Raw genomic sequence first — 57,671 nt, forward strand, 5'->3', positions numbered from 1 at the left:
TTCCGATAACAGAATATACTCTCCAGAATCTGGTTGAATTGCTCCATTCTCATCAGTTTTAAAAAACTGATAGATTTCCATAGCATAGGTTTCAGGATCAAAATAGAAGAACCAGACATCGCTACCTGTGGTTTTATCGTATGAGGCTTTAAGTACGAGATAGTCTTTTCCTTTAAAAGTTTTGCGTTCTACGTTGTTATCAATAATAGTTCCCGGATCTTTTAATTTCATAGGTAATCCATAAAGGTAGGTGTAGTAATTTTTATAAAGCGTTGCTCTTTCTTTAGTGAGATTGTATTGCTTGATCTCTTGGTCTGAAGGCTGATCATTTCCAAAGAGCCCTCTAGTGAACGTAGATTTATCTAAAGTTAATGTCGTGGTCACAGAATCACGAGTGGCTTTAACCTGAAAAAATTCTTTCGGTAAGTTGATGGTGATATGACTGTCGCGAGTAGAATTATTAGGCGTACTCATAGTCACAAATAGCTCTCCATTAAATGTTGACCAATTTTGATTTGGATCGTGGTGTTTGATCGCTTTTTCAAGAAGCGCATTGCCAGTTAGATCCTGAGCAATGACAAACTGAAAACTGATAAGACCAATAATAACCGTTGCTAGAATTTTCATAGAGATCAATTTAGAACACGAAGTTACACTATTTGATTTAATTGGAGAATGTTATATTTGGGACTCGACTTACTGATCTACTACTTATGAATCAAATTAAATACACTGTTGGCAAAGATGTCTTAGCGACTAAAGGGCTTCGTTTTGCAAATTATATTATTGATTACCTCCTTCAATTTGGATTAGGTTTTGCTATCGGATTTGTACTTGGTATCATCGCTGAAATGACTGGAAATTATGGATTGATTGAATTTTTATTTGAATCCGGAACCATTATGGATTGGATCTTTGGCTACATTGTGATGTTGATTTATTACACAACTTTTGAAACCTTAACTGGCCGTTCTATTGGAAAATTTATAACCAATACAAAAGTGGTTCTACATGATGGCTCAGATCCTACGTTTAATGAAATTTTGGTACGTTCTTTATGCCGTATGATTCCATTTAATGCATTTTCATTTTTGGGTGAAGATGGAAAAGGATGGCATGATTCAATATCTAAAACGTATGTTGTACATGTTGAAAAATTTAAAGCGAAAAAAGAAACTTTGGAAGGTTTAGAAGAGATAGGTAGAATAGGAGAATAACAGAAAGTAAAATGTCATTACAAAATAAAAGATTAAAAGAAGTTGCTTTAGTTTTTTTTAAATTGGGTTGTTTCGCTTTTGGTGGCCCAGCAGCTCATATAGCAATGATGGATGATGAAATTATCGCAAAGCGAAAATGGATGTCCAGAGAACATTTTCTGGATCTTATGGGTGCAACCAATTTAATTCCAGGGCCAAATTCAACCGAAATGACCATGCATTGTGGTTTTGAGTATGCAGGTAAAAAAGGGCTTTTTGTAGCAGGTATATGTTTTATTTTTCCAGCAACAGTTATTACTGCAATCCTGGCGTATCTCTATGTTAAATATGGAAACTTACCCGAAGTAGAGCCTTTTATTTTTGGAATTAAACCTGCAGTACTTGCAATTATTGCCTCAGCTATATTGAAGTTAGGTGAAAAAGCTGTAAAAAGTAATGAGTTAATTGTACTAGGGGTTTTGGTTTTAACTGCTAGCTTGTTAGGTATCAATGAAATTTTAGTACTGTTTTCAGCAGGTATTATAGGAGTTATCTACTTTCAAACAAAGTCTAAATTTAAATCACGTTTAAATAGTTTCAACCCTTTAATTGGTTTGACAATTTTTAATAGCGTATTGACCAAGGTGTCCAGTGTAAAAATATTTTTGGTATTCTTAAAAGTTGGCGCAATATTATACGGAAGTGGTTATGTGTTATTTGCATTTTTAGATGCTGAATTGGTGTCAAGAGGTTGGCTTACAAGAGCAGAACTTATTGATGCTATAGCTGTTGGACAATTCACTCCTGGTCCCATATTATCAACATCAACATTTATTGGATACCAGCTATCTGGTTTTACTGGAGCTCTGGCAGCAACAGCGGGAATATTTTTACCATCATTTTTATTTGTTTTGATTTTGAACCCCTTCATCCCTAGAATGAGACAATCTAAACTGTTCAGATATTTTCTGGATGCCGTTAATGTAGCAGCAGTAGCTTTAATGCTTGCGGTACTTTTTGTTATGTCCAAAGAAACATTAGTGAATTGGCAATCTGTAGCAGTTGCTCTGGTGTCTGTCTACTTAGTATTCGGAACTAAACTAAGTTCTATTTGGACGATTGTAGTAGGTTCAGTTCTGGGATATATTTTGATTAGCTCATTTTGAATATCATTCTTTAAGCGCCGAACTAATAGAGTATAAAAAAAGCGACCATATGGTCGCTTTTTAAACGTATATTGATATGCTTTATTCAGTAGGCTTATTTGGCGCTGCTGACTCATCATTTGCATCAGTTGGTTCATCTGAATCTGGAGTCGTTGTCGTTGACTCATCACTTAAAGTCGCTGATTCTGATTTATTTTGAATAGCTGGCTCATCATTTGAATCAACAGATTCATTTACAGTTGCTGGTTCAACAGAACTGTCATGAGCACTGTGATACTCATCCAATAAACTCATTGTAGCATTCATTAGATCTTTAGTCTCCAGAAGAATACTAAAATATAAAGTTGTATTCTTTGGGCTGGATTCTTCATTACGTGTGCGAGCTACCTGCGTTTGAATTTTTTCTTTCACTAAGTCATAAACCACTTTCTTTTCGTTTAGAATCGTCCCAATTTCTTCGAATGACTCAGATTTGAAGGCTTTTTCAGTATCGCTAAATAAAACTTCTAATTTATCATCGATTTGCTTTAACTCTTTGATCTGACTCAGTTTTAATTTCTTGTGATTATTGTTGATGTGTTTATGACTCACTTTAGAAATATATTCTAAAGATTGAGACATATCCTGTAAATAGCCTAATATATTGATATAAAAGTTACTAGCACCAACACTTGACTCGTCAAGATTTTTAATGAAATAGAAAATGTTATCACGTAAAACATCAATTTCGTTAGATAGCTTCACAACTTGTTTTTTACTTTTATTTAGTATAGCTAAATCTTGTCTGGCAAGACCTACAATAGAGTTGGAGTAAATTCTATTTGTACGTTTAACAACTTTAGAAATATTTTTTGCACTTTGATGAATCACACCCTGTACAGAACTGATCTCTTCTGATGTTGTCAAACTATCTTCATCAACAACCTTATTAGATTTTTTCTTATGAGATGTGTAGTTTCTATATAATAAGATCACAGTTAATAGTAGTAAAATTGGAATAATTACACTTGGATTCCAGTTAATAAGAAAAACTACAGTACCTGCCGCAATAAATGCTCCAATTGCAGTACCAAACCATCCACCAATCACATTTAATACACCAGCTACTCTGTAAACAGCACTTTCTCTTCCCCAAGCACGATCGGCTAGAGAAGTACCCATAGCCACCATAAAAGTCACATAAGTAGTAGATAGTGGTAATTTCATTGATGTTGCAATAGCAATCAATACACCAGCTACCATTAAGTTTACAGACGCTCTGATCATATCGAATGCAGGAGCCTGAATACTTTGATCTTTAGTCATAATAACATTAGGTTTCTCAAAGCTTTTACCTATACTTTCTTGTACTGATTTTGGGATAATGATACTAAAATATTCAGATAATTGTGTTGTTCCTTTTACAACTGCTCTTGAAAGTCTATTTGGCTCAAATTTCTCGTGCGTGTCACCTTGACGAGACAAGCTAATTTCTGTTTCAGCAACTGTTTTAGCTTTCTTAGAAAACCAAAGCGTTACGACCATAATCGCACCAGCAATAAATAATAAGAAGGGTTCTGCTGGTACTTTTCTGTCAAGTACATCCATCGACATTGTGACGTCCATTCCACCAGCTACCCATGCTTCATAAGAATGATAAGCCGCCATAGGTACACCAATGAAGTTTACTAAATCATTACCAGAGAAAGCTAAAGCCAATCCAAAAGTACCAATAGCAATAACCACTAACAATACAGTTTTCTTTGTTATTTTTTCAAAAATAAAAGAGAATAAAGTCCAAAAAACAAAGCTTCCCAGTATGATGTATATTTCGTTACCTTCAAGAAGACCTTTAAGATCACTGTAGTATGGTGTACCCTTAAGCCCTTTTAGAAATATAAAATAAGTAATAGCAGTTAATGCTACACCGCCAAATACTATTCCGAAATTTTTTATTTTATTCTCATAATTAAAAGTGAAAATAAGTCTTGAAACCCATTGCACTAAAGCGCCTACCGTAAAAGCAATGAGTACAGATAAGAGAATACCACTGATGATTTTTGTAGCAGACTCTGTATCTATGTAGTTTGTCAAATCAGCAAACGATTGATCTTCCAAATGACTAATTTTTATCAATGCCATAACTACTGCAGCTCCCAATAAATTGAATACAATAGAAACAGTTGTAGACGTTGGTAATCCCAGTGTGTTAAAGAAATCTAATAATAGAATATCTGTGATCATCACTGCCATAAAGATGAGCATGATTTCGCCAAACTCAAATTGCGCAGGTACAAAAATTCCTTTTCTAGCCACTTCCATCATTCCACTCGAGAATACAGCTCCAATGAAGATTCCTAAACTAGCTACAATCATTATTGTTCTTAATGAAATTGCTTTAGAGCCAATAGCGGAGTTCAAGAAGTTGATTGCATCATTACTAACACCTACAACTATATCAGCTACAGCTAATACAGTAATGGCGATCAACATAAATAAGTAAATATTATCCATAATTTTTAAATCTAAATAGTTTGCAAATATCTTTATACAATTTCGGTAGAACGTTACCTTATTGTTATGTTTTTATTGCTTAAAAATGAAAATCAAATCCTAGTCTAAAGGTAATATTATCTTCATTTCCATCCAGAGTAGTATAACTAATATCAGACTGCACCTTTAATTTATGACCAACAATAAATTTATTAAAACCCAACGTGTATTGGTCAGAAGGTAAAACACCTGTTACACTTTCAAAGTCTACAGTTGTAAAACGAGCTGCAATTTCATAATTGCTTTTGAATAAATAACCAGCTTGTAAATTTAAAGCATTACCTGTTAAAACAATATCTCCTGTTGGTGTAACACCATCGGCTTCTGTAGCTACAGGGTCGTCTGCTGTTCGTTTGGCATATTCTCCCATAAAAGAGAATCCGTTGTATTTAAATACAGCATCTGCAAAAATAGTAGTTTGATCTGTCTCGTAAATCGTTCCATCGGTTCTGATCATGTAATCACCAGCAAAACCTCTTTCTCTAACGGCATCTTGGTTATAGTTATAAGTAAAACCAAGCATAAGTTTTGGTGTTTCTTCACGCTTTAGATCAGAATGGCTGTAATCTCCTTTTGACTTAAAAGTGCCAAAAGGTAAAAACTCAATACGAGCTGTATATTGAAGACCACCTTCGTTACCTTCAGTAACATTTCGACCTTCACCTTGGGATAAGGATAGTTTTTCACGCATTAAAAAATCATTACCTAATTTGGTTTTATGACGTAGCTGAACACCGAGATCACGATCTATATTAAAACGACTGTTTAATAGTGAACGGTCTATTAATTGTAAGTTTCCTGAAGATACCACACGCTCTACATTTCCAGGCAACTTAGTTTGTCCAGCCCAAAGCTCCCAGTTTTCTGCAAAATTCCACATCAGAACGGCATCTAATATATAACGTGGTGTGTTTCGGTTAAATTCATTGGCACCTGAGATATCTCTGTTTGATAATCCCAACTCAATTTTATATCTAAGTTTTTTGCTGTAAGCATAACCATCAAACTTCAAACGAGCACGTCTCACAATAAAATTATGTTCAGGGCTTTCATATTGATTTCCATCATAATCCCAAGATGAAATGGAACGAACCTGAAAACGTGGTGCAAATTTAATGCTGAAAGAACTGTCTTTTGCTGTGAAGTTGATTAAACCTTTTCCGAAAGATGTATCACTAATTTCTTGAGAGAATGAATACGATACAACGCACAATAGTAGCGCTAGGGTAAATTTTGATTTCATTAATTTATTAGTTTTTGTCGCTGCAAATAACCAATTTTAATATTAACTGAATGTTTCCTAATGTTTATCTTTTTAAGATTTTTCAAAAAAAAAGACTGCTTTATAAAAAAGCAGCCTCATTAGAATTCATAATCATTTAGTCGACAAAAACTAATTCAATTATATGAAATACTAATTGTGTTCTGAAACACACTGCAAATATGGGCATGCTAGGTAATTTAAATGTAATGTCAATATTATATAATTATTAACTTATAAATATGCTATGTTAAGGTTATAAACCAATAATAAAGAGCTTATTAGTTATCTAATGTTAATTTAATGTTACGTAAATGTTTGAATATTGTAAACTTTTATTTAACTTTGATGTTACAGTGTTATATAAATCCCAAATTCAGAAATTATGAAAAAGATATTTGCAATACTATTACTACTAAGCGTGACTTTTACTTTTGCACAGGAAAAACCTAAAGTAGAGTTAAACAAGGATGGAGACCTTACAGTTGCCACATATTATCATGATAACGGGCAAGTAGAACAGCAAGGGACTTTTAATCAAGAAGGACAGTTGCATGGTGTTTGGACAAGTTACGATGCCAATGGAAATAAAGTCATGGTTGGAAATTATGTAGATGGTAAGAAAACAGGAAAATGGTTATTTTGGTCTGGTAATGTGTTAAGAGAAGTAGATTATGTAGATTCAAAGATTACCAGTGTAAGCGAGTGGACTGATAAAGTACAGGTTGCCCTAAATAATTAAATACTACTAATCAATAGTATAACCCTATTATAATTAAAAAGCTCTCATAATGTATGAGAGCTTTTTTGTAGACTAATTCAAAATTTGTGTTTAAAATTTGTAAGAATATCCTAGTGAAATTTCTGTACCAGGTTCTCTCAGAGAAAAGATTTGATCTTCTGCTCCAAATGATACATAATCACTTTGTCTAACGCTATTCAATATGTTTGATACTTTGAAATCTATTGAAGAGTTTCTATTTTCTCCAAAAGCTTTATTAAATGTAAAATTTAAACTATTGAATGGCTTAGTGTATACATCAGGCACTAATCCAATACCTACAACTTCTAATGTCTCTCCCTGAACGTTAAAAAACAAACCAGTTTGTAATCCAAGATCATTATTACTATAATCAAAACCAACATTTATAAGATAAGGTGCTTGTCCTTGAAGATCTCTTTCTCGTTCTATACGTTCTCCATCTCTGGCTGCCAATTGTCTACTTTCAAATTCACCATCAGACATCGTTAGCTCAGATTTGATAAACGATACATTAGCGTTAAATTTCAGGTTGTTTAATCCTTCTGTGATGAATCCTAAACGTTGTCTTACTTCAAACTCAACACCATAAACATTGGCATTACCTAAGTTAGCTACAGTTAATTGCGTAGGTGCTTGTAAAAAGAAAGACTGCTCTATCGGGTCTTTAAAATCTTTATAAAACCCACTTACCGCAAACATTTGTCCGTTATCTCCAAAACGCTCATATCTTAAGTCAAAGTTATTGACATAAGTTGGAACCAGATTTAGATTACCAATAAATAAACGACTGGTAATTGGATCAAAAATTTGCGCTACAGAAGCTTCTTTAAATGATGGTCTGGCAGTTGTTCTAGAATAAGACGTTCTAAGGTTTGAGTCATCATTAATTGAATAAATCAAGTTAGCTGACGGGAAGAAGTCATATTCATCCAGAATAAGTTCTCTGTCAAATTGAGTTTCGTTATCCTGTCCAGTATAGAATGAATTAAAAAATTCAGTTCTTATTCCTAAAACGGTTTTTAATTTCTCACTGACATTAAATTCTGCGGAAAAGTAACTAGCTGCTATAACTTGCTCTCCTTCATAAGCATCATTTGGATTAAACTGATCTCCAAATACTAAAAACGTTCCTGAGTCAGTTGTTGGGTTCCATATGTTTTCAGGAGCTAATAATTGATCTACATCACCATTAGCAATAAATGAGTCATCCCCTTGAATATTAAAGGTGTAATCATCTGTACTGAAATCTCTAAACTTGTAAGTATATGCAGCACCAAACTTTAACTTTGCTGATCTCCCAAGAAAATCAACTGTTTTGTCTAAATCTACTTTTCCAGACCAACTCTCTTCAATAAGATTTCTCCATAATTGAATTGGGAAAGTAGATGCACTCGGACTTACAAAGAACTGACCTTCACCAGATTGTTGTAAAGGTGTAATTCTATGATCTTTATCCATCACCTTAGAAAATGTTGGAGCGATTTTCCATTCTAAGTTGAATGCATTTTCATCATCACTTAAACGATGCTTTCCGCTAACCAATAGATTAGTTATTGAACGCTCAGTATAAGTTAATGAATTTTTTATTAATGGCTCTAAACCTCCACCAACACCATCTTGTGATATGTCCTGATCAAAAAAACCAGCAGTGGATTCACCGTTTTGAATATGTAAAAAGTTTGCTTTATACTTTGACTTATCAGTTTTGTAAGTCAACCCTAACATACCATTTAATATAACGTTATTAATACCTTCAGAACCACGAGAATCCAATACAAAGTTTAGATTATTATTAGATGAATCTGAAAAGTCTTTTACCCATGCACCATCATTTCTATTTTCATAAAAAGTGGTTGTGTTCTTATAGGAGAATGAAGCTTGGTATCCAATTTTGTCATCACCAATATCATACTGATTACCTAATGTAAATCCAAAATCAAAGTTCATAGCACTTTGTTCTTGTTTAGCTTGTAGCTCTTTCTGAAATCTATTAGTTAAAGATGTAAGTAGCAATTGATTATCAAAAGTACCAGGAATTTGTTGGTATCTGTTAATTGGCAAGTTTCGTGTACCATCATCAAAACCTAAGAAATCCGTATCACTTCCAGTATAGGTTAAATACTTGTCATTAAAGTGCATATCAGGATTATACCCAGAACCTAATGAAATGGTATATTCTGCTTTTGTTGGGAAATCTTTAGTAACAATATCCACAATACCTCCAGTGAAATCTGCAGGATATTCTGCTGAAGCCGATTTTAATACAATCACATTATCTAAAATGTTTGTTGGAAATAAATCCATCTGGATAGTATTTCGATCTGGATCTAAACCAGGAATATCAATACCATTTAATATAGATTTTGTGTAGCGATCACCAAGACCACGTACGTATACGTATTTTCCACCTTCAATAGATACGCCTGGAACACTTTTTACAGCGCTTGCAAGGTTACTGGCACCTGTACTTTTTATGGCTTGAGCTGAAAGACCGTCTAATACGACAACAGATTTCTTTTGTAAATCTAAAACAGCATTTTCAGTATTTCGTTTCACTGAAGTTGTAATAACAACAGTATCAAGTGAGTTAGTTTTTAAAGTCACATCAAGTGTTACCACTTGTCCAGCTTCTACAACAACCTCAGTAATTTCTTGAGTAGCATAACCAACGTAAGAAAACACTAAAGTATAAGTTCCTGGTTCTAATTCTAAAGTATACTTTCCGTCAAAATCAGAATTTGTACCTGTTGTTGTGCCTTTCACTAAGATATTAGCAAAAGCCATAGGCTCTACGAACTCTCCGTCAATTACTGTACCTGAAACTGTTCCTTTCTGAGCATTAATAAAGCCAATGGCAAATACCAGCAGTATTAATAGAGAGAATGTCTTTTTTTTCATATTTAGTTTATTATCTAAACAACTGCTTGTTTTAAGGAACTAGCAGTTGTTTACATTATATTAAGTAAGGTTTAACTTGTTGATAGGAGAAGAATTAAAATCCTAATCCACCAGCTGTATTAGCAAAGGTCCATGCTAACTCTGAAGTTGTAGCTCCAACTGTATTAGCACCTTCAGCAACGGCACTTGCAGTAGATCCAAAACCAGTAACCATTACATTTTCAGCTTTATTAACGAAAATACTTGTAACATCTGTAACACCAGTAGGTAAAACAATTTCCCAAGTCCCAAAAGTTAATAATCCGTTATTGTAGTTGGTAGCAACACCATCGTTATCTAATTCTACATCAGAAGAGTCTTTAAACCCAAAAGCATAAACATTATTTGTAGTTCCTGTTGCTCCACTTCTGTAGTCAGCGTATTCACCATTTTCAGTGGTAAGGTTACCAATAATAGTGGCATTTTGTAGTAGGAATGATCCAGTTGCAGATCCTTCAGGACCATCGATTTCGAATGCATGATCTGAGAAATCTCCTAATACAACAACAGCATTGTCAATAGTACCTGAGTAAGCTTGATCAATATCTAAAGCGTCATCTCCCTGAGCCCAAACTAATAAGTTTGAAGCGTTAACTGTTCCTCCAAAAAATTCGATACCATCATCAACATTAGCAACAACTTCTACATTGTTGATTACTGTTCCGTTTCCAACTCCACCTAAAGTCAGACCGTTGATTTCGTTTCCTTCACCAATTAAGGCACCTCCGTGTCTTATAGATACGTATGATATAATACCCGAATTATCAGCAGCATCTGCACCACCATATAATCCGAATGTATCATCTGCAGGAATTCCTTCAATTTGTGCTTCAGTAATGTCACCTGAAAAAGAACATGGTGCATTCCCTAAAACAATTAAACCACCCCAAAGACCTCTGTCATTTTGATCTAAATTTGTACCAGCAGTTTCACCACAAAGAATATTATCACTTGTAGATGTAAAAATAATTGGCTCTGTCGCAGTTCCAACAGCATTAATTTTTGATCCTCTTGCAATAATTAAAGCAGAAGCTAAAGATCCTGTTCCTGGAGATCCTTTAATGATTGTTCCAGCTTCTATAGTTAAAGTCGCACCATTGTCTACAACTACTTTTTGATTGAGTTGATAGATATTATCATTTGTCCATGTGACATCTGAAGTAATAGCTCCGGTTATAGCAACTATTGGACATTCTTCTCCACCACCACCAGGGTTCTGGATAATAGTAGTTTCTTGAATAATAATTGGAGTGTCATCGTCTTTAAAACATCCAGTAAATACAAGTGTAGAAGCGATCAATGCAGTTAGTACTAATTTTTTCATGATATTCTTTATTAAATAGTTTTTTTGTTTAGTAATAATGATGGTGCAAAGAAAGCTGCATAATGTAAAGTTTAGGTTAATACCACATTAAACCTAAATCATAAAACCGTTAAGGGAGTATTATGTGAAAAGACACTTTTTTGTGAATAGGAAACATTAAATTAACATTGAAAAAGTCTATCTTGCAGCTGTTAAAATTATGGTATGAACTGGGAACAATTACTCTCTTTAAAGCGATATGGAGATACACACAAGCGTTTGAGAAAAGAACAAGACGAAACACGATTAGGATTTGAAGTAGATTATGATCGTATTATTTTTTCTTCGGAATTTAGAAGCCTTCAGGATAAAACTCAGGTGGTTCCTCTATCCAAAACCGATTTTGTTCATACGCGATTAACGCATAGTTTGGAAGTTAGTGTTGTTGGGAGATCTTTAGGACGAAAAGTGGGTCAGAAGCTTCTTGAAAAACATCCGCATCTTAGAGATGTTCATGGGTATCAAATCAATGATTTTGGTGCTATAGTTGCAGGAGCAGCGTTAGCTCATGATATTGGAAATCCACCTTTTGGTCATTCGGGAGAGAAAGCTATTGGTGAGTTTTTTAAAGCAGGTGAAGGTCGCTATTTTGAAGATCAACTTACCAAAAAACAATATGAAGATCTATGCAGTTTTGAAGGTAATGCCAACGGATTTAAAATATTAACCGAAAGTCGTCAAGGTCGTGTTGGCGGACTGCGTTTAAGCTATGCCACATTAGGTGCGTTTACGAAATATCCAAAAGAATCCCTTCCGAAGAAACCTACAAATCATATTGCTGATAAGAAGTATGGCTTTTTTCAAAATGATAAAACGGTTTTTGAAGATATTGCTCAAGACTTAGGATTGGTAAAACGAGGTGATGCTTCCGATGTCAGTTATTGTAGACATCCTTTGGTGTATCTCGTAGAAGCTGCTGATGATATTTGTTATACTATTATTGATTTTGAAGATGGAATCAATCTCGGACTCATTCAAGAGGAATATGCACTTGAATACCTCATTAATTTAGTGCGAGATTCGATACAAACAAAAACCTATAACGCTCTTGAAAGTACCCAAGACCGATTGAGTTATCTGAGAGCCTTAGCAATAAATACACTTATTAATGAAGCGGTAGACATCTTTATGACGCATGAAGAAGCGATATTGTCTGGAGAATTTCCTAAAGCCTTGATGGATTATAGTGCTTATGAAGCTCAGATTAAAGATATCATCACCTTAAGTATCAAAAATGTATACCAATCTACGGAAGTCGTTAATAAAGAAATTGTAGGTTATCGCGTGATTAATGAACTCTTAAGTGTGTTTACTAAAGCGGTCACAAACAACCTAAAGGGTGAGTTATCTAATTTTGATCGGTTAATTCTGAAATCTATAAAGCCGCATGTCGACTTAAACAATGAAGCGCTTTATAACAGTCTACTTTCTGTATGTTTTTATGTATCTAAAATGTCTGATAGTAATGCCATGATGACCTATCAAAATTTAAAGGGTAATCATCTATAAATCAATTTAATATCAAATTTAGGTTACGTCGATATTAAATTTGTTGATATACCTGTTGATAATTATCTTTCATATCAGGAAAAACCTCACTAAATAAGTATGACCTTTAATGCCAAAGTAGGGAATTTTTAAAGTTCTCTTTATTTATTTTATGCATTTCATCGATTAAATTTGTATTTAAACGATAATTGACTATATTTGTTTAACCATAATCTTTTAAACCTACAATGATGAGAAAGAACATACTTGGAGCTGCTGTTATTTTTTTCGTAACGCTAGCATTTTTATTAATGATAGATGATATTACGAGTAATGGAAATCATGAACCACAAACTACAAGTCAAGTTGAGGTTTACGACCAGAACAATCAGCCAGATATTGCTACTTTAGATGAAGACGAGCAATAGAATTAAACAACATATTTAAACTTTCAGCATCAATCTTAACCGATTGATGTTGTTGTTTTACAGAAGCATGTTCTATAAACGTATCTGGAATTCCTAAGGCTTGTATTGGAATGGTATAATCATGCTTTGCAGCAAATTCTAAGACTGCACTTCCAAATCCGCCAGCTATCACGCCATCTTCCAGGGTTACAATATACTCGTGAGTTTTGAAAATAGAATGTAATAACGTCTCATCTAGAGGTTTTACAAACCGCATGTCATAATGAGAAATCATCTCACTTACCTCGCTTTTAGCAATGGCTTCTTCTGCATTATTGGCCATAGTACCAATAGATAACACAGCAATTTTATGTCCTTTTTTAAGTTCTACACCTTTTCCAATATCAATTGTTGAAAAGGGTTGTTTCCAGTTTATCATGCGTCCGCGACCTCTTGGATATCGAATGGCGATGGGATGATTTAAACCTAGCTGAGCCGTATACATGATGTTTCGTAATTCAACTTCATTACGTGGTGCAACAATAATCATATTTGGAATGCACCTTAAATAGGCCAAATCGAACACACCATGATGTGTGGCACCATCTTCACCAACCAGACCTGCACGATCCAAACAAAAAATGACAGGAAGATTTTGAAGCGCTACATCGTGAATCACTTGATCATAGGCACGTTGTAAAAATGTAGAGTAGATATTACAAAACGGAATCAAGCCTTGAGTTGCCATTCCTGCGGCTAAGGTGACTGCATGTTGTTCGGCAATACCAACATCAAACGCACGATCGGGAATTTGTTCCATCATATATTTTAAAGAACTTCCCGTTGGCATTGCAGGTGTAATTCCTATAATATTGGTATTGGTTTTAGCCAGTTCCACAATGGTATGTCCAAATACATCTTGAAATTTCGGAGGCTCTTGCTCAGTGGCAGATTTGGCATAAACTTCACCAGTACGAGCATCAAATTTACCAGGAGCATGATATTTCACCTGATCAACTTCGGCTTGTTTTAGTCCTTTCCCTTTGGTGGTAATGACATGCAAGAACTTTGGTCCTTTGACAGTTTTTAAGCGTTCTAATTCTGAAATTAAAGCCTTAAGATCGTGACCATCTATAGGTCCGGAATAATCAAAATTCAAGGCTTCAAAAATATTGTCTTGTTTCTCTTTTCCTTTTTTAACGTTGGTCAAATATTGTTTTAAAGCACCAACACTGGGATCGATACCAATGGCATTATCATTTAAAACTACCAATAAGTTAGCATTAGTAACACCAGCATGATTAAGACCTTCAAAAGCCATTCCGCTAGCAATGGAGGCGTCGCCAATGACAGCAATATGATGTTTATCTTCGCCTTTTAGTTGGGAAGCGATGGCCATACCTAAGGCTGCCGAAATTGAGGTTGAGGAGTGCCCAACACCAAAGGTATCGTAGTCACTTTCCTCACGTTTTGGAAAACCACTGATGCCACCTTCCTGTCTGTTGGTATGGAAAATATCTTTTCTGCCTGTTATAATCTTATGACCATAAGCTTGATGTCCTACATCCCAAATGAGTTGATCTTTTGGTGTATTGAACACATAGTGCAACGCCAAGGTCAATTCTACAACGCCTAAACTAGCCCCTAAATGGCCTTCTTTTGTGGCTACAATATCAATGATAAACTCACGCAACTCTTGAGCGAGTTGCGGCAGTTGCTCCTGATCTAATTGTCTCAGATCTTTTGGGAAATTGATATGGTCTAATAGTGGATTTTGCACATTGCAAAAATACGAGAATTAATCACTCTTCAATAACAAAAGTAATAGGTAAATTATAAGTGAGTGCTACGTGCTGGTCATTGTACTTTGCAGGACTAAATTGTGGTAGTAAACTAATAACTCGTTTTGCTTCTTTTTCAAACTGTTGGTGTGGTGCTCTAACTTTTATAGCACTCACCTGTCCGTTCTTGTCAATGGTGAACTGTGTATTGATGCGTTGTCTGCCCTTTAACCCTAAATCTCCTTGAGGAACTTTAAAATTAGCGATAACGAAGTCATGTAACCTATCCGTAAAATATGTTTTGATGTCTTTTCCTGAAAGATCTTTAGGAGCGTCTATAAAATTTGGCTTTTCATCTACAGAATGCCATGACATGGGTTGATTCGGATTTACTTCTTCTACAATCATTATACCTTCTACCATAACAATATCTCCCATGACTGGAATTGTAGGCGTTTTAGATGTTTTTACAATAAGGCTATCTGTCTTTTTGGTCGAAGTAGAATTAGCCGAAGAATCGATGGCTTGCTCAACTCTAGTTTTGGTCGAGTCTATTGCCTGTTCAATAATCTCCACACTATCTATTTTTTTAGTTTGTCCTTTCTCATCAGAACAGCTCAATAGCGAGGTTCCCATAGCTAGTAATAAGGCGACTAAGAAGAGTTTATGAAACGGCATTCGTTGTTCAAATACTGTGTCATAAATCTTTAAATTAATAGTATCTAATTGCGATTTTTTGATGTGTCCGCAAATGCGTTGGTTCTTGTTGAAATGAATAAATTCCTGTACTTCGGAAGTTGACATTGCCGTAAAATCGACAACCGTTTTTGAGCAGGATTGACAAAATCGTCCTTTCACGTTAGGTGTCATATCAGACCAGTTCTCGTGACATGGTTTAGGAATAGAGAGTGCATAGCGTGGTTTCATAGTTGATAAGTTTCTTGAATAGCATCAAATGTCTTGCCATGTTTGGAACGAATTCATTAAGAATTGTATTTTTACAACTATGGAAAACCCGTTTGACGACACCTATTTTATGAAGAAAGCCTTGCAAGAGGCCGAAGACGCTTTTGAAAAAGGAGAGATTCCTGTTGGCGCTGTGGTGGTCATCAACGATCGAATAATTGCACGAGCCCATAATTTGACGGAGTTGTTAAATGATGTTACAGCGCATGCCGAAATGCAGGCCATTACGGCTGCTGCCAATTTTTTAGGCGGAAAATATCTTCAGAATTGTACCTTGTACGTGACCTTAGAGCCTTGCCAAATGTGTGCTGGCGCTTTATATTGGAGTCAGATTTCTAAGATTGTTTATGGTGCAAGAGACAAGGAACGTGGTTGTATTGCTCTAAAAACCAAATTACATCCAAAGACTAAAATGGTTGGAGGTATTCTGGCAGATGAAGCCTCTGAATTACTGAAACGATTTTTTATTCAGAAACGAAATTTGAATTGAAAAATCCTTGATTTGTCATACTGAACTTGTTTCAGTATTTCTCGCGTTAGCGATTGAACGGTCTGTTTGAGCTCTCCTCCTTCGTGCTATGCACTTCGGAGGAAGCGAGTAGTGAAAGCGCAGTGCTACGTAGCTTTTCAGCCTCTTTAGCCACTACGGCGAAGTAGGCTAGCGAAGTAGTAAACGCCCAAAATAAAACATAAAAAAAACGCCTAACTTTCGTTAGACGTTGAAACTGTATAAAGTATATCTCTTAGAGAACTTGCACATTAGCGGCAACCATCCCTTTTCTTCCTTCTTCTTCTGTGTACTCTACATTATCGCCTTCGCGTAACTCAACACCATTAAGGTTTGATACGTGTACGAAAATGTCTTTTCCTGTTTCGTCGTTGGTAATGAATCCAAATCCTTTTGAATCATTGAAAAATTTAACTGTTCCAGTCATTGTAAAAAAATATATGTTAATTAAGCTACAAATGTACGCTATAAAATAATGCAAAGTGTTAATTAATTGTAATATTTTAAATTATTGAAAATTAATGAGTTGAAATCAGGCTTGAAAATCGTTTTTAATATAGTAGCTAAAACTGACTAATATTTTTTGTCTTTTTGGTTGTCACGCATCTTTTCCAGATTTTCCTGAGTGAGCATGTAGTCTTTGATGTCTCTGTCTTTCCAGCGATGATAAATAAACAGTGGGAATACAACAAGAAACAAACCCAAAACTCCAAAGCCTATGAGTTTTTCTGAATAATCTACTTCTAGCAGAAATCCGCAAACGATACTTGCTAATGAGGCTAAAAATGCTAAAAAAATAATGTACTTCATGTGTAAAATACCTCTAGTAAGATTAGGATGTAAAATTAATCAATTCGCGCCTGTAAGCCGTTAATAATTTAGATTTTGACACAAAACCGTAGTATTTTCCATCTTTTATGACTGGAAGATTCCAAGCACTTGTATCCTGAAATTTCTTCATGACGCCTTTCATAGAATCGGTTTCATAATGGATATGCTCTGGTGGATTATGCATAAATGTTTCTACGGAAGTGGTCTCATAAAGTGATTGGTCAAACATAACAGTTCTGATATTATCCAATAGAATAATACCAACCAAACGATGATTTTCATCTACTACAGGAAAGAGATTCCGACTCGATTTAGCCACACCTTGATGCAACATATCACCTAATGACATATCAGGTTTTAAAATGGTGAAGTCTTGCTCGATAACACTATCTAATTTCATCAAGGTCAATACCGATTGGTCTTTATTGTGTGTGAGTAAAGCGCCTTTTTCGGCGAGTTCTTTCGTATAAATGGTATGGTCTACTGCATTTTTTGTAATGATGAACGACATAGATACAGTAATCATTAAGGGGACGAACAATTGGTATCCACCTGTTATTTCAGCAATCAAGAAAGTAGCGGTTAATGGTGCATGAAGTACACCAGCGATCAATCCAGCCATACCAATTAAGGTGAAATTAGATTCGGATACCTGAAAACCCAATCCGATATTATTGATCACCTTGGCCACAACATTACCTAAAGCACTTCCCATGACCATGGTTGGAATGATAATTCCACCTGCTCCACCAGCAGCAAAAGTTGTTGTCATGGCAACCGCTTTAAAAATAGTAATCCCAAAAAGTAAAGCAATCACCACCCAAATATTGTCTAAGTGATCATCAAAAGGGGTGTTTCCTAAAGCGTGTAAATGATTGCCGCTTAGGAGATCATTAATAAATCCGAAACCTTCACCATAGAGAGGAGGAATAAAATAAAGCATGACACCAATGGCTAATCCGCCAACAATGAGTTTTTGACCATTAGTTTTAAAACGTTCAAAAAACTTATATACAGCAAAATATATCTTAGAGAAATAGATCGAAGCGATTCCAGTACCTATACCTAAAATGATAAAAAATAAAGTATCGCTAAGCACAAATGGTTGTGACACGTTATAATTGAACAACACACCATTACCAACAAAGAAATAGGACGTTAATACTGAAGACACTGATGCTATGAGTAAAGGTAACAACGATGCAAAAGTAAGATCTAAACTAAAGACTTCAACTGCAAAAATGATAGCTGCAATTGGCGATTGAAATATAGAAGCGATAGCACCTGCAGCAGCACAGCCAATAAGTAAGGTTCTTGTTTTTCGATCCACATGAAACAACTGACCAATATTAGAGCTTACTGCCGAAGCCGAAGCAATAGCAGGTCCAAGTAGTCCAACCGATCCTCCAAAACCAGCAGTTAAAGGTGCAGTGATCATTGGCAGATAAATCTTGCTGCGTTTCAGGAGTCCGTCTTTTTTCGATAAGGAAAATAAAATGCTTGGAATGGCATGTTCTACAGATCGTTTGGAGACATATTTTACAAATAGATAGACCAACCAAAGTCCGATTACTGGTAAAATGAAATAAATACTATTTCGGGAAACGATCGCTAAATGATCTAAGACCCATTCAATACCATACGTTATATTCTTTATGGTTACAGAGACTAAACCAGATAGAAGTCCGATAAGTATGGCTAATAAAAATACGAAGTTTTTTTGCGATATGTATTTATACCGCAAAATGAGTAAGCGTTTAATAACCTTTTTGATTGGCATAGATTAAATCTACTAAAAAATCCTGCACTAGGGCAGGATTTTTAATTTATGATTTTAAGTTGAGTTTCAAACTTAGCTCTGCCAATTGCTCATCGTCAATTGGAGCAGGAGCGTCAATCATTACATCTCGACCATTATTATTTTTTGGAAACGCTATAAAATCACGAATGGTCTCTTGACCACCAAGAATCGCAACCAATCTATCCAAGCCAAAAGCTAAACCACCATGTGGAGGTGCTCCATATTGAAAAGCATCCATTAAGAATCCAAATTGTGCTTTTGCTTCTTCAGGAGTAAATCCTAAATAGTCAAACATTAAGGCTTGCGTAGCTTTATCATGAATACGGATAGAACCACCACCAATCTCATTTCCGTTAAGAACAAGATCATAAGCATTAGCTTTTACAGCTCCAGGATCGGTTTTCAATAACTCTATCTGTCCAGGTTTAGGTGAAGTGAAGGGATGGTGCATCGCATGGTAGCGTTCAGTATCTTCATCCCATTCTAATAATGGGAAATCCATTACCCATAGTGGTGCAAACTCATCTGGTTTACGTAAACCTAAGCGTTCTGCCAATTCCATACGTAAAGCACTGAGTTGTGCTCTTACTTTATTGGTGTTTCCAGAAAGTACACAAATGAGATCTCCAGCTTTTGCTCCAGTGAATTCTGCCCATTTGGCAAGATCCTCCTGATCGTAAAATTTGTCTACTGAAGACTTATATGTTCCATCGTCATTACATCTACAATATACCATTCCTAAAGCACCAATTTGAGGACGCTTTACCCAATCGATTAGTTTGTCAATCTCTTTTCTAGTGTAACTATTTCCACCAGGAACTGCAATTCCAACCACTAATTCAGCAGAATTGAATACATTAAAATCTTTATGTTGAGCTACGGTATTTAGTTCTCCAAATTCCATCCCAAAACGGATATCTGGTTTATCATTTCCGTAGAGACGCATGGCATCATCATAAAGCATTCTAGGGAATTTATCGACTTCAACACCATTAACTTCTTTTAGTAAATGACGAGTTAAGCCTTCAAAAGCATTAAGTATATCTTCTTGTTCTATGAATGCCATTTCGCAGTCAATCTGAGTAAATTCAGGTTGTCTATCTGCACGAAGATCTTCATCTCTAAAGCATTTTACAATCTGGAAATACTTATCCATTCCACCTACCATCAATAACTGCTTGAAGGTTTGAGGTGATTGTGGAAGCGCATAAAACTGACCTTCATTCATACGTGATGGTACTACAAAATCACGAGCACCTTCAGGTGTAGATTTTATTAAATATGGTGTCTCTATTTCGATAAACCCTTCATTAGACAGATAGTTTCGCACTTCCTGAGTTACTTTGTGTCTGAAGATCAAACTATCTTTTACAGGGTTACGACGAATATCTAAATAGCGATATTTCATTCGTAATTCTTCACCACCATCAGTCTCATCTTCAATAGTAAAAGGTGGCAATTGCGCTTCATTTAAAATGGTTAATTCAGATACTAGGATCTCAATATCACCAGTAGGCATATTTGGATTTTTAGAGGCACGTTCAATAACTTTTCCTGTTACTTGAATAACGAATTCGCGACCTAACTCCTGCGCTTGTTTCATCATGTCTTTAGATGTGCGCTCTTCATCAAATACCAATTGTGTGAGTCCGTAGCGATCTCTTAGATCGACCCAAACTATAAACCCTTTATCACGAGATTTTTGAACCCAACCCGCAAGTGTAACTTCTGTATTGATATGTGATGCTCTTAGTTCACCACAATTATGACTTCTGTACATAGTAAATATTTAAAAAACTTCGCCTTTGCTCAAGCTTGGGCGATAAAGGTGCAAATTTAGTGAAGTTAACCGATTATTAAAATGAAAAAGCCATAACATTTGTTATGGCCTTTCCTGCTATTAATCAAACCTTTTCTAATTCCCTAAAAGGCTCGTGTTACATAGATAAAATCTATGTGTATTGTTAGTATTAACTTTCAATTGCAGTATCTACATTAAAGCCATCTTCTTGTATAGTTAGTTCAGAAGTGTTTGCACCTCTCATCCACATTTTAAAACGTGTCACTAAGTAAAATAGGATAGGAACTACGACCAAGGTTAAGAATGTTGCAATAAATAATCCGTAGATTACGGTCCAGGCTAGTGGTCCCCAAAATATTACGTTATCACCACCAACATAGATGTTAGCATCAAACTCACTAAATAGTGTAAAGAAGTTAATATTTAATCCTGTTGCTAATGGTATCAATCCTAAAATGGTTGTAATAGCTGTTAATAATACTGGACGTAGACGCGCTTTTCCACCTTTGATAATGGCTTCAAGCAGATCACTATTTTCAAGATATTGGTCCTCATCAAGGTTGCGTGCAATCTTTTTCCTATCCAGAAGTAGTTGTGTATAATCTAAGAGTACCACACCGTTATTTACTACAATTCCAGCTAAGGAGATAATTCCCATCATGGTCATCATAATCACGAATGCTTTTCCTGTAATAATCAATCCTCCAAATACACCAATTAAACTGAGAAAAATAGCCAGCATAATAATACCTGGTTTAGATATTGAATTAAACTGAAATATCAGCAGAAAGAAAATGAGTCCGAGACCAATAAAAAACGCCGACATTAAAAATGCCATTTGTTTATTTTGTTCTTCTATCTGTCCTGTAAAATCAATTTTCACATTATCAGGTTTCCCATCGAAGGATTTCATTTCATTCTGAATTTCAGAAACAATAGCACCTGCATCAGTGTATCCTGCGGCTAATGCGGAATACACCGTAACCACTCGTTTTACATCTTTATGTTTAATAGCACTAAATCCTGAAGAGTTGCTCTGACTTGCCACAGCAGATACTGGAATTTCCTTGATCTGGCCAGAAGCCATGTCTCTAAACGTGATCTTCTGATTAAAAATGGCGCTTTTATTGTAGCGGTTCTCTTCGTTGAATCTTACATAAATATCATAATCGTCACCACCTTCTTTGTAAATTCCAGCTTTGGCTCCAAATATTGAGTTTCTCAGTTGTTGACCCACCTGACCAGAAGTGATGCCTAATTCACCAGCTTTTTTACGATCTACATTAACTTGCATGGAAGGTTTCGAACGGTTCACATCAATTTTCAATTCCTCAATTCCCTGAATATTTTTGGTATTGATAAAATCTCTCATACGTTCGGCAGTGGCAATTAACTCTTCATAATTTTTACCTTCTAATTCAATGTTAATTGGATATCCTGCAGGAGGACCAACGGCATCTTTTTCTACGGAAATGGCAACACCTGGATAAATACCATCGAGGTCATTCTGAATTTTTTTCAAGAGTTCATTGCTATCGGCACCTTTTCGATACTTGTACTCACGCATGGTTGCTGTGATCTTTCCTCTGTGTGGCATTTCGGCAGCTGAACCTCCATCAGTTTGAGGGTTTCCAGCACCTTCACCAACTTGCGATACAGCACTTTCAGTTAAGAAATTATAATCGCCATTCATGTAAGCATCATCATTAATGATTTTGTACATACGCGACTCTATATCTTTAGTTATTGCATTAGTTTTTTCTATATCAGTACCTTCTGGATATTCGATATATGCAATGATCTGGTTAGGCGTATTATCTGGAAAGAATTCTACTTTTGTACGCTGACTTCCAACAGAAGCTCCAAAACCACCAAATGCAACAAATAATAAAATTACTGTAGCTACAGTTATAAAAATTGGACGTTTGCCAGATAGAGCAGCTCTTAATGTTTGCTCATAAAAATTTTCCAACTTAGGCAAGGTTTTCGTTTGAAAACTATTAGCCCAGTTTCTGAGGAATAATCGATATAGCCAAAGTAAAACAACGGTAAATACCATGACTGAACCTAATCCTCTATAAGAACCTCCAAAGAATAAAATCAACAAACCAATAACGCCTAATATGATAGATATTTTGATGATTTGTTGCAATGGCATTTCCTTATCTTCGATAGTCATGTATTGCGATACTAAAACCGAATTAAAAAATATGGCCACAAAGAGAGACGATCCTAAAACAACAGACAAAGTAACTGGGAAATAGATCATAAATTGTCCCATCACACCAGGCCAAAGTCCGAGAGGAATAAAAGCAGCTACTGTTGTTGCAGTAGAAATGATAATAGGAAAAGCGATTTCTCCAATTCCTTTTTTGGCAGCTTCCACTCTGGACATGCCTTCTTCCTGCATCAAACGATAAACATTTTCAACAACTACAATTCCGTTATCTACTAACATCCCAAGTCCCATAATTAATCCAAACAGAATCATAGTATTCATGGTATATCCTAAGAGGTTTAGAATCATTAAGGACATAAACATCGACATAGGAATGGCAAATCCAACAAATAGTGCATTTTTAAATCCTAAGAAGAACATTAATACAGTTACAACTAAGATAATTCCGAAGATGATATTATTCACAAGGTCATCTACCTGACCAATCGTTTTTTCTGATTGGTCATTGGTAATGGTGACTTTTAAATCGGCTGGAAATACATTCTTTATGGCATCATCAACCATTACCTGTATTTTTTCTGCAGCATCTACCATGTTTTTTCCTGCTCGTTTTTTAACATCAAGCATCACAACAGGGTCACCAAATTCTCTGGCATAGGTAGTTTTATCTTCATCTTTGAACGTGACTTTTGCAATATCTTTTAGGTAGATTGGATTATCACGTTCACTTTTAACCACAAAGTTCTCTAATTCTTTAGGGTCTTCAATTTCACCAAGTATTCTTATGGTTCGTCGTTGTCCACTAGAAATTAGATTTCCTGCAGACATGGTCATGTTCTCGTTACTGATGGTATTGATGATGTCATTAAAGCTTACTTGTGCAGCCATCATTTTATAAATGTCTACGGCAACTTCAACCTCTTTGTCCTGAGCACCTCTAATATCAACTTGTTTGATTTCAATTAAACTTTCTATCTCATCTTCAAGATATTCGCCAAAGTCTTTAAGGACATCAACTGGGTAATCTCCCGAAATATTAATATTAAGAATTGGAATCTCTTCAGACATACTCAAGTCAAACACATTGGGCTCCACTTTTGCACCATTAAATGTTGGCCAGTCTTCGCTAGCGGTTTCAGAATCGACTTCATCTTTCACTTTTTGCTTTGCTGCTTCAACAGAAATGTTTTCATCAAACTCCACAATAACAATGGAGTAATCTTCTTGAGAAGTTGAGGTGATCTCAACTACATTACTTACCGTTTTTAACTTATCCTCAATAGGATCGGTAATTAGTTTTTCAATATCTTCGGCTGTATTTCCTGGATAAATAGAACTAATGTAAATTTTAGTTTCTTTTATTTCAGGGAAATTTTCACGAGGCATACTAAAGTAAGCTCCAGCACCCAAAATTAGAATCAGGGTAATCAATACATACATCGTGGTTTTATTATTGATGGCCCAGGACGACAGTATAAATTCTTTATCTACTTTTTTCTTCTTTTTCTCAGTCATTTTGGTTGTGTTTTTTGTAGACTAGTTAGTTTCTAATGTGATGACCTTTACTTCTTGTCCATCTTTTACACTTCTGGCGCCTTCTTGAATAATTTCATCTGAATTTGACAAGCCAGAGAGCACTTCAATATTGTCGCCTTGCGTTTTGCCAGTAGTGATAATGGTGCGTTTTGCAGTGGCTTTATCTTCAGACTTATCTGAAATGGTATATACATATTGCTCGCCTTGTGCATTTTCTGAAATGATACTCAACGGAATTAAAATGGCTTTTTCATTGGTGTAATCATTGATTTTCAATTTTGCCGTAAGATTTGGTTTGATGTTTTTATTTCCGTTTGGTATGGCCACTTCTACTTTAAAGGTTCTATTCGCTGGATTTATAAAACTACCAGCCTGACGAACTTTTGCTTCCATACTTTTTCCTAATACCGGAAATTCTACTTCTACCATTTTACCTTCTGTTACATTGGTAATGTAGCTTTCTGGAACATCAGTTTCAATATACATTTCATCTAAGTTTACAATTCTAAATAATTGAGATTGTCCAGGAGCTACAACACTTCCTTGCTCTGTAATAACATCATCTATAGTTCCTGAAAAAGGGGCTTTAACTAACGTTCTGGCAACTTGCTGTTGTAATTGTCCAACAGCTTTTTGTTGTGCTTCATAATTAGATTTAGCTTGTAAATATTGAATTTCACTTCCTATATTTTGTTCCCATAAACGCTTTTGACGTTCAAAAGTGGTTTTTGCCAGATCTGCCTGGATCTGTAATTGAGAAACTTGCTGACTTAATCCGCCATCATCAATTTTTGCTAAGGTTTGTCCTTTTCTCACCTTTTGACCTTCCTTTACAAAAACATTAGTTAGAATACCTGAGTATTCTGGATAGATCACTAAGTTTTTCTTGGTGTCAACACTACCTTGTAATTCAACAAAGTGTGTAAATACAGTTTCTTTTGCAGTAAAAGTGGTGATTAATGGAATTTTTTCTTGTGGGTCTAATTCTTTGATCTTAGCACTTAATTCTTTTAACTGCTGAGACAATTCCTGTTGTTGCGCATCAAGTTGCGTTTTCTTTTGACGAATTTGCTCCAAATCATTAGAAGCAATAATATCTTCTACACTTTGTGTTTTCTTATTTCCGCAGGAAACAACAAATAGAGTGATAAAAAATAAGGTTACAATATATTTCATTTGGCAATTTTTTTAGTTGTTGATTGGTTTATTTAATACAGTTTCAAGTTCAGCTTTGGTATTGATAACATCTAGCATGGCTTGAATAAATTCTTGTTGAGCTGTATATAATTGTGTTTGTGCTTGTCTAAGTTCAAAGCTTGAGCCTACACCTTCGAAGAATTTAGTTTGATTTTTTTGTTCAATTCGTTCAGCGAGGTCTAAGTTTTGTTTTTTATTATCGTAGTCTTCAACAGCAAATTTGAAATTACTTTTTGCAGTTGCTATTTCAAGATTTAGTCGTTGTTCAGTTTCCGTGAGGTCATCTTTAGCTTTTTCAAGATTTATTTTAGCGCGTTGAGTTGCTGCACTTCGTTTACCTGAGCTGAAAATAGGAATGTCTAAGTTTAGTCCAAATAAAGATGCACCAAACCATTTTGTATTGCTATCAAGGAATACAAACTCATTATCAAATGCTGTATAACTTCCATTTATAAAGGCGTTAAGTGTTGGCAAAGCTCTACTTTTTTCAAGTTTCACCATCAACTCTTTAGCTCTTGTGTCATTTTCTGCAATCTTGTAATCTATAGTAGTTGAGACATCGTTAGCTTCATCTAAAATATCCATTGTTATATTTCTCATAGCTAGAGATTCTAGATTATCGGTTAAAGAGATTTCTGTATCAAAATCGATTCCTAAAGTGATATTTAGCATTTGATAGGCAATCTTCTTAAGTCTGTTGACATTATTAAGATTACTCTTTACATTGGATAAAGTAATTTGAAGTTGTTCAACACTCTCTTGTTCTTCTAGTCCGTTTTCATAAATTTTATTGGTCTCGAAGAGGTTTTTTTCTAAAACTTTCAGGTTTTTCTCAAGGATGATGATATTTTCTTCTGCAAGTAATACATTTCCGTAAGCGTTAATAACAGCTTTTCTTACCTCAAGATCAGTTTTTACTTTGGCATTTTCTGAAATTTCTAAGAATACTTTAGCAGACTGTAATCCAACAATATAAGACCCATCAAAAAGCATTTGATTTAAAGTCGCTGTTGCTGAAGCACTTTGTTTTGTTCCAAATATAACTTCTGCAAATTCACCTGGATTTCCTCCAAAAAATTCTGCTGGAATTACAGATACTTGCTGTTTTAAGAAGTTTTGATAATTGATATTAGTATTTAGTTGAGGTAAACCTGTTGCAGTAGTTTCCCATTTTTGTTGTTTGGCAGCTTCGATATCTCGAGCAGCATTTTTTGCTTGTCTGTTATTTTCTAATGCATAATCTATAGCTTCTTGCAATGTAAAGCTAGAAGGTGTGTTTTGGGTAAATCCCAAACTAAAACACATTAGTAACAGTATGATTGGTAAATGTTTCATTTAAATTTATGATTGATTGTGTATGAAATTATTAAGTATTGTCATTCCTTTTTCTGAGACGATAGCACGTAAGTGATACTCCAGATAGCTTTCCATGAGATAATTCATATTGTATGTTTCAGTAGGGAAAAACATATTGTCTTTAATACCAGTCATACCTGTAAAATACATACGTGATATAAAGTCAACATCTATTGATTTTCTAAAAACACCTGTTTCAACACCATGATTTAAACTGTCTTTAACAGATTGATGCATTTTTTCAAATTGTTTGTATTTAAGAACATCATATATCTGCGGGTAATATTTTTTAAGTTGATACTGAGGTGATGACTTTTCATTTTTCAAGTGATGCATCACAAACATCTTTATTGAATATAGTTCTTCAATTGGGTTAGGTGCATTATCACAAATGGAATCAATACCATCACAAATAGTATCAAATAGATTGAATGTTACCGCTTCAACTAACTTTGTTTTATTCTTAAAGTGAACATATATCGTTTTTTTGGAAATGCCCATTTCGGTAGCAATGTCGTCCATTGTAACACTTTTAAACCCTAGGTTTAGAAATAATTCAGCCGACTTATGTATAATTTTATCTCTCATAATCAGGTGCAAAGATATGTATGGAAACTTTAAAAACAAAAATAGTTTCCAAAGTTTTAATGTTTTTTTAACATTGCGTTAAAGTGTTGTGGTTGATTTATCCATTTGCATTATTTTTGCACAATGCAGAATATTCAATCTTACCACAGTGCTTTTTTAGAACATCTTGAAGCGTTTGTTCAACCTAAAGAACCTGAAACACTTTATGAGCCTATCCACTATATTTTACAGCTTGGAGGAAAACGTCTAAGACCAATATTAACGTTGATGACAGCTGAAATTTTTGGATGTGATTACAAAAAGGCACTCAATGCTGCATTGAGCGTTGAGGTATTTCATAATTTTTCTCTGGTACATGACGATATTATGGATGATGCACCTTTGAGACGTGGTCAGGATACTGTACATGAAAAGTGGGATGTCAATACAGGAATCCTTTCAGGAGATGCTATGTTGATTATGGCATATCAGCTATTCGAGAATTATGACTCAAAGGCCTTTCAGGATCTAGCTAAATTATTTAGTAAGACAGCATTAGAGGTATGTGAAGGTCAGCAATACGATGTTGATTTTGAAACTCGGGACGATGTGACCATTCCAGAATATCTTAAAATGATAGAATATAAAACTGCAGTTCTTGTAGGAGCAGCCATGAAAATGGGAGCTATTGTAGCTAATGCATCTAAGGAATGTCAAAACTCTATTTATGACTTCGGGAGACACCTAGGAATTGCATTTCAATTACAAGATGATTATTTAGACGCTTTTGGGGATCCTGAAACTTTTGGGAAACAAGTTGGAGGTGATATTATTGAGAATAAAAAAACGTATCTCTATCTCAAAGCACTAGAATTTTCAAATGAAGATGATAAGTTACAATTAGAGTATCTCTATGGGATTAGTCCATCTGACCCATCAGATAAAATAGATACAGTTAAACAATTATTTGTGTCTAGTGGTTCAGCAGAGGCTACCAAAAAAGAAATTGAGACTTATACAATTAAAGCCTTTTCTGTTTTAGATGCGATTAAAATTTCCGAAGAAAATAAAGCCGCTTTAAAAGCTTTTGGAAATGACTTAATGAAACGCAATGTCTAAACTACCCACTACTTTTGAGAGTTTAATTACTGAGGCCGAACGTTTAAATCTCTATAAAAAACTCATAAAGCAAGTCAATAAAGACTTTTTATTAGCTAATATCGATCTAGATTTTGAAGAAGATATTTTGCCTTCTAGTTTGAAATATCTACTTCATGAAGTGATTTATAAATTGATACAAGAAAAATTTGCTGATTATCTCAATCTGCTCTACATCATAGATGTTTCCGAAGCTAAAATAAAACAACTTGATGGTAATGATACTTTAAAACTCTCTGAGCAGGTTACGTTTTTAGTATTGCAACGTGAATGGCAAAAAGTATGGTTTCGAAATACTTATTCTTGAGGATACACATTTAAAGCTTCTTGAGATTAAAAGAAGACTCTTACAAAAGGCATCCAAGGATCTGCATAAACACTTTTATCTCTATCATAGAGAACATCATAGCGCATTCCAAAAATGACATTATTAGTTCTGTATCCTAATCCTACAAATAGTGCTGGAACCCAGTAATTACGATCCTGAAACGCATTGTTGTCAAAAGTTTGATTGACATTGAGTTGCTCAAACTCACCAGAGACCTGTAGTTCTTGAATTGGATTATATAGACTAATAACACTGGCGCCTAATATGGTAGATTTAAAAAAGTCTCTTTGCTTATTATATGTGCCATTAAGCCCCAATCCTAGAGCAAAATCAGGATTAAATTGATAGATAGCACTAGGAGCCAAAGTACCGCTAAAAAAACCATCTCCAAAACTCAATCCAATCCCACCACCAAATCTCACATTTTTCCAAAAGGTATCATTACTATTCTCATTAGTGTTGGTTTGCGAAAATGAGACCATTGAGAAATTTATAAAAATCACCAAAACCATTAGGGTTTTGATTTTAAAAAGACTTGAAAATTTCATATTCAAAAATTTGCGTTAAATAACATCTATAAATATAACAAAACCACTACTAATTTTAGTAAATGTTGTATTTTTGTCTAAATTTTGTTGAAGCGAAAACGACTTACACCATATAATGGATAAATATTCCTTTTTAAACGCAGCACACACAGCATACTTTGCTGATTTATACGAACAATACCTAAAAAATCCAGATTCTGTAGAACCAAGTTGGAGAGCCTTTTTTCAAGGTTACGATTTTGGTAGTGAAAGTTATGGAATACAAGATGACATTGTAGATGGTGTTTCCACGCAAATTCCAGAACACGTACAGAAGGAGTTTCAGGTAGTGAAATTGATTGATGGTTACAGAAATCGAGGACATTTATTTACCCGAACCAATCCGGTTAGAGAACGTAGAAAGTACTCGCCAACCTTAGCTATTGAAACGTTTGGTCTGTCACAAAGTGACATGGATACCGTGTTTTCAGCAGGAGAAATTATTGGTATTGGGAAATCGACCTTAAGAAATATTATAGGACATCTAGAACGTATTTATTGTGATTCTATCGGTGTTGAGTATATGTACATTAGAAAGCCCGAGGAGATTGAATGGATTCAAAATAAGTTGAACATTAATGATAATCAACCTCAGTTTTCTGCTGAACAAAAAAAGCACATTCTAAAAAAATTAAATGAAGCGGTATCTTTTGAAAGCTTTCTACACACAAAATATGTTGGTCAGAAACGATTTTCTCTAGAAGGTAATGAGTCGCTTATTCCTGCCTTAGATTCGCTAATTGAAAATGCTGCAAATCATGGTGTTAAAGAATTTGTTATGGGTATGGCGCATCGTGGTCGTTTAAGTACGCTGACAAATATCTTCGGAAAATCTGCCAAGGATATCTTTAGTGAGTTTGATGGAAAAGATTATGAACAAGAAGTATTTGATGGTGATGTAAAATACCATTTAGGATGGACGAGTAATCGTGTGACAGATGGTGGAAAGAAAATTAACCTTAACATTGCTCCAAACCCATCTCATTTAGAGACTGTTGGTGCTGTTGTAGAGGGAATAGCAAGAGCAAAACAAGACGAAAAATATAGTGATAATCCATCACAAGTCTTACCAATTGTAGTGCATGGAGATGCAGCAATTTCTGGTCAAGGTTTGGTGTACGAAGTCGTACAAATGGCCAAGCTTGATGGTTATCGAACTAATGGTACCATCCATATTGTAGTTAATAATCAAATTGGATTTACAACCAATTATCTAGACGGAAGATCAAGCACATACTGTACAGATGTTGGTAAAGTAACCCTATCTCCTGTAATGCACGTTAATGCTGATGATGCTGAGGCAGTGGTTCATGCGATGTTATTTGCACTTCATTTTAGGATGAAATTTAGACGTGATGTATTTATTGATCTTCTCGGATACAGAAAATATGGGCATAACGAAGGTGATGAGCCACGTTTTACACAACCTAAATTATATAAAGCGATCTCTAAGCACCAAAATCCAAGAGATATATATGCTGAAAAGTTAATTGCTGAAGGTGTAATCAATAAAGACTATGTCTCCGAATTAGAAAAGCAGTATAAGGATAAGCTTGAAGAAAAATTAGAAGATTCTCGTAAAGAGGACAAAACAGTGATCACACCATTTATGCAAGATAAATGGGTCGATTTTCAGACGGTTGTGGAGGATAAAATGATGCAGCCTGTTGATACTACTTACTCTAAAGAAGGGTTAGAAAAAATAACTAAAGTAATTTCAACATTACCTGAGAATAAAAAATTCATCCGTAAAATTGAGCGTTTGGTACAATCACGTCAAAAAATGTTTGATGAAGATAAACTAGACTGGGCAATGGCAGAGCATCTGGCTTACGGAACTCTATTGGAAGAAGGTTACGATGTTCGTATTTCTGGTCAGGATGTAGAGCGAGGTACGTTCTCTCATCGACATGCTGTAGTGAAGGTGGAAGATAGTGAAGAGGAAATCTTACTGCTCAATCAAATTAGTGAAAATCAAGGTCAGTTCTATATATATAATTCCTTACTATCAGAATATGGTGTTGTAGGTTTTGATTATGGGTATGCTATGGCGAGTCCGAAAACTTTAACTATATGGGAAGCACAATTTGGCGACTTCAGTAATGGAGCACAGATTATGCTAGATCAATATATTTCAGCTGCTGAAGATAAATGGAAGCTACAAAACGGATTGGTCATGTTATTACCTCATGGTTATGAAGGTCAAGGAGCAGAACACTCTTCTGGACGTATGGAGCGTTATTTACAGCTTTGCGCTAAGGACAATATGTTTGTCATGGATTGTACAACACCTGCAAACATGTATCATTTGTTACGTAAACAAATGAAAGCAGAGTTTAGAAAACCTTTAATTGTATTTACACCTAAGAGTTTGTTGCGCCATCCATTGGTAGTGTCAACTGTTGATGAGTTTGCTAATGGCAGTTTCCAAATGGTTATTGATGATGCTACTGTAAAAGCAGATAAAGTCAAAACATTAGTTTTCGTTACAGGTAAGTTTTACTATGATTTGCTTGAACAACGGGAAGAGCTGAAAAGAGATGACGTAGCCTTGGTAAGAGTAGAACAACTATTCCCATTACCAGAAAAACAAATGAAAGAAGCTATTGCTAAATATAAAAATGCCAATGATATTGTCTGGGCTCAGGAAGAACCTAGAAATATGGGAGCGTATAGTCACATACTTATGCATTTAGATGAAGCGAAAACATTTAGAGCAGCATCAAGACGACCTTATGGAGCGCCAGCAGCAGGTAGTAGTGTGAGGTCTAAAAAGCGTCATCAGGAAGTTATAGATTATGTTTTTGATAAAACTAAAAACAACCAACGATAGGTGAAAAAAATAGGTTTCATAATTGCTTTTATTTTTACGCTGTTTTCATTTTCTCAGGAAAAAGAAAACTATAACCTCATTGTATCTCAATTCAAAGACCTTTATAATGCTAGTGATTATAATGGTGTTTTCGAGTTGTTTAATGCCGACATGCAAACGGCATTACCAATTGATAAGACTGAAGCCTTTTTTACTGATATGAAATCCAGATTAGGAGACATTAAGGCATTTGAATTTAATAGATTAAAACAAGGCGTAGCACATATTTACAAAGTTACTTATGAATCTGAGTCTAGAGATATGCTTTTATATTTAGATAATTCTGATAAAATAGGAGGTTTACTCGTCACACCTCATAAGCCAAATGATCTACCAATCATAGAACGAAACACCACGAAGATGATATTGCCATTTAAAGAAGAATGGTTTGTGTTTTGGGGAGGTACAACTGTTGCGCAAAACTATCATGTGGCTTATGAAGATCAACAGTATGCTTACGACATATTAATGGTTAAGGATGGTTCTTCATATAGTGGAGATCCGAAGAAAAACGAAAATTATTATGTTTTCGGAAAAGATATTATTGCACCTTGTGATGCAAAAGTGGTAAAAGTGATCACTGGAGTTAAAGATAATATTCCAGGAGAGCTTAATCCAGAGCAACTCACAGGGAATACAATTGTATTACAAACCGAAGCTGAGGAATATATATTGTTTGCCCACTTGAAAGAGAATTCTATTCTAGTTAAAGAAGGGCAAATGATAAAACAAGGAGATGTCATGGGGCAATGTGGAAATTCAGGTAATACCACAGAAGCTCATTTACATTTGAGTCTACAAAACGCTGTTGATATGAACATATCTACAGGAGGAAAGATTTACTTTGATAAGATACTTGTCAATGGAAAAATTAAAGAAGATTATCTTCCGGTAAAAGAAGATTTTATAAAAAATATAAACTGATACAAACGCTTAAAATAAAATTATAGAACGATGATTTTAGAAATGAAAGTTCCTTCACCAGGAGAATCAATCACAGAAGTAGAAATTGCTGAATGGCTAGTGCAAGATGGAGACTATGTTGAAAAAGATCAAGCTATTGCTGAAGTCGATAGTGATAAAGCTACACTGGAATTACCTGCAGAGGCTAGTGGTACAATTACTTTAAAAGCTGAGGAAGGTGATGCTGTTGAGGTTGGAGCTGTTGTCTGTTTAATTGATACATCAGCAGAAAAGCCTTCAGGAGACACATCTGAGGATGCGCCTGAAACTTATAAAGGTGGAGGTGACGAAGGAGGTGCTACGAAGCAGGAGACTAAAGAGTTAATGAAAGACCTTAACTCAGGAGAGACAAAAGCAAATCACGAAAAAGCACCAAACCCAGCTTCACAAACCTATGCCTCTGGTGTTGCCAGTCCTGCAGCAAAAAAGATATTAGATGAAAAAGGGATTGATGCCTCATCTGTAAAAGGTACAGGGAAAGATGGACGTATTACCAAAGACGACGCTGTCAATGCAGTGCCTTCTATGGGAACTCCTACTGGTGGAAACCGAGGATCATCTCGTAGTAAAATGTCCATGTTACGTCGTAAAGTAGCAGAGCGTTTGGTTGAAGCAAAGAATACAACAGCAATGTTGACTACATTTAATGAGGTGGATATGTCACCTATTTTTGAATTGCGTAAACAATATAAAGAAGACTTTAAAGCGAAACATGGTGTAAGCCTTGGGTTTATGAGTTTCTTTACATTGGCAGTAGTGAGAGCATTAAAATTATACCCAGCTGTTAATTCTATGATTGACGGTAAAGAAATGATAACTTATGATTTTGTAGATGTATCTATTGCAGTGTCTGGACCAAAAGGTCTTATGGTACCTGTAATTAGAAATGCTGAAAATTTAAGCTTTAGAGGAGTTGAGTCTGAGGTTAAGCGTCTAGCTATTAGAGCTCGTGACGGACAAATAACTGTTGATGAAATGACAGGTGGAACATTTACCATTTCAAATGGAGGTGTATTTGGAAGCATGTTGTCAACGCCTATCATTAATCCTCCTCAAAGTGGTATTTTAGGAATGCACAATATTGTTGAGCGTCCTGTAGCTATTGATGGTAAGGTAGAGATTAGACCAATTATGTATGTAGCATTATCTTACGATCATAGAATTATTGATGGTAAAGAAAGTGTTGGATTCTTAGTAGCTGTTAAAGAAGCTTTAGAAAATCCGGTAGAATTATTAATGAATAATGATGTGAAGAAAGCCTTAGAGATGTAATCTTATTCACATAATAACCTTATACAAAAAAGCGCAATTCAAAATTTGGATTGCGCTTTTTCTCCCTAATAAAAAATAACTAACTAATAACTAAAAAAAATTCACAAGAATATTTATTGATATAATTAAAATGGCACTAAAGATTAAGCCTGCTATAAATAGTTTGTTAGTGAGGCTGTGTTTGTTTTTCATCGTTTCCATTTTTATATATTTTTAAATTATACTTTTCGATTTCAATAAAGCTCTGAGCTTATGAAGACACTCAGAGCCTTATATACCCTAATTAATTAATAGAGTTACTATAAATAAATCCCTCTAATATTAATAACTCTGGTGTAAAATTCGCCATTAATCCAACATCAAACAATACGTAGTTCTACGTATATTTCATATTTAAAGTGTTAAAATTTGAGATGAGTTAGGATTACGGTGGTTTAAAACACAAAAAAGCTCTAAACCAAAATGATCTAGAGCTTTTATTCCTCTGTTTTATGAAAGGAAATTGATTAATAGCGTCACAAACTTAGCTAATAAATTAAAGTCAATCAATACGTAGTTCTACGTATTTTTTGGCTTTAACATAAAAAAACTCTGAATCGATAAACAATCCAGAGCTTTAGTTATTAAATCCTCCCTATAAAGATTAATAGCTAATACAAATATCAGTATTAAAACAAATAGAGTCAATACGTAGTTCTACGTATATTTTGATAAAAATTCTTCATATTCTTTAGCATACAGAACAATGCTATTAGCCTTTGATTCTAATTTCAACTTAGTTCTGATATTACTTTTATGTTTTTCTACGGTACGATCTGAGATGAATAAAATATTGGCAATTTCTTTAGCTGTCTTGTTTTCTGCAGTTAGCTTAAAGACTTTCATTTCAGCATCAGTTAAAGTTTTCAATGCCTCTGGTGTTTCTTTTATTTCCAGGTATTCTATCAGCTCAGGACTAAAGTAAGACTTCTCTTGAAGCACAGAAGCTATGCAGTTTTCTATCTCAGCAATTGCAAATTCTTTTAAGATATATCCGTAAATGCCAAGAGACTTTGCTTTGTTGTAGATGTCTTCGCTTTTTTCGAAAGTGATGATAATAATCTTTGTGTTTAATTCTTCGGCTTTACATTTTTCAGCAACTTGCAGCCCTGTAAGTATAGGCATTTGTATATCCAAAATAGCTATATCAGGTTGATGAGCATTAATTAGTGTGAACGCTTCTTTACCATTCTTGGCACTGGCAATGACATTAAATTCTTTTTCTAAAAGAAAATCGTTAAGACCTTTAAGAATTAGTGGATGGTCGTCTGCTATTATTATTGACGTGGACATTGGGCTATTAATCTGAGGGATTGTTGTATAAAGATAAAGAGTTTTTGCTAACCTTTATACATAATTTTATAATTTTAAATACAAGTATTTCTTTTCGTAATCTATTATGGCTTTAGATTTTTTTAAAATGTCGGCACCTATAATTCCATCTACAGGTTTTGCATCATGATTTTTTAACGCAGTATTTACATGTATTAAATTGAATAAGATAAGAGCCACCTTGTCCTTTTTCCATTTTCCAATTTTAATCGTATTCTTTTTTGATAATTGGGTCATCATATCAGTAGCACCTGCACCAGCAGCTTTAATTTTAGAGTCTTTGGCATTGAGTTTAAAGGTTTCTATAGCCTCAAAACCAACACATGAACTTGAGGCGCCAGTGTCTAAAATAAATAGTCCTTTGACACCATTAATGGATGCTTTCATCTCAAAATGATTGGTTTTAGTGAGCTTTAATTTTACCTTAGTGTACCCTTTATCCAATAAATACTCCTGTAAAGTTTCCATAACTATTTTTTTTGCAAATATAATTCTATAAAACGATTATTTTTGCACTATGATTATAACAGATACGCACACACATTTATATAGTGATGCTTTTGACGAAGACAGACATGACATGATTAAGCGAGCGATTGCTGAGAATGTGTCTCGTTTTTTTATTCCAGCAATAGATTCTGGTTATACAGAAGCTATGTTGAAATTAGAAGCAGATTTTCCTGATCATACTTTTTTAATGATGGGTTTGCATCCTACTTCAGTAAAGGAAAATTATCAAGAAGAACTGCAACATGTGGAAGACATGCTGGCCAAACGTCATTTTTATGCTGTTGGAGAAATAGGAATTGATCTCTATTGGGATACATCAACTTTAGATATACAAAAGAAAGCATTCAGGCATCAAATTCAGCTTGCAAAACAGTATGAATTACCAATTGTTATTCATTGCAGAAACGCTTTTGATGAAATTTTCGAAGTATTAGAAACGGAGAAAGATGATAAACTTTTTGGAATATTTCATTGCTTCACCGGAACTTTAGAACAAGCTCATCGTGCTATATCCTATAATATGAAGCTAGGAATTGGAGGTGTTGCTACCTTTAAAAATGGAAAGATAGATCAGTTTTTAAAAGAGATTGATCTCAAACACATTGTGCTTGAGACCGATTCACCATATCTTGCTCCAAAACCTTACAGAGGGAAACGTAATGAAAGTGCTTACATTATTAAGATTTTAGAAAAATTAGCTGAAATATATTCGGTTTCCGAAGAAAAAATTGCCGAAATTACCACCCAGAATTCCAAAGAAATATTTGGCGTATAAAATGTCCAGTTATCAACCCAACATATTATTAATATATACAGGAGGAACCATTGGTATGATCAAGGATCCTGAAACTGGCGCTTTGAAAGCATTTGACTTCAATAATTTATTGGAACAAATACCTGAGTTGAATCTTTTAGATTGTAATATCGAGACGGTTTCGTTTGAGGACCCCATAGATTCTAGTAATATGAATCCTGAGTATTGGGTGAAAATGGCCGAAATTATTGAAAAGCATTATGATGATTTTGACGGTTTTGTGGTACTTCATGGAAGTGATACCATGAGCTATTCTGCTTCGGCATTAAGTTTTATTTTTGAGAATTTAGCCAAACCTATTATTCTTACGGGATCTCAATTACCTATTGGTGATTTACGAACTGATGCAAAGGAGAATTTGATCACTTCAATTCAAATGGCATCTTTACAAAAAGGAGGAAAGCCAGTAATTAAAGAAGTAGGATTATACTTTGAATATAAATTATATCGCGGAAATAGAACGACAAAAATTAATGCTGAGCATTTTGAAGCTTTCGAGTCGTTAAATTATCCCCATTTAGCAGAGTCTGGTGTTCATTTAAAAATTGAATACGATGATTTATATAAGCCTAATACTAGGAAAAAGCTAGTGGTTCATAAGACCTTTGAAACTAATATTTTATTGATAAAGTTGTTTCCTGGTATTTGTAAATCAATCTTAGAACCAATGTTTGAAATGAGTCATATTAAAGGTATAGTATTAGAAACGTATGGTGCTGGCAATACCACTTCAGAATCTTGGTTTATTGAATTATTAAAGAAAACCATTAAAAGAGGAGTTCCAGTTATTAATGTAACTCAGTGTTCAGGAGGAAGTGTAAATATGGGGCAATATGAAACCAGTACACAATTAAAAACTATAGGAGTTATTTCTGGAAAAGATATTACTACAGAAGCAGCTCTTGCGAAATTAATGTTTTTGTTAGGCGCACGAGTGTCTATCAAAACATTTAAAACTATATTTGAAACCTCATTGCGAGGTGAGATGACTTAAACTAGAGAGGTGGCCGAGTGGTCGAAGGCGCACGCCTGGAAAGTGTGTATACTCCAAAAGGGTATCGAGGGTTCGAATCCCTTCCTCTCTGCGAATACATGAAAACACCCTTAAGAATTTGTCGAAGCTTGCTTCAGTAAATTCTTAAGGGTGTTTTCATCAGCAAACGTAGGTTTGCTGATTTACGATGTATTACCAGCATAGCTAATTAGGATCAGCGTCTCTGTTCAACGGAGCTTTAGCGAAGTTGAAAGCTAATCCTAATGATGTCGAAGCTTGCTTCAGTAAATTCTTAAGGGTGTTTTCATCCGCAAACGTAGGTTTGCTGATTGAAGATTTGTTTTATAGAACTATATAATATGAATCTATAATCTCAGCTAAGTGATAACCTAGTTCAATAAATTAACCCACTAAAAATTTTAGAAATAAAGGCTGAAGTTATTGATATCTTTTTTGAATTAGATTTAAGTAATTGACGTACAGGGCGTGACTCTTTATACACCTTAGTATATAGTATAGCGTTATGGAGAGATGTTTATTTTTTAATTACTTTTTAAAAAAGTTTTTTTCTAATCCGGACAAGAAATCCAAAACATTTTAATTAAATTCGTCGATATAAAATTCAAATTGAGTTAAACAACGTTAAACCTTGCGCCTCAATGGGGATTTTTATTTTTTAATTACAATTTTTTTATATCTTTAACACTTTAACTAATAAAAATTAAGAACAAGAACGATGAAAAGACTATTTTCTATCTTAGCCATAGCATGTATCATGGCTTTCGGTACTGTTAATGCAAGTACAAATGCTTACACAGTAGAAGCTGCAACTACAGCAGTTACCACATCATTTCAAGAAGACACAACAACTGCTGAACCAGAGAAGTCTTTTACACAACAGGTAAAAGAGCGTTTTATTGAAGGTGGTCCATTTTTTATGGGAATTGTATTGCTATGTTTAATTCTAGGATTAGCTATTGCTATTGAAAGAATTATCTATTTAAATCTTGCAACTACCAATTCAAAGAAGTTAACTGCAAATGTAGAGGATGCACTTAATTCTGGAGGAATTGAAGCTGCTAAGGAAGTTTGTAGAAACACAAAAGGACCTGTTGCATCTATATTCTACCAAGGATTAGATAGAGCAGACGAAGATATTGATGCTGCTGAAAAAGCTGTAGTAGCTTATGGTGGAGTTCAAATGGGACAATTAGAGAAGAACGTATCTTGGATTTCGTTATTTATTGCATTAGCACCAATGCTTGGTTTCATGGGAACTGTACTTGGTATGATTGATGCCTTTGATAAAATTGAAGCTGCAGGTGATATGAACCCTTCATTAGTAGCAGGTGGTATTAAAGTAGCCTTATTAACAACAGTATTTGGTCTGATTGTTGCTATTATATTACAAATCTTTTACAATTACATTATCTCTAAAATTGATAGCATCGTTAACGATATGGAAGATGCATCTATCTCACTAATGGATTTATTAGTAAGACACAAGAAATAATAAACCAATTATTAAATCGAACATCATATGAATATTCAAAAAATAATCAAAATTGTTGCTTTAGTAATAGGTCTAATTGCAGTATTCTTCTTAGTAAGAATAATGATGATTGGTGATGAAGCGATTGAGGCTGATGTAGCTAATCAAGGTGTTTTATCAAACTTTGCGACGCTAGCATATGTAGTTTTAGCTATTGCTGCTATATCTGCTGTTGCATTTAGCTTAGTTAACTTAGTAAGTAATCCAGATAAATTGAAAAAGGCTTTAATGTCTTTAGGAGTATTTGCTTTAGTTCTAGTTATAGCTTGGTTTGCATCGTCAGGAGTTGAAAGAACTCTTAGTGATGGTACAACACTTACAGCTGGACAATCTCAACTTATTGAAGCAGGAATCAAAGCATTCTATATTTTAATTTTGATGGCAGCAGGCTTAATGTTGTTTTTCGGAGTTAAGAAAATGCTTAGTAAATAATTATAAATTATGGCAAAGCGATCAGCACCAGAAGTTAATGCAGGATCTATGGCAGATATTGCATTCCTACTTCTTATATTTTTCCTAGTAACTACGACGATCCCTAAAGATTCAGGAATCAACCGTAAGCTACCTCCAATGGAGCCGCCAAACGATGAAGAAGTTGTTATCAAGGAAAAGAATATTTTTACTGTATTATTAAACGGTAAAGATCAATTATTAGTTGAAGATGAGCTGATGGAACTCAAAGATTTGAGAGCTGCTGCGATTAAGTTTTTAGATAATGGAGGTGACGGTTCTTGCGATTACTGTAATGGTGCGAAAGATCCAAAGTCTTCTGATAATCCTGACAAAGCGATTATATCTCTAAAAAATGAAAGAGAAACATCTTATTCTGCATACATTTCAGTACAGAATGAGTTGGTAGCTGCTTACAATGATTTACGTAATAAAAGAGCTTTACAAATAGGTCCTAAAAGAGGATTTAGAGATATGGATTTCGTTAAGATGGAGAAAGAATATAAAGATCCAAAGTTTAACGGAAACAAAGAAAAGCTCAAAGAAGTTATCGATCAAATCAGAAATGAGTATCCAGAAAAACTCTCTGAAGTACAATAAAAAAACATTAACAATATGTCTAAATTTAAGAACAAAAAAGACAATGCATTACCAGCTGTAAATACAGCATCTCTACCAGATATTGTTTTTATGCTGTTGTTTTTCTTTATGGTTGTTACTGTAATGAGAGAAGATAATTTATTAATTGAGAATAAGTTGCCTCTGGCAGATCAAGTTGAGAAACTGGACAAGAAAAATCCAATTAGTTATATCTATGCTGGAAAACCTGCAAGAGGTTATGAGAAGTTTGGTACAGAAGCAAGACTACAGCTTAATGATAAATTTGCAGATATTAAAGAGATTCAAGCTTTCATAAATGCTGAAAGAGCAGCTCTTAGAGAAGAGCTGGTACCATATCTAACGATATCTTTAAAAGTAGATAGAGATGCTAATATGGGTATTGTTGGTGATATCAAACAAGAGCTCAGAGAAGCAAATGCATTAAAAATCAATTATACTACTGGAACTGGTAGTGCAATGGATAATTAGTCATTCTCACATATTTTATAAAAAAAAGCATCCAATCTGGATGCTTTTTTTATGATAATATTCAAAATTTTTAAATAAGTATTGAGTTATATTTGTAAGATGAAGCCTATTTTATATTTAATAATAGTACTGGTTAGTTTTCAAACATTATCTGCTCAGTCTTCACAAGAAGGTGTTAAGAAGACAGATTCAATAGTTGATAGAAAGTACAGGGAAGATCAGTTTTATGCCTCTGTAACCTACAATTTACTCGGAAATAAGCCGAGTGGTGTATCGCAAAGTGGATTTTCAAGTGGTTTTCATTTTGGATTTATCAGAGATATGCCAATTAATGAAAGACGAAATGTAGCTATTGGAATTGGACTAGGAATATCAACAAATTCATATAATCAAAATCTATTAATTTCCGAAGATAATGGCAGTCTTAATTATACGGTTTTAGAGGATGATGTATCTTTTAATAAAAATAAATTTACAACGTACTTAGTTGAAATGCCATTTGAATTTAGATGGCGTACTTCTACTGCAAAAGATTATGATTTCTGGCGAATCTATACTGGAATTAAAGTAGGATATGTGGTGTATAATTCTTCAAAGTTTAATGGTAGTCCTGATGACATAAAAATATCTAATATTGACAATTTTAATGCATTCCAGTACGGATTAACTTTAAGCGCAGGCTATTCTAATGTTAATTTTCATCTGTATTACGGTTTAAATACCATTTTTGACACTGATGCTAAGTTGAGTGAGAATTCCAATTCGGTTGAAATGAATGCCGTTAAAATTGGTTTGATCTTCTACATTCTATAAGACTACATCCAATAATTTAGCAAGATAAGTTGAGGTAATAATCCAACAAAAAAACCAACACCTAATTCTATAGGTGTGTGTGCTCTTAAATGTAATCTCGATGTTGCAATAGCACCTAATATGATACACATTAAAGCAATGGTGCCATTAATATTGATTTTAAAATGAATGGCTAATGCCACAGCAAACATAAAGAATCCAGCAGAAGCTATCATGTGAATACTGGCTTTGAATTTAGCAACGGCTAAAGCAAAGCAGGTGATGGTTGAAATCAAAATACCAATAAAGAAGAAATACAACTCTGGGATCTCATTAGATGGCAATACCCTAATTAAGATTAATATTATAATCAAGCTATTGATGATCAATGGAAGTCTTCGTTCTTCAACAGTTTCCAGATGAATTGATTTTACTTTTTTTATGGTTTTAAGCAAATAGTACATTAATATTGGTAATATTATCGTAAGTATGGTCACAGAAAAAAGCTTAGCCTTCATTAACGGATCAGGAATAAACCGAGGTGTCTTATGAAAATAAAAAATGACACCTAATAGTGGCATCAACAATGGATGAAAAATATATGATATGCTTTTGAGGATATGTTTCATTATATCTTTTTCCTCAAACGTGCTACAGGGATATCTAATTGCTCTCTATATTTTGCAACCGTTCTACGTGCGATAGGGTAACCCTTTTCTTTGAGTATTGTCGCCAATTTCTCGTCGGTGAGTGGTTTTTTCTTGTCTTCTTCTTCGATAACGGTTTCCAGAATTTTTTTGATCTCACGAGTAGAGACTTCTTCACCTTGGTCATTGGTCATAGACTCGCTAAAAAATTCTTTAATCAATTTGGTTCCGTAAGGTGTATCTACATATTTACTATTGGCCACACGCGATACTGTAGAGACATCCATATCAATTTCATCGGCAATATCTTTTAAGATCATAGGTTTGAGTTTTCTCTCATCGCCTGTAAGAAAGTATTCTTTTTGATATTGCATAATGGCACTCATCGTTACAAAAAGTGTCTGCTGACGCTGTTTAATAGCCTCTATAAACCATTTGGCAGCATCTAACTTCTGTTTGATAAACATCACAGCATCTTTTTGAGATTTGCTCTTATCTTTTGTGGCTTTATAACCTTTCATCATATCACTATACTCACGTGATACGTGAAGCTCAGGTGCATTTCGACCATTGAGGGTTAATTCTAATTCACCATCTACAATTTTGATCGCAAAATCGGGAACCACATGTTCCACCATTTTATTGTTTCCTGCATAAGAACCGCCTGGTTTAGGGTTCAAACGCTCAATTTCTTCAATAGCATCTCTTAACTGGACTTCAGTAATATCAAACTTTTGAAGTAATTTTTTGTAGTGCTTCTTTGTAAATTGATCAAAAGCCTTGTCAATAATATCAATCGCGAGTTCTACATCAGGATGTTTCTCTTTTCTATGCAATTGGATGCTTAAACATTCCTGAAGATTTCTAGCACCAACTCCAGCAGGATCTAATTGATGTACTTTGTGTAATACCGCTTCAATTTTATCTTCAGTGGTAAATACATTTTGAGTGAACGCCAAATCATCCATAATGTCACTCAATGAACGACGGATATATCCACTTTCATCGACACTACCAACCAGGAATTCAGCAATTTCACGTTCCTCCTCGTTGAGTCTAAAGGTGTTTAGTTGATTTCTAAGATGTTGTGTAAATGAGGTGCCTGCAGCATATGGAACATTCTTTTCTTCGTCATCAGCACTGTAATTGTTAGCTTGTGTGCGATACTCTGGTACATCATCATCACTTAAATATTCATCAATATTGATGTCTTCAGTATTGATGGTTTCATTATCATCATACTCATCAGCTGAATTATCAAACTCGTCAAACTTGTCTTCATCTTTAGTGTCTTTACCTGTATCCAAAGCAGGATTCTCTTCCAATTCCTGTTTGATACGTTGTTCAAATGCTTGTGTAGGCAACTGAATCAGCTTCATAAGCTGAATCTGTTGCGGTGACAACTTCTGAGATAGTTTAAACTGTAAGTATTGTTTTAAAGCCATATCGAATGAACCAAATTTGAATTCTTATATAATTCACATAAATCTACAAGAATTATTCCAACAAACCTGATGTTTTCTATTTGTAATGATTCTATATATAAAACTAAAAAAACCTGTGGGTTTATTACCTACAGGCTTTTTATTTTTTTTTAAAATTCTGCATTTTGTGGTGTTCTCGGGTAAGGGATCACATCTCTTATATTACCCATTCCAGTGGCAAACATCACTAAACGTTCAAAACCTAATCCGAAACCAGAGTGAACAGCTGTTCCATATTTACGTAAGTCTAGATACCACCATAATTCCTCTTCAGGAATGTCGAGGGCTTTCATTTTTTCTTTTAAGACCTCTAAGCGCTCCTCACGTTGTGAACCACCAACCATTTCTCCAATACCCGGAAATAAAATATCCATAGCACGAACGGTTTTACCATCTTCATTTAAACGCATGTAAAATGCTTTGATATTGGCAGGATAATCAAATAAGATCACAGGGCACTTAAAGTGCTTTTCTACTAAGAAACGTTCATGCTCACTTTGTAGGTCTGCTCCCCATTCTTTAATAATGTACTTGAATTTCTTTTTCTTATTTGGCTTACAATTCTTTAAAATATCTATAGCTTCGGTATAGCTTACACGTTTGAAGTTGTTATCAATAACAAACTTGATCTTTTCAATCAAACTCATTTCAGAACGCTCTGCCTGAGGTTTTGTTTTTTCTTCGTCCAGTAATCGCTTTTCTAAAAACTCAAGGTCTTCCCTATTGTGTTCTAAGACATAACTCAATACTGATTTCATAAAGTCTTCAGCCAGATCCATATTTCCATCAAGATCCATAAAGGCTACTTCAGGTTCTATCATCCAGAATTCTGCTAAGTGACGAGAGGTATTAGAGTTTTCAGCTCTGAATGTTGGTCCAAAGGTATACACTTTACCTAATGACATCGCATAGGTTTCAGCTTCTAATTGTCCAGATACTGTTAGATTGGTTTCTTTTCCGAAGAAATCTTCCTTGTAATTTATAGTTCCGTCATCATCTAATGGCGGATGTTTAGCATCTAAATTGGTAACTCTAAACATTTCACCAGCACCTTCGGCATCACTACCAGTAATGATTGGTGTATGCATGTGATAAAATCCATTATCGTTGAAGTATTTATGGATGGCAAATGACAATGCAGAACGCAAACGCATAACAGCACTAAATGTGTTTGTTCGTGTACGTAGATGTGCATTTTCGCGTAAAAATTCGAAGGTATGTTTCTTTGGTTGAATAGGATATTCGTCTGGATGAGAATCACCTAAAATCTCTAAAGAATGTACTTGAATCTCTACTTTTTGACCTTTTCCTTGACTTTCAACTAATTCTCCTTTTACGTGAATAGCTGCACCAGTTGTAATGCGCTTTAATAAAGCTTCATCTGTGTTTTCAAAATCAACAACACATTGGATATTATTTATTGTTGAACCATCATTTAAAGCAATAAATCGATTAGCTCTAAAGGTTCTTACCCAACCTTTTATTTCTATAGGTTGAAACGTAATGTCTTGTGTTAATAATTGTGAAACTGTGTAGCTCATTATTTTGAAATTTTATGCAAATATAAATGTTTATGAAATTTTATGCTCTTCTGAGTCATCATCTTCTTCAGGAATAATATTTATCGAAGGCTCACGCATAACTTCTTTGTTGGCAATACTGCGTTCTAGCGATAATAAGAGCGAAGGTAATAGCAATAAATTTGATAGCATGGCGAATAACAATGTAGCCGATACCAAAGCGCCTAATGCCACAGTACCACCAAAACTTGAGGTTGTAAATACAATAAAACCAAAGAATAGTACTATAGAGGTGTAGAACATACTCACTCCTGTTTCGCGTAAGGCAGCGTAAACCGATTTACGTATTTTCCAGTGATTTGCTTGCAATTCTTGACGGTATTTTGCTAGGAAGTGAATAGTATCATCTACAGAAATACCAAAGGCAATACTAAATACCAAAATAGTTGATGGCTTGATCGGAACTCCTAAATAACCCATTAACCCTGCTGTTACCACTAGAGGTAATACGTTTGGAATGAGTGACACAATAATCATTCTAACCGATCTAAACATGTAGGCCATGAATAAAGAAATTAAAAATATGGCTAGAGATAGCGATATAGCTAAGTTCTTGACAAGGTATTTTGTTCCCTTTTGAAACACTAATGCTTTTCCAGTCATGGTAACGTTGTAACGATCTTCGGGCTGGAAAACTTTATCTATTTTATTTTGAAGATCTTCTTCAATACGCTCCATTTTATCTGTACCAATATCTTTCATGAAGGTTGTAATTCGTGCATACTGACCAGTACTATCCACAAAATTCTGGAGTAGGTCTACGTCTGATGAAGAATTTTTAGCATAGGATAAAATAAAGCTGTTTTCCTGACTAGTCGGCAACTGATAGTATTTAGGATTTCCATTATAATAAGCCTGTTTACTGTACTTTACTAAGCTTACTACGGAAATGGGACGAGATAGTTCAGGTGTTTCACTAATGAGGTCTTCAAGCTCTTCCATTCGCTTTAGAGTGCTTAGCTTCATCACACCTTTTTTACGTTTGGTATCTACCATGATCTCAAGAGGCATAATACCGTTGAACTCCTCTTCAAAAAATCTAATATCTTTAAAAAAGGCTTCCTCTTTGGGCATATCTTCAATAAGACTACCGGAAATTTCTATTTTATAAATTCCGATAATACTAGCAATGATAAGTACGAGAGAGGTGACATAAATGGCAATTTTTTTCTCTTTTACCATGCGTTCAATCCAATTAACGAAACCACCAATCCAGCGCTTGTTCAAGTGCTCAAGATGACGATCTTTAGGATAAGGTAAAAAGGTGTATATGATTGGAATAACCAACAAACACAACATAAATATAGCTAGAATACTTAAAGATGCTACGATACCAAACTCTTTCAATAGTTTGCTTTCAGTTAAAATGAAGGTTGCAAATCCTGAAGCTGTCGTGACGTTGGTCATCAATGTGGCATTACCAATTTTGGTAATTACACGTTGTAATGATTTCACTTTATTTCCGTGAAGTTTAACTTCATGTTGGTATTTGTTAATGAGGAAAATACAATTAGGAATTCCAATAACAATAATCAATGGTGGAATTAAAGCTGTAAGAACAGTAATTTCATAATTGAGTAATCCCAGGATTCCAAAGGTCCACATAACACCAACACATACAACAATGAGAGAAATGAATGTTGCTCTAAATGATCTAAAAAAGAGAAAGAAAATCAATGAGGTAACTCCAAGAGCTAAACCAATAAAGAGCCCAATTTCATCAACAATATTTTGCGAGTTCAGTGTTCTAATGTATGGCATTCCAGAAACCCGAACATCTAAACTATTAATAGCTTCAAAGGTTCTTATCTCATCTTCAAGTGTTTGTAAAATAAAATCTTTTCTAGCTGCTGTATTAACAATATCTTTCTTAAGATATATAGCAGTTCTAATGGTTTTTGTTTTCGTATTGAACAAGAAATTATCATAAAACGGATACTTCTTAAATAGCTCTTCTTGTAACACATCAATTTGTGCCACCGAAGTAATAGAATCTTTTATAAACGGAACGAGATCGAAGCGTTCTTCTTTATTATTTTTAATGAGCTTTTGAAGATCCTGAATACTAACAACAGTCTCTACTTCCTCAAAAGTTTTGAATTTTTCTGAAAGACGATTCCATGCATTTAGTTTTTCAACAGTAAAAAGTGTTGAATCTTTGACTCCAAGGATAATGAGATTACCTTCTTCACCAAAGACTTTTAGAAACTCATTGTAGGTAACATTTACCTCGTGATCATCTGGGAGTAAGTTAGCTTCAGTATAGGTAAAACGCATGTTGTCCCATTTTGAGCTAAAGAATACAGTTGCCAAAATTATGGCCACTAGTATACCAATTTTGTTACGCAAAATCAATCGCGCAACGACTTCCCAAAAATCCTTAGTAAACAATTTAAACATCTGCTCTGTAAAAGAAGCGCAAAGTTAGAAAAAACCTAGGGATTGTGTGTTAAATTTAAGGTTAATTAATTTCGATTTATGATTTAAACCTTGGTATCATTTTTGAAGCCTATTTAACATTTCAATAGCACTTTGAAATTGAATTATTCCTTAACTTTAAGTAAAAAGAATCACTATGGCTGTATATTTTAGAAATTTCTCGATACTGTTGCTTTATTTTCTAATGGCGCAGCAACCACTTTGTAGTCAACAATCAAAGCAATATGCACACAATTCACTTGCTGAAAAAATATATTTACAACTCGATAACGAGGTATATACTGCAGATAAAACTATATGGTTTAAGGCTATTTTGGTAAACGCAGTAACACATGAGCCTACGTTTTCAAGTGGTGTTCTATATGTAGATCTTATAAATGCAGAGTCTGAGATTGTATATTCTAAGTTGATCAGGATTAATGAAGGGATTGGACACGGTCATTTTGATCTAGATCGTAGCTTTAAACGAGGAATTTATAAGATTAGAGCCTACACAGAATGGAATAAGAATTTTGATAAAGACTTTGTTTTTGAAAAGTATATTCGTGTTTATCCTCAAATTGAAAATTTTAATGGCTTAATGCCAATCCAGAATATAACACTTCTTGATTCGACAGCAACTATGCGACGTATATCAGCACGATTGCATCCCGAATATATTGACACATCTCATAAAGGCCCCTTAACTGTATTTGTGCAATCAGGAACACGAGTGGATTCTGTAAAGATTCGAAAGGGAAGGAATGATGAATACCTCCTTGAATATGATCTCGATCAGGAAGGTGATAGAATTTCATTGGGCATGACAACTCACAATGGGATAGCCTATCAATCTGAAGTTTCAATGAATGCTCAGACAGTGGATATTCAATTTTTTCCTGAAAGTGGAAAACTGGTTGACGGACTAACGAGTAAAGTGGGTTTCAAAGCAATTGATTCTAATGGTAAAGGACTGTTTGTAGAAGGTGAAGTCTATACAAATGAAGATGAACTTATCACTACGTTTAAAAGTAACGCATTGGGAATGGGAAGTTTCATTCTGAGTAACGTCAGTTCCAATTCAAAGTATAAAGTTCAGGTAAGAACTGATAATGGCATTACAGAGCATAATATTCCTTTCCCTAAAGTGCATACTACTGGAACGGTTATGACAGTTGGGGCGGTTCGGGATAATATCATTGTACAGGTGAATTCTTCACTGTTCAATAACGAGTCTCTTCAATTGAAAGGACAGAGCAGAGGCTATCAGTATTATTCTCAAATTGGACTGCTGAAAAATGGTCAATACACCTTTGTAATTCCCAATACAACCTTTCCTGAAGGTATAGTTGTATTTACATTGAATGACCCCAATTCAAATCCTGTTGCAGAACGTTTGGTATTTAATAAGCGACCAGACCAACGCATTAGCTTAGATGCTCGATTGAATAAAAACATTTTAAATACACGAGATAAGGTGCGTGTTGATGTTTCGGCATCTGACTCAAATGGTGATCCACTGGTAGCAAATCTATCGCTATTGGTTGTTGACACATCAACCTTAAAATCAGAGCAGTCACGTTCAAATTTACTTTCACATTTATTACTGAGTTCAGATTTAAGGGGAACTATCGAACAACCTGGATTTTATTTTACTTTCGGAAATGATCAGGATTTAGATCATTTAATGTTGACCCAAGGATGGCGAAATTATAAGTACACAGAACCAACAAGGAAATTGAACCATCAAATAGAATCTCGTTTAAGTGTAACTGGAGTAATAAATTCTGCAAAAGGAGATGTGTCTCAAGAACAAATGGACTTGATGTTAATGACTTTTGATGATGAACGTTCTGTATATACCAACTCGGTGAAAGTTCCAGGAACATTCAATTTTCAGTTAGATGATATTTATGGAAAAACGGAACGCGTACTTATACAACCTGTTGGACTTTCCGATAAAGACAAGAAAAAATACCGCGTAGCCGTATATCAAAGAAAACCAGTTCCAATTACATTTGAGTATTCGAAAGTTGAATCTATAATCGACAGTTTAGATACTAAGGTTGTTGATGACAATAGAAGCTTCAAACAGAAAAAAGATCAATATTATTTCGATACGACAGGAATGACTGAATTAGACGAGGTTATAATTGAAGGATATAAAATGACACCAACACGTAAAAAAGCAATGCAACGTTATGGAAAACCATATACAGTTATTGAAGGCGATGAGATTCTAGAAGCAAAAGGAGAAACGTCAAGCGGCTTATATAATATATTACTATATAGTTTCAGAGATAGAGTATTAATTAAAAGGGATTCCACTAATAATCTTTACGCAGAAACACGACGTGGGGGAAAAGACCACATTAATTTATATATCGTTGATGGCGAACCAGTACTCTCTCAGAACATATTTTTATTGCAATATTTAATACCGGAAGAAATTGCGAGCTTTGAAATTATCGATAATCCGAAACAATTAAGAAAACTCTATAGTATTATATATTCAGCATTACCACCTCCTGGACCATTTTGGGGCAGTATTGTTAGTATTCACACCAGATCAGGAAACGGCATGTATAGTGCACTGCAAGCACCGAGATCTGCATTCGATTTTCATACAATTCCCGTGTATTCGGTTGAAAAAGAATTCTATGCACCACAGCATGACTCCAATAGTTATTATGACGTTGCAAGTCCTGATTTACGATTACCGATATATTGGGAACCAGAATTACTTGTAAATGATGAAGGAAAAGCCTTTATCAGTTATTATCATTCTGATAATACTGGTGATTTTGAGGTAATTATTGAAGGTATTACCAGTTCGGGAGAAATTGGATATCAGAGACTATTCTACTCAGTTAAAGAAGGTAGTAATTGATCTACAAGGTGACGTTAAATGTAAACTTAGCCGCTAAATTATCGGCAAAGGAAGGTAAATGATAACCACCATAACGATAAGCGAAACTAAGTCCGAAACCAAAGAGTAGTTTATTAAGCTCAAAACCCGCTTCAGAATAGCCTTTCGACAGCGTGTTAAAATTAATATTTTCATGCCGTTCTATATTACTCATGTCTCCAATAGCATGCCTGGAAATCAGTACTAATTGTGGTCTGTAACGATTAGTGATTTTAAATGGTCTCACAAAATGTTTGATCTGGAGTGTTGTAAATCGATCAGAAAAGAACTCGTTAAAAAACATAGTTTCAAAACTATTGATTCCAGCAACAGAGAAACGTTGAAGTACCGTTTCTTTAGTAATGTTATTTGGATAGGCATGATAAAGGTGCGTAAGCGGTGTGTTTCCTAAAGCAAGTCCAGAAGTTAATGTGGCTTCTGTAAATACTTTGTCATTAAAGATAAATCGTTGTACCATTCTAAAATCTGTCTTAAAGAAATTGAAGTCCCCTTTAATGTTGTTTTTGATACTCTGAGATAATTGTAGCGTAAATTTTGGATACCCTTCATTTACTAAAGAAATACCTTTTTCATTGACCTCACTAGTATTAAAAGGATTCCATTGCAAGGCTAATTTAGCGCTGGTAATGTCAAAACTCCTAAAAGACATATTATCAATATTAAACCTATAGTCGTAAGTTGGTTCAATTTTACTAGTTGCAATCTCAAATTCTGAAATTAGATTTGGTGAAAATTTATGTTCAACAGATATAGATTTAGTAATGTGTTTATGAAAAAGGTCAATGTTTAATAAGCGAGGCTCAAAAAATGAAAAAAAGCGTTTATCTGTTAAAAAAGTTGAGCTTCCAGTTTCTTGCAAATCATCTGTGTAAGATAAGTTAATCCATGTATTAGTTGCTTCATTAACTCTAAAACCACCACCAATTTTATATTTAAATCTATGATCTTTAAAACCATACACGAGATAGCTGTTGATACGGTATTTTTCTGAAAAGCCATCATTGGTTTCACCACCAAGGCCTGTTCTTAAGCCTTCATACTGATTAAATTTTATCAAATATTTAAGATCAATATTTAGAACTTTAGTGGGATAAAAACCATTCCCTAGCTGTTTTAGAAATTCTCGTTTTCTTAACGAATCATTTTTAATTTTAGTAGAATCTTGTTCAGAATTAGGATTCTGTGAATATAATGCACAAGTAATTAGCGTAAATAGGATCAAGCAAAGTGTCTTATGCATGTATCGTTGGATAAAAATGGATTAATAAAAAAAAGCGACATTGAGTGTAGTCGCTTTTTTGAGGTTTATACGGTCATGATCTCGTTTTCCTTGACTTCAAAAATCTCGTCTATCCTTTTAACGTGATTGTCTGTCATTTGTTGTACATCAATTTCGGCATTGCCTTGTAGGTCTTCAGAAACATCGTCAAGATTCTTAATATCATGCATTGCTTCTTTTCGTGCATTTCTAACACCTACTTTAGCGTCTTCAGCTTCAGCCTTAGCTTGTTTTGACAACTCTTTTCTTCGTTCTTCAGTTAGAGGTGGTACATTTATAATGATGGTTTCTCCATTATTCATTGGATTAAATCCAAGATTAGCAACCATGATACCACGCTCAATTTCTTGTAGCATACTTTTTTCCCAAGGCTGAACAGTGATAGTTCTACCATCGGGAGTATTGACATTAGCCACCTGATTTAAAGGAGTTTGTGTGCCATAGTAATCTACCATAACACTTCCTAACATTGCAGGACTTGCTTTACCTGCTCTAATGTTTACAAATTGTTTTTCGAGATGCTTTATTGCAGCATCCATTGCTTCCTTAGCTGTATCTAATATAAATTTTATGTCTTCGTTCATATTTAAAAAACTTTAATTTGTAAAAAGCTTACCAAAAAATAAGCCAAACTTTATAGATTAACCTTTGTACCAATATTTTCTCCGGAAACGACTTTTAGTAGATTTCCTTTTTTATTCATATCAAATACAATAATTGGTAGTTTGTTTTCCTGACTCAATGTAAAAGCTGTTGTGTCCATAACCTTAAGTCCTTGTCTTAACACATCATCAAAAGTGATATGATCAAACTTTATCGCATCAGCGTTCTTTTCTGGATCGTCATTATAGATTCCATCTACACGTGTTCCTTTTAAAATGACATCTGCTTCAATTTCAATAGCTCGTAATACAGCTGCTGAGTCTGTTGTAAAATATGGATTTCCAGTACCTCCACCAAAAATAACGACTCTCCCCTTATTAAGGTGACTCATCGCTTTACGTCTAATGAAGGGCTCGGCAACTTCATTGATTTTTATAGCAGTTTGTAGTCTGGTTTTGACACCAGCATCTTCTAAGGCATTTTGTAATGCTAAACCATTAATTACCGTAGCTAGCATTCCCATATGATCTCCTTGAACACGATCCATGCCATGCATTGCACCAGCAACACCTCTGAAAATATTCCCTCCGCCAATGACAATTGCCACTTCAACACCCAGATCAGTAATTTCCTTGATGTCTTTGGCGTATTCTGCTAAACGTTCTGGATCAATTCCGTATTGGCGTGAGCCCATAAGTGCTTCACCAGATAATTTTAGGAGGATTCTTTTGTATTTTGTCATTTGTAGAATGAATATTTATAAAGGTAATTAGATTGCGACAAAAATAAACAAAATTATTTTTTACTTGGCAATTGTTTTTATTTATGTCTTATCGTTTACAGTGTACCAGTCAATGTATTTCATTTAGTGTTCGGGTTGGTGTTTAATTATTGATAATAAGCGATTTAATTTTCATAGAATAAATAATTTTCGTTTTTTTATACTGTTTACAATGCCAACCATGATGAAAAACAGTCTGCCTTTTTTACTTTTCGCTTTAATTACCGTTTGTTCTTGTGTCGATCCCAAACCTACACCAAAGGGTTTAGATACCAAGCTTATTGCTTCAGAGTATAGTAAAGGTGTTGTAAAGATTATTATGGCTGACCCTGAATTAGAAAAAGAAAAACCTGGAAAAGGTTATTTGAGCCGAGGTTCAGGATTTGTAGTTACTAAAGATGGCTATATTTTCACAAATAAGCATGTTGTTGAAACAGCAGTCAAAGGGTATATTTATTATGATTATATCATCGGTAAAGAAAAAAAATCCAAGATTGATGTCTATTCAGATGACATTATTAACAATAAAAATCTTTTAAAGGTCCATAGAGTAGGACATACAATTCCCTTGATTCAGGTGTTTAACGGAAAAAGTGAAAATGATTATACCTTATATAAAGCAGAAGTAGTTGCTATTGGTGCAGGTGCCTTTGATGGTGCATTACTTAAGATTGTTAGTGATATTAACGATCAAACTGTAAATACAAATTTTACAGCTTTGCCATTAGGCAATTCCGACAATGTTTCACAAGGTGAAAAACTCTGTGTATTTGGTTATCCATCTCAGTTTAATGGCTCTTCGGAAATGTTGCTTAAAGACATGAGTACTTTAAGCGTAGGGATTATGAGTGGTAGCGATTTTGTCATGAATACGGATTATGGCTACATAAAAACAGATGCAGAAATCCATCCTGGAAATAGTGGAGGACCAGTTTTTGATGAAAACAATAAAGTGATTGGTATTGCAACTGCCAAAGGAAATAAAACTGGAATTGGGCTTGTAGGTGGAATTAATGGGATGTACTACATTTCGGCAATCGATAGTAAAGCACATAGGGCGCTGATTAATTTAGGCTTAACCTTGCCTACGCGTTCTACTTCTATTAATACAATTAAAGGTGACAAGCAGCCTTTAAAAAGTAAAGCACTGATTAATGCAGCAATAGCTTTAAGAGTAAAAAAAGAGAATCAAATCAAAAATCCGCCAATTAAGTATGGCAATTATGTAAAATCGAAAATCTTTTTCTCCAATATGTCGGCTGCTTCAAATAACAATTTAATTCCTAATACGAGTAAGCGATACACAAGTTTTACTATCGATAAGGTTAAAGGAGGTCTTATTTGGACCTATGTTGACAACGGTCTTGGTAACCCGCTTTATACAAATAAACTAAGGGTTTATGTAGATAAAATGGATGCTAGTGGGATATATAAACAAGTTGAAGTGTTTAATGTGACTCAAGTTAATAGTAATGCTGATATTACCCATTTTTCTCATGCGTTTTACAAAGCTGGTAAATACAAAATAAGAGTCTATTCGGCAACCAATAATGCTTATATCAACTCGGGTTATATGAGCATAAGCTTTAAATAAAAAACCACTACATCTTAAATAAGAGTAGTGGCTTTTCTATAATAAGATTCCTTGTTTCTAAAGGAATTATTTATCCTACTGTAGCACGTTTAAATCCTGTAACAGTAACGTCACCATAAGATTCTACATACTGAGCAACAGTTTTCTTTTCATCCTTAATAAACTTTTGATCTAATAAACATTGTTCTTGATCTAAAGTAGTGTTATCAGAAATGAAACGTTCCATTTTTCCTGGTAAGATTCTATCCCAGATTTGTTCTGGTTTACCCTCAGCTTTCAATTCTGCTTTAGCAGCTTCTTCAGCTTGAGCTAAAACTTCAGGAGTTAATTGCGCCATTGAGATGTACTGTGGTACATTTTTTAAAGTTTTACCTAAACGCGCTAATTCTTCATTATCTTTTTCAATAACAGCAATTCTAGCTTCAGTTTCTGAAGCAACATATGCTGGGTCAAAATCTTTGTAAGATAATGTTGTTGCTCCCATAGAAGCGACTTGCATTGCTAAGTCTTTTACTAAAACTTCTGCATTATCAACTTTTGCTGACAATCCAACCAAAGCAGCAATTTTATTAATGTGAACATATTGTCCAACATAAGGTGCTTCTAATTTTTCAAAAGCAGTGATGTCTAATTTTTCACCAATTACTCCAGTTTGTTCTGTTAACTTTTCAGCAACAGTCATTCCACCAAAGTCAGCAGCTAAAAACTCTTCCTTAGTGTTGTAGTTTAAAGCAATCTCTGCAAATTGATTAGCTAATGCTACAAAGTTTTCGTTTTTTCCAACGAAATCAGTCTCACATCCTAATACGATAGCGACACCTGACGTGTTATCAGCATTAATTTTTGCAATTGCAGCACCTTCAGAAGAATCTCTGTCAGCTCTTTTTTCTGCAACTTTTTGTCCTTTTTTACGAAGTACTTCAATGGCTTTGTCAAAATCACCTCCAGCTTCAACTAAGGCTTTTTTACAATCCATCATACCAGCTCCAGTAGCTTGTCTTAATTTGTTTACTTCTGCGGCTGTAATTTTTACAGTATTTTCCATAGTGTTATAAAATTTAAAAAAGTCGTTTAATTTCATATTTCCGAAGAAAATAACTAAACGACTTATTTATATTGTGTAATTGTTATTTATTCTTCTTCGTTAGTGGCAACTGGTGCTACTACTTCAGCTTTTTTCTCAACTTTTGCTTCAGCTTTCACTTCTTTTTTCGCTGCTGGTGATTTTTCACTTTTAGCGTCTCTTTCCGCTTTGTCTGATTTTCTTTCAGCTAAACCATCGGCTACCGCTGAAGTTACTACTGATAAGATCTTGTCAATTGACTTAGATGCATCATCATTAGCAGGTATCAAGTAATCTACTTCACGTGGATCTGAGTTAGTATCTACCATTGCGAAGATTGGAATGTTTAATTTCTGTGCTTCTTTGATAGCGATATGCTCACGCTTGATATCTACAACAAATAAGGCTCCTGGTAAACGTGTCATATCAGAAATAGAACCTAAGTTCTTTTCTAATTTAGCTCTTTGACGATCAACTTGTAAACGCTCTTTTTTAGATAATGAATTGAACGTACCGTCTTTTTTCATACGATCGATCATAGCCATTTTCTTAACAGCTTTTCTAATTGTTACGAAGTTTGTCAACATTCCACCAGGCCATCTTTCAGTGATGTAAGGCATGTTTACAGCACCTGCTTTTTCAGCAACTATGTCTTTAGCTTGTTTTTTTGTAGCAACAAATAAGATCTTCTTTCCTGATGCTGCAATCTTGTGAAGTGCATCTGAAGTTTCCTGAATTTTTGCTGCTGTTTTGTAAAGGTTGATGATATGGATACCGTTACGCTCCATATAAATGTAAGGAGCCATGTTTGGATCCCATTTTCTTGTCAAGTGACCAAAGTGTACACCTGCTTCAAGTAAATCTTTTACTTCTACTTTTTCCATGTTGTAATTGTTTACGTTCTA

Annotated in this window: 47 protein-coding genes and 1 tRNA gene (1 of these 48 running past the window's edge); 21 read left to right on the forward strand and 27 right to left on the reverse strand. The window is 34.6% G+C overall.

The genetic code is table 11. From position 1 onward, the window contains the following. Nucleotides 1-627 carry the 5' portion of a DUF6503 family protein gene (locus Q0951_RS01845; RefSeq protein ID WP_299333523.1) on the reverse strand. Its footprint begins 96 nt before the window's first position, so the window shows 627 of its 723 coding nt (coding positions 1-627); the start codon lies at nucleotides 625-627; the stop codon falls past the left edge of the window. Between the two features lie 41 nt (nucleotides 628-668). Here Q0951_RS01845 and Q0951_RS01850 point away from each other — a divergent pair, with 41 nt between their 5' ends. Together Q0951_RS01850 and chrA are read left to right on the forward strand one after the other, a co-directional pair. Continuing rightward, the gene (locus tag Q0951_RS01850; protein WP_299333525.1) at nucleotides 669-1,217 is read left to right on the forward strand and encodes an RDD family protein; all 549 of its coding nucleotides are present in this window, start codon (nucleotides 669-671) and stop codon (nucleotides 1,215-1,217) included. 11 nt (nucleotides 1,218-1,228) lie between these two features. Continuing rightward, a complete protein-coding gene (gene chrA, locus Q0951_RS01855; RefSeq protein ID WP_299333527.1) occupies nucleotides 1,229-2,362 on the forward strand; it encodes a chromate efflux transporter in 1,134 nt (377 codons plus the stop codon). Between the two features lie 81 nt (nucleotides 2,363-2,443). Here chrA and Q0951_RS01860 read toward each other — a convergent pair whose 3' ends face one another. Both Q0951_RS01860 and Q0951_RS01865 read right to left on the reverse strand, forming a co-directional pair. Then, complete coding sequence (locus Q0951_RS01860) at nucleotides 2,444-4,855, reverse strand: inorganic phosphate transporter (RefSeq protein WP_299333529.1); 2,412 nt, start codon at nucleotides 4,853-4,855, stop codon at nucleotides 2,444-2,446. Nucleotides 4,856-4,934: 79 nt separating this feature from the next. Then, on the reverse strand, nucleotides 4,935-6,137 hold the full coding sequence (locus Q0951_RS01865; protein ID WP_299333532.1) for a porin: 1,203 nt from the start codon (nucleotides 6,135-6,137) through the stop codon (nucleotides 4,935-4,937). Between the two features lie 403 nt (nucleotides 6,138-6,540). Here Q0951_RS01865 and Q0951_RS01870 point away from each other — a divergent pair, with 403 nt between their 5' ends. Then, nucleotides 6,541-6,897, forward strand: a complete 357-nt coding sequence (locus Q0951_RS01870; protein WP_299333535.1) for a nicotinic acid mononucleotide adenyltransferase — start codon at nucleotides 6,541-6,543, stop codon at nucleotides 6,895-6,897. A 90-nt stretch (nucleotides 6,898-6,987) separates the two neighbouring features. Here the strand turns inward: Q0951_RS01870 and Q0951_RS01875 are convergent, their stop codons facing one another. Together Q0951_RS01875 and Q0951_RS01880 are read right to left on the reverse strand one after the other, a co-directional pair. Next, nucleotides 6,988-9,816 carry a TonB-dependent receptor gene (locus Q0951_RS01875; protein ID WP_299333538.1) on the reverse strand — a complete coding sequence of 943 codons (2,829 nt, stop codon included), beginning with the start codon at nucleotides 9,814-9,816 and terminating at the stop codon, nucleotides 6,988-6,990. Nucleotides 9,817-9,910: 94 nt separating this feature from the next. Next, complete coding sequence (locus Q0951_RS01880; RefSeq protein WP_299333541.1) at nucleotides 9,911-11,179, reverse strand: hypothetical protein; 1,269 nt, start codon at nucleotides 11,177-11,179, stop codon at nucleotides 9,911-9,913. A 204-nt stretch (nucleotides 11,180-11,383) separates the two neighbouring features. Between Q0951_RS01880 and Q0951_RS01885 the strand changes: the two genes are divergently transcribed. Beyond that, nucleotides 11,384-12,727 carry a deoxyguanosinetriphosphate triphosphohydrolase gene (locus tag Q0951_RS01885; RefSeq protein WP_299333544.1) on the forward strand — a complete coding sequence of 448 codons (1,344 nt, stop codon included), beginning with the start codon at nucleotides 11,384-11,386 and terminating at the stop codon, nucleotides 12,725-12,727. A 230-nt stretch (nucleotides 12,728-12,957) separates the two neighbouring features. Continuing rightward, nucleotides 12,958-13,134 (forward strand): hypothetical protein, encoded by a 177-nt coding sequence (locus Q0951_RS01890; protein ID WP_299333547.1) that lies wholly within the window; start codon nucleotides 12,958-12,960, stop codon nucleotides 13,132-13,134. Here the strand turns inward: Q0951_RS01890 and dxs are convergent. Together dxs and Q0951_RS01900 are read right to left on the reverse strand one after the other, a co-directional pair. Beyond that, a complete protein-coding gene (gene dxs, locus Q0951_RS01895) occupies nucleotides 13,109-14,893 on the reverse strand; it encodes a 1-deoxy-D-xylulose-5-phosphate synthase (protein WP_299333550.1) in 1,785 nt (594 codons plus the stop codon). The two genes, Q0951_RS01890 and dxs, sit on opposite strands and share 26 nt — an antisense overlap. A 22-nt stretch (nucleotides 14,894-14,915) precedes the next feature. After that, a complete protein-coding gene (locus tag Q0951_RS01900; RefSeq protein ID WP_299333553.1) occupies nucleotides 14,916-15,821 on the reverse strand; it encodes an energy transducer TonB in 906 nt (301 codons plus the stop codon). Nucleotides 15,822-15,900: 79 nt separating this feature from the next. Here Q0951_RS01900 and Q0951_RS01905 point away from each other — a divergent pair, with 79 nt between their 5' ends. Then, complete coding sequence (locus Q0951_RS01905; protein WP_299333857.1) at nucleotides 15,901-16,350, forward strand: nucleoside deaminase; 450 nt, start codon at nucleotides 15,901-15,903, stop codon at nucleotides 16,348-16,350. A 253-nt stretch (nucleotides 16,351-16,603) separates the two neighbouring features. Here Q0951_RS01905 and Q0951_RS01910 read toward each other — a convergent pair whose 3' ends face one another. From Q0951_RS01910 to Q0951_RS01945, 8 genes are all read right to left on the reverse strand, one after another. After that, nucleotides 16,604-16,795: a cold-shock protein gene (locus Q0951_RS01910; RefSeq protein ID WP_262733285.1), complete on the reverse strand. Its 192-nt coding sequence runs from the start codon at nucleotides 16,793-16,795 to the stop codon at nucleotides 16,604-16,606. Between the two features lie 146 nt (nucleotides 16,796-16,941). Next, nucleotides 16,942-17,178: a hypothetical protein gene (locus Q0951_RS01915; RefSeq protein ID WP_299333556.1), complete on the reverse strand. Its 237-nt coding sequence runs from the start codon at nucleotides 17,176-17,178 to the stop codon at nucleotides 16,942-16,944. Between the two features lie 22 nt (nucleotides 17,179-17,200). Further along, the gene (locus Q0951_RS01920) at nucleotides 17,201-18,979 is read right to left on the reverse strand and encodes a chloride channel protein (RefSeq protein WP_299333559.1); all 1,779 of its coding nucleotides are present in this window, start codon (nucleotides 18,977-18,979) and stop codon (nucleotides 17,201-17,203) included. A gap of 46 nt (nucleotides 18,980-19,025) precedes the next feature. Then, nucleotides 19,026-20,780 carry an aspartate--tRNA ligase gene (gene aspS, locus Q0951_RS01925; RefSeq protein WP_299333561.1) on the reverse strand — a complete coding sequence of 585 codons (1,755 nt, stop codon included), beginning with the start codon at nucleotides 20,778-20,780 and terminating at the stop codon, nucleotides 19,026-19,028. A 190-nt stretch (nucleotides 20,781-20,970) separates the two neighbouring features. Beyond that, complete coding sequence (locus tag Q0951_RS01930; RefSeq protein ID WP_299333564.1) at nucleotides 20,971-24,495, reverse strand: efflux RND transporter permease subunit; 3,525 nt, start codon at nucleotides 24,493-24,495, stop codon at nucleotides 20,971-20,973. A 21-nt stretch (nucleotides 24,496-24,516) separates the two neighbouring features. After that, nucleotides 24,517-25,692 (reverse strand): efflux RND transporter periplasmic adaptor subunit, encoded by a 1,176-nt coding sequence (locus tag Q0951_RS01935; protein WP_299333567.1) that lies wholly within the window; start codon nucleotides 25,690-25,692, stop codon nucleotides 24,517-24,519. A gap of 12 nt (nucleotides 25,693-25,704) precedes the next feature. Next, the gene (locus tag Q0951_RS01940) at nucleotides 25,705-27,048 is read right to left on the reverse strand and encodes a TolC family protein (protein WP_299333569.1); all 1,344 of its coding nucleotides are present in this window, start codon (nucleotides 27,046-27,048) and stop codon (nucleotides 25,705-25,707) included. 6 nt (nucleotides 27,049-27,054) lie between these two features. Further along, a complete protein-coding gene (locus tag Q0951_RS01945; RefSeq protein ID WP_299333572.1) occupies nucleotides 27,055-27,657 on the reverse strand; it encodes a TetR/AcrR family transcriptional regulator in 603 nt (200 codons plus the stop codon). Nucleotides 27,658-27,780: 123 nt separating this feature from the next. Between Q0951_RS01945 and Q0951_RS01950 the strand changes: the two genes are divergently transcribed. Beyond that, nucleotides 27,781-28,755 (forward strand): polyprenyl synthetase family protein, encoded by a 975-nt coding sequence (locus Q0951_RS01950; protein WP_299333575.1) that lies wholly within the window; start codon nucleotides 27,781-27,783, stop codon nucleotides 28,753-28,755. Beyond that, a complete protein-coding gene (locus Q0951_RS01955; protein ID WP_299333578.1) occupies nucleotides 28,748-29,101 on the forward strand; it encodes a hypothetical protein in 354 nt (117 codons plus the stop codon). Before Q0951_RS01950 ends, Q0951_RS01955 begins: the two co-directional genes overlap by 8 nt. 26 nt (nucleotides 29,102-29,127) lie before the next feature. Here Q0951_RS01955 and Q0951_RS01960 read toward each other — a convergent pair whose 3' ends face one another. Beyond that, entirely contained in the window at nucleotides 29,128-29,670 is a 543-nt protein-coding gene (locus Q0951_RS01960) for an alpha-ketoglutarate decarboxylase (protein WP_299333581.1), read from the reverse strand. A gap of 115 nt (nucleotides 29,671-29,785) precedes the next feature. On the opposite strand from Q0951_RS01960, the gene Q0951_RS01965 reads away from it, so the two are divergent. From Q0951_RS01965 to odhB, 3 genes are read left to right on the forward strand one after another with little or no spacing between them, the layout of a single operon-like run. After that, nucleotides 29,786-32,542: a 2-oxoglutarate dehydrogenase E1 component gene (locus Q0951_RS01965; RefSeq protein ID WP_299333584.1), complete on the forward strand. Its 2,757-nt coding sequence runs from the start codon at nucleotides 29,786-29,788 to the stop codon at nucleotides 32,540-32,542. Continuing rightward, complete coding sequence (locus Q0951_RS01970) at nucleotides 32,543-33,505, forward strand: peptidoglycan DD-metalloendopeptidase family protein (protein ID WP_299333587.1); 963 nt, start codon at nucleotides 32,543-32,545, stop codon at nucleotides 33,503-33,505. 30 nt (nucleotides 33,506-33,535) lie between these two features. Next, on the forward strand, nucleotides 33,536-34,816 hold the full coding sequence (odhB, locus tag Q0951_RS01975; protein ID WP_299333590.1) for a 2-oxoglutarate dehydrogenase complex dihydrolipoyllysine-residue succinyltransferase: 1,281 nt from the start codon (nucleotides 33,536-33,538) through the stop codon (nucleotides 34,814-34,816). 696 nt (nucleotides 34,817-35,512) lie between these two features. Here the strand turns inward: odhB and Q0951_RS01980 are convergent. Both Q0951_RS01980 and Q0951_RS01985 read right to left on the reverse strand, forming a co-directional pair. Beyond that, a complete protein-coding gene (locus Q0951_RS01980) occupies nucleotides 35,513-36,148 on the reverse strand; it encodes a response regulator transcription factor (protein ID WP_299333593.1) in 636 nt (211 codons plus the stop codon). 66 nt (nucleotides 36,149-36,214) lie between these two features. After that, entirely contained in the window at nucleotides 36,215-36,655 is a 441-nt protein-coding gene (locus Q0951_RS01985; RefSeq protein WP_299333596.1) for a retropepsin-like aspartic protease, read from the reverse strand. A 49-nt stretch (nucleotides 36,656-36,704) separates the two neighbouring features. Between Q0951_RS01985 and Q0951_RS01990 the strand changes: the two genes are divergently transcribed. From Q0951_RS01990 to Q0951_RS02025, 8 genes are all read left to right on the forward strand, one after another. Beyond that, nucleotides 36,705-37,472, forward strand: a complete 768-nt coding sequence (locus tag Q0951_RS01990) for a TatD family hydrolase (protein ID WP_299333599.1) — start codon at nucleotides 36,705-36,707, stop codon at nucleotides 37,470-37,472. 1 nt (nucleotide 37,473) lies between these two features. Next, entirely contained in the window at nucleotides 37,474-38,505 is a 1,032-nt protein-coding gene (locus tag Q0951_RS01995; protein ID WP_299333860.1) for an asparaginase, read from the forward strand. A gap of 3 nt (nucleotides 38,506-38,508) precedes the next feature. Then, nucleotides 38,509-38,596, forward strand: a tRNA-Ser gene (locus Q0951_RS02000). Between the two features lie 645 nt (nucleotides 38,597-39,241). Next, nucleotides 39,242-40,018: a MotA/TolQ/ExbB proton channel family protein gene (locus Q0951_RS02005; protein WP_299333602.1), complete on the forward strand. Its 777-nt coding sequence runs from the start codon at nucleotides 39,242-39,244 to the stop codon at nucleotides 40,016-40,018. Between the two features lie 27 nt (nucleotides 40,019-40,045). Beyond that, nucleotides 40,046-40,489, forward strand: coding sequence for a hypothetical protein (locus Q0951_RS02010; protein ID WP_299333605.1), 444 nt, complete (start codon nucleotides 40,046-40,048; stop codon nucleotides 40,487-40,489). A gap of 9 nt (nucleotides 40,490-40,498) precedes the next feature. Further along, nucleotides 40,499-41,107: a biopolymer transporter ExbD gene (locus Q0951_RS02015; protein ID WP_299333608.1), complete on the forward strand. Its 609-nt coding sequence runs from the start codon at nucleotides 40,499-40,501 to the stop codon at nucleotides 41,105-41,107. 15 nt (nucleotides 41,108-41,122) lie between these two features. Continuing rightward, entirely contained in the window at nucleotides 41,123-41,596 is a 474-nt protein-coding gene (locus Q0951_RS02020; RefSeq protein WP_299333611.1) for a biopolymer transporter ExbD, read from the forward strand. A gap of 99 nt (nucleotides 41,597-41,695) precedes the next feature. Further along, a complete protein-coding gene (locus tag Q0951_RS02025) occupies nucleotides 41,696-42,409 on the forward strand; it encodes a porin family protein (protein ID WP_299333614.1) in 714 nt (237 codons plus the stop codon). Nucleotides 42,410-42,411: 2 nt separating this feature from the next. Here the strand turns inward: Q0951_RS02025 and Q0951_RS02030 are convergent, their stop codons facing one another. The 4 genes from Q0951_RS02030 to Q0951_RS02045 all read right to left on the reverse strand — a co-directional run bounded on the left by Q0951_RS02030 (nucleotide 42,412) and on the right by Q0951_RS02045 (nucleotide 48,499). Continuing rightward, nucleotides 42,412-43,017 (reverse strand): hypothetical protein, encoded by a 606-nt coding sequence (locus tag Q0951_RS02030; protein ID WP_299333617.1) that lies wholly within the window; start codon nucleotides 43,015-43,017, stop codon nucleotides 42,412-42,414. Next, the gene (gene rpoN / locus Q0951_RS02035) at nucleotides 43,017-44,480 is read right to left on the reverse strand and encodes an RNA polymerase factor sigma-54 (protein ID WP_299333619.1); all 1,464 of its coding nucleotides are present in this window, start codon (nucleotides 44,478-44,480) and stop codon (nucleotides 43,017-43,019) included. Before rpoN ends, Q0951_RS02030 begins: the two co-directional genes overlap by 1 nt. 149 nt (nucleotides 44,481-44,629) lie before the next feature. Then, nucleotides 44,630-46,063, reverse strand: a complete 1,434-nt coding sequence (asnS, locus tag Q0951_RS02040; protein ID WP_299333863.1) for an asparagine--tRNA ligase — start codon at nucleotides 46,061-46,063, stop codon at nucleotides 44,630-44,632. Nucleotides 46,064-46,090: 27 nt separating this feature from the next. Next, entirely contained in the window at nucleotides 46,091-48,499 is a 2,409-nt protein-coding gene (locus tag Q0951_RS02045) for an efflux RND transporter permease subunit (protein WP_299333621.1), read from the reverse strand. 175 nt (nucleotides 48,500-48,674) lie between these two features. Here Q0951_RS02045 and Q0951_RS02050 point away from each other — a divergent pair, with 175 nt between their 5' ends. Next, nucleotides 48,675-51,407 (forward strand): hypothetical protein, encoded by a 2,733-nt coding sequence (locus Q0951_RS02050; RefSeq protein ID WP_299333623.1) that lies wholly within the window; start codon nucleotides 48,675-48,677, stop codon nucleotides 51,405-51,407. A gap of 1 nt (nucleotide 51,408) precedes the next feature. Here Q0951_RS02050 and Q0951_RS02055 read toward each other — a convergent pair whose 3' ends face one another. The 3 genes from Q0951_RS02055 to pyrH all read right to left on the reverse strand — a co-directional run bounded on the left by Q0951_RS02055 (nucleotide 51,409) and on the right by pyrH (nucleotide 54,070). Further along, nucleotides 51,409-52,686 (reverse strand): hypothetical protein, encoded by a 1,278-nt coding sequence (locus Q0951_RS02055; RefSeq protein ID WP_299333626.1) that lies wholly within the window; start codon nucleotides 52,684-52,686, stop codon nucleotides 51,409-51,411. A 65-nt stretch (nucleotides 52,687-52,751) separates the two neighbouring features. Next, entirely contained in the window at nucleotides 52,752-53,309 is a 558-nt protein-coding gene (gene frr / locus Q0951_RS02060) for a ribosome recycling factor (protein WP_299333628.1), read from the reverse strand. Between the two features lie 50 nt (nucleotides 53,310-53,359). Next, nucleotides 53,360-54,070 (reverse strand): UMP kinase, encoded by a 711-nt coding sequence (pyrH, locus tag Q0951_RS02065; protein ID WP_299333630.1) that lies wholly within the window; start codon nucleotides 54,068-54,070, stop codon nucleotides 53,360-53,362. A gap of 220 nt (nucleotides 54,071-54,290) precedes the next feature. Between pyrH and Q0951_RS02070 the strand changes: the two genes are divergently transcribed. Further along, nucleotides 54,291-55,703, forward strand: a complete 1,413-nt coding sequence (locus Q0951_RS02070) for a serine protease (protein WP_299333632.1) — start codon at nucleotides 54,291-54,293, stop codon at nucleotides 55,701-55,703. 70 nt (nucleotides 55,704-55,773) lie between these two features. Here Q0951_RS02070 and tsf read toward each other — a convergent pair whose 3' ends face one another. Together tsf and rpsB are read right to left on the reverse strand one after the other, a co-directional pair. After that, nucleotides 55,774-56,748 (reverse strand): translation elongation factor Ts, encoded by a 975-nt coding sequence (gene tsf / locus Q0951_RS02075; protein WP_299333634.1) that lies wholly within the window; start codon nucleotides 56,746-56,748, stop codon nucleotides 55,774-55,776. 86 nt (nucleotides 56,749-56,834) lie between these two features. After that, on the reverse strand, nucleotides 56,835-57,650 hold the full coding sequence (rpsB, locus tag Q0951_RS02080) for a 30S ribosomal protein S2 (protein ID WP_299333636.1): 816 nt from the start codon (nucleotides 57,648-57,650) through the stop codon (nucleotides 56,835-56,837). Nucleotides 57,651-57,671 lie beyond the last annotated feature (21 nt).

The sequence above is a fragment of the uncultured Psychroserpens sp. genome (assembly GCF_947501425.1).
Classification (GTDB): Bacteria; Bacteroidota; Bacteroidia; order Flavobacteriales; family Flavobacteriaceae; genus Psychroserpens.

What these genes read in the sequence shown, in the direction of transcription:
- Q0951_RS01985 (WP_299333596.1), bottom strand. Translation starts at nt 36,655, where the DNA reads ATGGAAACTTTACAGGAGTATTTATTGGATAAAGGGTACACTAAGGTA.
- Q0951_RS01885 (WP_299333544.1), top strand. Translation starts at nt 11,384, where the DNA reads ATGAACTGGGAACAATTACTCTCTTTAAAGCGATATGGAGATACACAC.
- rpoN (WP_299333619.1), bottom strand. Translation starts at nt 44,480, where the DNA reads ATGGCTTTAAAACAATACTTACAGTTTAAACTATCTCAGAAGTTGTCA.
- pyrH (WP_299333630.1), bottom strand. Translation starts at nt 54,070, where the DNA reads ATGACAAAATACAAAAGAATCCTCCTAAAATTATCTGGTGAAGCACTT.
- Q0951_RS02055 (WP_299333626.1), bottom strand. Translation starts at nt 52,686, where the DNA reads ATGCATAAGACACTTTGCTTGATCCTATTTACGCTAATTACTTGTGCA.
- aspS (WP_299333561.1), bottom strand. Translation starts at nt 20,780, where the DNA reads ATGTACAGAAGTCATAATTGTGGTGAACTAAGAGCATCACATATCAAT.
- Q0951_RS02010 (WP_299333605.1), top strand. Translation starts at nt 40,046, where the DNA reads ATGAATATTCAAAAAATAATCAAAATTGTTGCTTTAGTAATAGGTCTA.
- Q0951_RS02070 (WP_299333632.1), top strand. Translation starts at nt 54,291, where the DNA reads ATGATGAAAAACAGTCTGCCTTTTTTACTTTTCGCTTTAATTACCGTT.
- Q0951_RS01890 (WP_299333547.1), top strand. Translation starts at nt 12,958, where the DNA reads ATGAGAAAGAACATACTTGGAGCTGCTGTTATTTTTTTCGTAACGCTA.
- Q0951_RS02030 (WP_299333617.1), bottom strand. Translation starts at nt 43,017, where the DNA reads ATGAAACATATCCTCAAAAGCATATCATATATTTTTCATCCATTGTTG.
- Q0951_RS01875 (WP_299333538.1), bottom strand. Translation starts at nt 9,816, where the DNA reads ATGAAAAAAAAGACATTCTCTCTATTAATACTGCTGGTATTTGCCATT.
- Q0951_RS01870 (WP_299333535.1), top strand. Translation starts at nt 6,541, where the DNA reads ATGAAAAAGATATTTGCAATACTATTACTACTAAGCGTGACTTTTACT.
- Q0951_RS01965 (WP_299333584.1), top strand. Translation starts at nt 29,786, where the DNA reads ATGGATAAATATTCCTTTTTAAACGCAGCACACACAGCATACTTTGCT.
- Q0951_RS01955 (WP_299333578.1), top strand. Translation starts at nt 28,748, where the DNA reads ATGTCTAAACTACCCACTACTTTTGAGAGTTTAATTACTGAGGCCGAA.
- Q0951_RS02015 (WP_299333608.1), top strand. Translation starts at nt 40,499, where the DNA reads ATGGCAAAGCGATCAGCACCAGAAGTTAATGCAGGATCTATGGCAGAT.
- Q0951_RS01950 (WP_299333575.1), top strand. Translation starts at nt 27,781, where the DNA reads ATGCAGAATATTCAATCTTACCACAGTGCTTTTTTAGAACATCTTGAA.
- Q0951_RS01880 (WP_299333541.1), bottom strand. Translation starts at nt 11,179, where the DNA reads ATGAAAAAATTAGTACTAACTGCATTGATCGCTTCTACACTTGTATTT.
- Q0951_RS01990 (WP_299333599.1), top strand. Translation starts at nt 36,705, where the DNA reads ATGATTATAACAGATACGCACACACATTTATATAGTGATGCTTTTGAC.
- Q0951_RS01905 (WP_299333857.1), top strand. Translation starts at nt 15,901, where the DNA reads ATGGAAAACCCGTTTGACGACACCTATTTTATGAAGAAAGCCTTGCAA.
- Q0951_RS01960 (WP_299333581.1), bottom strand. Translation starts at nt 29,670, where the DNA reads ATGAAATTTTCAAGTCTTTTTAAAATCAAAACCCTAATGGTTTTGGTG.
- Q0951_RS01920 (WP_299333559.1), bottom strand. Translation starts at nt 18,979, where the DNA reads ATGCCAATCAAAAAGGTTATTAAACGCTTACTCATTTTGCGGTATAAA.
- Q0951_RS01900 (WP_299333553.1), bottom strand. Translation starts at nt 15,821, where the DNA reads ATGAAACCACGCTATGCACTCTCTATTCCTAAACCATGTCACGAGAAC.
- frr (WP_299333628.1), bottom strand. Translation starts at nt 53,309, where the DNA reads ATGAACGAAGACATAAAATTTATATTAGATACAGCTAAGGAAGCAATG.
- tsf (WP_299333634.1), bottom strand. Translation starts at nt 56,748, where the DNA reads ATGGAAAATACTGTAAAAATTACAGCCGCAGAAGTAAACAAATTAAGA.
- Q0951_RS01980 (WP_299333593.1), bottom strand. Translation starts at nt 36,148, where the DNA reads ATGTCCACGTCAATAATAATAGCAGACGACCATCCACTAATTCTTAAA.
- Q0951_RS02050 (WP_299333623.1), top strand. Translation starts at nt 48,675, where the DNA reads ATGGCTGTATATTTTAGAAATTTCTCGATACTGTTGCTTTATTTTCTA.
- Q0951_RS02045 (WP_299333621.1), bottom strand. Translation starts at nt 48,499, where the DNA reads ATGTTTAAATTGTTTACTAAGGATTTTTGGGAAGTCGTTGCGCGATTG.
- rpsB (WP_299333636.1), bottom strand. Translation starts at nt 57,650, where the DNA reads ATGGAAAAAGTAGAAGTAAAAGATTTACTTGAAGCAGGTGTACACTTT.
- Q0951_RS02025 (WP_299333614.1), top strand. Translation starts at nt 41,696, where the DNA reads ATGAAGCCTATTTTATATTTAATAATAGTACTGGTTAGTTTTCAAACA.
- Q0951_RS01930 (WP_299333564.1), bottom strand. Translation starts at nt 24,495, where the DNA reads ATGACTGAGAAAAAGAAGAAAAAAGTAGATAAAGAATTTATACTGTCG.
- Q0951_RS01915 (WP_299333556.1), bottom strand. Translation starts at nt 17,178, where the DNA reads ATGAAGTACATTATTTTTTTAGCATTTTTAGCCTCATTAGCAAGTATC.
- chrA (WP_299333527.1), top strand. Translation starts at nt 1,229, where the DNA reads ATGTCATTACAAAATAAAAGATTAAAAGAAGTTGCTTTAGTTTTTTTT.
- Q0951_RS02005 (WP_299333602.1), top strand. Translation starts at nt 39,242, where the DNA reads ATGAAAAGACTATTTTCTATCTTAGCCATAGCATGTATCATGGCTTTC.
- odhB (WP_299333590.1), top strand. Translation starts at nt 33,536, where the DNA reads ATGATTTTAGAAATGAAAGTTCCTTCACCAGGAGAATCAATCACAGAA.
- Q0951_RS01865 (WP_299333532.1), bottom strand. Translation starts at nt 6,137, where the DNA reads ATGAAATCAAAATTTACCCTAGCGCTACTATTGTGCGTTGTATCGTAT.
- Q0951_RS01940 (WP_299333569.1), bottom strand. Translation starts at nt 27,048, where the DNA reads ATGAAACATTTACCAATCATACTGTTACTAATGTGTTTTAGTTTGGGA.
- Q0951_RS02020 (WP_299333611.1), top strand. Translation starts at nt 41,123, where the DNA reads ATGTCTAAATTTAAGAACAAAAAAGACAATGCATTACCAGCTGTAAAT.
- Q0951_RS01945 (WP_299333572.1), bottom strand. Translation starts at nt 27,657, where the DNA reads ATGAGAGATAAAATTATACATAAGTCGGCTGAATTATTTCTAAACCTA.
- Q0951_RS01995 (WP_299333860.1), top strand. Translation starts at nt 37,474, where the DNA reads ATGTCCAGTTATCAACCCAACATATTATTAATATATACAGGAGGAACC.
- Q0951_RS01860 (WP_299333529.1), bottom strand. Translation starts at nt 4,855, where the DNA reads ATGGATAATATTTACTTATTTATGTTGATCGCCATTACTGTATTAGCT.
- Q0951_RS01910 (WP_262733285.1), bottom strand. Translation starts at nt 16,795, where the DNA reads ATGACTGGAACAGTTAAATTTTTCAATGATTCAAAAGGATTTGGATTC.
- Q0951_RS01935 (WP_299333567.1), bottom strand. Translation starts at nt 25,692, where the DNA reads ATGAAATATATTGTAACCTTATTTTTTATCACTCTATTTGTTGTTTCC.